The 57,671-nt window shown below is 39.7% G+C and carries 38 protein-coding genes, 3 tRNA genes, 1 riboswitch and 1 other annotated feature (2 of these 43 running past the window's edge); of the genes, 38 read left to right on the top strand and 3 right to left on the bottom strand.

All coding sequences use genetic code 11. The features are described 5' to 3' along the window. From DOK79_RS04495 to DOK79_RS04440, 12 genes are all read left to right on the top strand, one after another. A tRNA-Gly gene (locus DOK79_RS04495) sits at nucleotides 1-55 on the top strand (it extends 16 nt beyond the left edge of the window). An 11-nt stretch (nucleotides 56-66) separates the two neighbouring features. Then, a tRNA-Ile gene (locus tag DOK79_RS04490) sits at nucleotides 67-140 on the top strand. Nucleotides 141-160: 20 nt separating this feature from the next. After that, nucleotides 161-232: transfer RNA gene (locus DOK79_RS04485), tRNA-Glu, on the top strand. Nucleotides 233-751: 519 nt separating this feature from the next. Beyond that, entirely contained in the window at nucleotides 752-1,396 is a 645-nt protein-coding gene (locus DOK79_RS04480) for a hypothetical protein (RefSeq protein WP_206853800.1), read from the top strand. Next, nucleotides 1,347-3,458, top strand: coding sequence for a hypothetical protein (locus DOK79_RS04475; RefSeq protein WP_206853797.1), 2,112 nt, complete (start codon nucleotides 1,347-1,349; stop codon nucleotides 3,456-3,458). Before DOK79_RS04480 ends, DOK79_RS04475 begins: the two co-directional genes overlap by 50 nt. Nucleotides 3,459-3,509: 51 nt before the next feature. Then, complete coding sequence (locus DOK79_RS04470; protein ID WP_206853793.1) at nucleotides 3,510-6,314, top strand: hypothetical protein; 2,805 nt, start codon at nucleotides 3,510-3,512, stop codon at nucleotides 6,312-6,314. A gap of 138 nt (nucleotides 6,315-6,452) precedes the next feature. Continuing rightward, a riboswitch (SMK box riboswitch) is annotated at nucleotides 6,453-6,532 on the top strand. Then, on the top strand, nucleotides 6,530-7,723 hold the full coding sequence (metK, locus tag DOK79_RS04465) for a methionine adenosyltransferase (RefSeq protein WP_206853789.1): 1,194 nt from the start codon (nucleotides 6,530-6,532) through the stop codon (nucleotides 7,721-7,723). Its footprint overlaps the riboswitch before it by 3 nt. 186 nt (nucleotides 7,724-7,909) lie before the next feature. After that, nucleotides 7,910-9,388 carry an MDR family MFS transporter gene (locus DOK79_RS04460; protein ID WP_206853787.1) on the top strand — a complete coding sequence of 493 codons (1,479 nt, stop codon included), beginning with the start codon at nucleotides 7,910-7,912 and terminating at the stop codon, nucleotides 9,386-9,388. A 57-nt stretch (nucleotides 9,389-9,445) separates the two neighbouring features. Then, complete coding sequence (locus DOK79_RS04455; RefSeq protein ID WP_206853784.1) at nucleotides 9,446-10,234, top strand: alpha/beta hydrolase; 789 nt, start codon at nucleotides 9,446-9,448, stop codon at nucleotides 10,232-10,234. A 330-nt stretch (nucleotides 10,235-10,564) separates the two neighbouring features. Continuing rightward, nucleotides 10,565-12,277 (top strand): ABC transporter ATP-binding protein, encoded by a 1,713-nt coding sequence (locus DOK79_RS04450; protein WP_206853782.1) that lies wholly within the window; start codon nucleotides 10,565-10,567, stop codon nucleotides 12,275-12,277. A 2-nt stretch (nucleotides 12,278-12,279) separates the two neighbouring features. Beyond that, a complete protein-coding gene (locus DOK79_RS04445; RefSeq protein WP_206853779.1) occupies nucleotides 12,280-14,049 on the top strand; it encodes an ABC transporter ATP-binding protein in 1,770 nt (589 codons plus the stop codon). Between the two features lie 210 nt (nucleotides 14,050-14,259). Beyond that, on the top strand, nucleotides 14,260-14,715 hold the full coding sequence (locus tag DOK79_RS04440; RefSeq protein WP_206853777.1) for a DUF1801 domain-containing protein: 456 nt from the start codon (nucleotides 14,260-14,262) through the stop codon (nucleotides 14,713-14,715). A gap of 441 nt (nucleotides 14,716-15,156) precedes the next feature. On the opposite strand, the gene DOK79_RS04435 is transcribed toward DOK79_RS04440, so the two are convergent. The 3 genes from DOK79_RS04435 to DOK79_RS04425 are packed head-to-tail and all read right to left on the bottom strand — an operon-like array spanning nucleotide 15,157 to nucleotide 17,344. Beyond that, nucleotides 15,157-15,732 (bottom strand): class I SAM-dependent methyltransferase, encoded by a 576-nt coding sequence (locus tag DOK79_RS04435; protein WP_206853775.1) that lies wholly within the window; start codon nucleotides 15,730-15,732, stop codon nucleotides 15,157-15,159. After that, the gene (locus tag DOK79_RS04430) at nucleotides 15,726-16,688 is read right to left on the bottom strand and encodes a TIGR01212 family radical SAM protein (protein ID WP_206853774.1); all 963 of its coding nucleotides are present in this window, start codon (nucleotides 16,686-16,688) and stop codon (nucleotides 15,726-15,728) included. Before DOK79_RS04430 ends, DOK79_RS04435 begins: the two co-directional genes overlap by 7 nt. Beyond that, nucleotides 16,688-17,344 carry a phosphatase PAP2 family protein gene (locus DOK79_RS04425; protein WP_206853773.1) on the bottom strand — a complete coding sequence of 219 codons (657 nt, stop codon included), beginning with the start codon at nucleotides 17,342-17,344 and terminating at the stop codon, nucleotides 16,688-16,690. Before DOK79_RS04425 ends, DOK79_RS04430 begins: the two co-directional genes overlap by 1 nt. Before the next feature lie 364 nt (nucleotides 17,345-17,708). Between DOK79_RS04425 and DOK79_RS04420 the strand changes: the two genes are divergently transcribed. The 26 genes from DOK79_RS04420 to DOK79_RS04295 all read left to right on the top strand — a co-directional run. Continuing rightward, nucleotides 17,709-19,745: a muramidase family protein gene (locus DOK79_RS04420; RefSeq protein ID WP_206853771.1), complete on the top strand. Its 2,037-nt coding sequence runs from the start codon at nucleotides 17,709-17,711 to the stop codon at nucleotides 19,743-19,745. A 70-nt stretch (nucleotides 19,746-19,815) separates the two neighbouring features. Further along, nucleotides 19,816-20,029: a binding site (T-box leader), on the top strand. An 87-nt stretch (nucleotides 20,030-20,116) separates the two neighbouring features. Continuing rightward, complete coding sequence (gene leuS, locus DOK79_RS04415) at nucleotides 20,117-22,531, top strand: leucine--tRNA ligase (RefSeq protein WP_206853769.1); 2,415 nt, start codon at nucleotides 20,117-20,119, stop codon at nucleotides 22,529-22,531. Nucleotides 22,532-23,064: 533 nt separating this feature from the next. Next, complete coding sequence (locus DOK79_RS04410) at nucleotides 23,065-27,435, top strand: Ig-like domain repeat protein (RefSeq protein ID WP_206853766.1); 4,371 nt, start codon at nucleotides 23,065-23,067, stop codon at nucleotides 27,433-27,435. A 638-nt stretch (nucleotides 27,436-28,073) separates the two neighbouring features. Further along, complete coding sequence (locus DOK79_RS04405; RefSeq protein WP_206853954.1) at nucleotides 28,074-32,126, top strand: Ig-like domain repeat protein; 4,053 nt, start codon at nucleotides 28,074-28,076, stop codon at nucleotides 32,124-32,126. Nucleotides 32,127-32,791: 665 nt separating this feature from the next. Next, complete coding sequence (locus DOK79_RS04400; RefSeq protein WP_206853951.1) at nucleotides 32,792-34,180, top strand: hypothetical protein; 1,389 nt, start codon at nucleotides 32,792-32,794, stop codon at nucleotides 34,178-34,180. Nucleotides 34,181-34,383: 203 nt separating this feature from the next. Next, nucleotides 34,384-34,698: a PTS cellobiose transporter subunit IIB gene (locus DOK79_RS04395; protein WP_206853948.1), complete on the top strand. Its 315-nt coding sequence runs from the start codon at nucleotides 34,384-34,386 to the stop codon at nucleotides 34,696-34,698. A gap of 20 nt (nucleotides 34,699-34,718) precedes the next feature. Continuing rightward, a complete protein-coding gene (locus DOK79_RS04390) occupies nucleotides 34,719-36,698 on the top strand; it encodes a BglG family transcription antiterminator (RefSeq protein WP_206853945.1) in 1,980 nt (659 codons plus the stop codon). A 12-nt stretch (nucleotides 36,699-36,710) separates the two neighbouring features. After that, nucleotides 36,711-37,031, top strand: a complete 321-nt coding sequence (locus tag DOK79_RS04385) for a PTS cellobiose transporter subunit IIA (RefSeq protein WP_206853942.1) — start codon at nucleotides 36,711-36,713, stop codon at nucleotides 37,029-37,031. A 21-nt stretch (nucleotides 37,032-37,052) separates the two neighbouring features. Next, on the top strand, nucleotides 37,053-37,571 hold the full coding sequence (locus tag DOK79_RS04380) for a hypothetical protein (protein ID WP_206853939.1): 519 nt from the start codon (nucleotides 37,053-37,055) through the stop codon (nucleotides 37,569-37,571). Next, nucleotides 37,572-38,927 carry a PTS cellobiose transporter subunit IIC gene (celB, locus tag DOK79_RS04375; RefSeq protein ID WP_206853936.1) on the top strand — a complete coding sequence of 452 codons (1,356 nt, stop codon included), beginning with the start codon at nucleotides 37,572-37,574 and terminating at the stop codon, nucleotides 38,925-38,927. A gap of 215 nt (nucleotides 38,928-39,142) precedes the next feature. After that, nucleotides 39,143-40,309, top strand: a complete 1,167-nt coding sequence (locus DOK79_RS04370) for a hypothetical protein (RefSeq protein ID WP_206853935.1) — start codon at nucleotides 39,143-39,145, stop codon at nucleotides 40,307-40,309. Between the two features lie 559 nt (nucleotides 40,310-40,868). Then, nucleotides 40,869-44,477, top strand: a complete 3,609-nt coding sequence (locus DOK79_RS04365) for an immunoglobulin-like domain-containing protein (protein ID WP_206853933.1) — start codon at nucleotides 40,869-40,871, stop codon at nucleotides 44,475-44,477. Nucleotides 44,478-44,562: 85 nt separating this feature from the next. Continuing rightward, the gene (locus DOK79_RS04360; RefSeq protein WP_206853931.1) at nucleotides 44,563-45,027 is read left to right on the top strand and encodes a hypothetical protein; all 465 of its coding nucleotides are present in this window, start codon (nucleotides 44,563-44,565) and stop codon (nucleotides 45,025-45,027) included. Continuing rightward, on the top strand, nucleotides 45,024-46,277 hold the full coding sequence (locus tag DOK79_RS04355) for a nucleotide sugar dehydrogenase (RefSeq protein ID WP_206853929.1): 1,254 nt from the start codon (nucleotides 45,024-45,026) through the stop codon (nucleotides 46,275-46,277). The genes DOK79_RS04360 and DOK79_RS04355 overlap by 4 nt, the downstream gene beginning before the upstream one ends. 41 nt (nucleotides 46,278-46,318) lie before the next feature. Next, nucleotides 46,319-47,053, top strand: a complete 735-nt coding sequence (locus DOK79_RS04350) for a YveK family protein (RefSeq protein ID WP_206853928.1) — start codon at nucleotides 46,319-46,321, stop codon at nucleotides 47,051-47,053. Then, nucleotides 47,053-47,694, top strand: coding sequence for a CpsD/CapB family tyrosine-protein kinase (locus tag DOK79_RS04345; RefSeq protein WP_206853925.1), 642 nt, complete (start codon nucleotides 47,053-47,055; stop codon nucleotides 47,692-47,694). The genes DOK79_RS04350 and DOK79_RS04345 overlap by 1 nt, the downstream gene beginning before the upstream one ends. Nucleotides 47,695-47,706: 12 nt before the next feature. Next, entirely contained in the window at nucleotides 47,707-48,357 is a 651-nt protein-coding gene (locus DOK79_RS04340; protein WP_206853923.1) for a sugar transferase, read from the top strand. Further along, nucleotides 48,357-49,103: a WecB/TagA/CpsF family glycosyltransferase gene (locus DOK79_RS04335; RefSeq protein WP_206853922.1), complete on the top strand. Its 747-nt coding sequence runs from the start codon at nucleotides 48,357-48,359 to the stop codon at nucleotides 49,101-49,103. The genes DOK79_RS04340 and DOK79_RS04335 overlap by 1 nt, the downstream gene beginning before the upstream one ends. Beyond that, the gene (locus DOK79_RS04330) at nucleotides 49,100-50,353 is read left to right on the top strand and encodes an O-antigen ligase family protein (RefSeq protein ID WP_206853918.1); all 1,254 of its coding nucleotides are present in this window, start codon (nucleotides 49,100-49,102) and stop codon (nucleotides 50,351-50,353) included. The genes DOK79_RS04335 and DOK79_RS04330 overlap by 4 nt, the downstream gene beginning before the upstream one ends. Nucleotides 50,354-50,361: 8 nt before the next feature. Next, a complete protein-coding gene (locus tag DOK79_RS04325) occupies nucleotides 50,362-51,777 on the top strand; it encodes a lipopolysaccharide biosynthesis protein (protein WP_206853913.1) in 1,416 nt (471 codons plus the stop codon). Beyond that, nucleotides 51,774-52,838, top strand: coding sequence for a glycosyltransferase family 4 protein (locus tag DOK79_RS04320; RefSeq protein ID WP_206853910.1), 1,065 nt, complete (start codon nucleotides 51,774-51,776; stop codon nucleotides 52,836-52,838). Before DOK79_RS04325 ends, DOK79_RS04320 begins: the two co-directional genes overlap by 4 nt. Beyond that, on the top strand, nucleotides 52,835-53,935 hold the full coding sequence (wecB, locus tag DOK79_RS04315; protein ID WP_206853907.1) for a non-hydrolyzing UDP-N-acetylglucosamine 2-epimerase: 1,101 nt from the start codon (nucleotides 52,835-52,837) through the stop codon (nucleotides 53,933-53,935). Before DOK79_RS04320 ends, wecB begins: the two co-directional genes overlap by 4 nt. Nucleotides 53,936-53,949: 14 nt before the next feature. Then, nucleotides 53,950-55,410 carry a helix-turn-helix domain-containing protein gene (locus DOK79_RS04310; RefSeq protein WP_206853904.1) on the top strand — a complete coding sequence of 487 codons (1,461 nt, stop codon included), beginning with the start codon at nucleotides 53,950-53,952 and terminating at the stop codon, nucleotides 55,408-55,410. A gap of 46 nt (nucleotides 55,411-55,456) precedes the next feature. Next, nucleotides 55,457-55,819 carry a DUF7006 family protein gene (locus DOK79_RS04305; protein ID WP_206853901.1) on the top strand — a complete coding sequence of 121 codons (363 nt, stop codon included), beginning with the start codon at nucleotides 55,457-55,459 and terminating at the stop codon, nucleotides 55,817-55,819. Nucleotides 55,820-55,865: 46 nt separating this feature from the next. Beyond that, complete coding sequence (locus DOK79_RS04300; protein WP_206853898.1) at nucleotides 55,866-56,786, top strand: LCP family protein; 921 nt, start codon at nucleotides 55,866-55,868, stop codon at nucleotides 56,784-56,786. 271 nt (nucleotides 56,787-57,057) lie between these two features. Then, a protein-coding gene (locus tag DOK79_RS04295; protein ID WP_206853895.1) for a hypothetical protein crosses the window boundary here: on the top strand, nucleotides 57,058-57,671 show its 5' portion. 292 nt of this gene lie beyond the right edge of the window; 614 of the gene's 906 nt are visible here — the first part of the coding sequence; its start codon is at nucleotides 57,058-57,060; its stop codon lies off the right edge, out of view.

The following is a 57,671-nucleotide window of genomic DNA, read 5'->3' as shown; positions in this document are numbered from 1 at the left end:
GGTAAAACCACAGCCTTCCAAGCTGTTGTCGCGAGTTCGATTCTCGTCACCCGCTTTAGTTTTTATGGGCCTATAGCTCAGCTGGTTAGAGCGCACGCCTGATAAGCGTGAGGTCGATGGTTCGAGTCCATTTAGGCCCATTAGTTTCATATTATTAACTGGCCCGTTGGTCAAGCGGTTAAGACACCGCCCTTTCACGGCGGTAACACGGGTTCGAATCCCGTACGGGTCATCGAAGATACTTCAAGTAAGTATCTTTTTTTTGTTTTTGAAATAGCGTATAACGTATTCACAAAGCATACCTCTGAGTCAGTTCTTAGATGTGTGCTTTTTTTTGACTTTTCGAAAACAAATGAATATATAAAGCTAAATAAAACACTTAGGTAAAAAGATTTTTTTGTTTTTCTATCAGAATGTTTCAGTAAACAAAGTCATAGCATGCGGAAGTTCCGTTCCTATCATATTTTTTCAAGCAGGGAATTTTTTATTTTGTTTTTATATAGAATCTCTTTCCCTTATTTCTCTACTGTAAATTTTTACTATCCCTATTTTTAATGTTATAAATGAGTAATTTTTTCGTGATTTCAAAATAAATGGGTAAGTTTTATGTTAGTAATCACTATACTAGAAATAGACGTTTTGAACGAGCGTAGCCTGGAAAAGCTAACAATCATCTTTCCAATATAGGAGTTAGATCATATACATATGTGGCTTTGAGAAGAGTAAAAATATTGATTATAGGAGAAAAATAATGGAGATAGAAGAAACGCTGAAAGATAATAATAAAAATGAATTTAACCAAAAACTGGAGATATTAACTTTAGCACTCTCGCTAAAAGAAAATAATCAACGAATTGCTTCACCAGAGTTTTATAAGGCATTATACTCAACCTATATAAAAATGTTTGAGAATGATAAAGACCAGTTTTTTATTGACAAAGAAAAGCAAGGAAAAGTGATTGAGTCGTTGAAACGATCGATGGCTTTTTATAACACCAATGATTCAAGCTTTCTACAAAAAGCTTTTGATAAAATGACAAATAATGACCCAACAGATTTCATGCTTATCCCAAATTTGAACAGGTTAGATGAACAGGGGGGGATTTCCCCTTATTATAGTGGATTGCTTCTCTATAAAAAAGAGAATGATTTATTTGTCGTCTACGTAGATCGTAAAGATCAGTTTGAGAGAGGACAGGTATCTTATACTAGGATTCCAGCATCGAAAGTAACAGATTTAAGCAAAGTGATTTCTCATGAGTGGAATGTATTAAATCCGGGCGCATTCTCTCTATTCAAAGATATCGAATTGATGTCAAGTGGATTTAGTAGAGGATGCTTTAAAGGTGGCATTATTCCACTGTGGTTCAGATATGTTTTCGTTAGATACTACTGAAAAGATCATACCTCTATGGAACAATAAAGTTACCGACGCATTTATAGAAATGCGTAAGAGGTTTCTTGAAGCAGTAAAAAGTGAGAATAAAGTGTGGAATGAACCGTTTGATTACGTTTTTGACTTCTATTTATATCGTACAGGAAAGAGTAAAATCAATGAATTTTTACCTGAACTTAGTAATCATGAATGGTGGGACAGGACGATTCAGCATGCTTTCGAAAATGATCCTTACATTCATGTATTGGAGAGTAGTAATGGGCAAATCAATACGTTGGATGAAGAGCAACTCCAAAAAACGGTTGAGTGGGCTGTCAAACCAATGGAAGTATTGTATGGTAAAAAGCTTAAACACGTGGACACTACTGATTTGATAGATAGTCTTTATCTTGATGGGGTATTGATCACAATGTATGAAGATCGCTTGGCAATGATCAAGAATCCTCAAGTAAAAGAAATGAATCAACGGAGCCTCTTAAGATTAGAAGAACGATACCAAGAGGTAAATAGAGAAATAAAGCAGCGTATCTTACGTGAAAGAAAAAAATTTAATCTAGAAAATAATAGTCACTGGCTAATGAAGCGGGTATCGAATATTGCGCCAACAAGTATCAGTAAACTCTTCAAAAAAGAGAGTATAAATCAAAGTGAAATATATGATTTTAAACAAAGGCTGGATATGTTGGCTTTAGTTTTGTCGCTTAAATCAAATAATAATAGTCATTTTTTTCCGGGAATGTATAAATTATTGATTCCGACCTATATTAAAATGCTAGAAAATGATCAAGATAGTTTTTTTATTGATAAAAAAAGACAATCAAATATTGTCCAATCATTAAAACGGACGACAGAGGTTTATGAACTAAAGAAGGTAAAATATTTACAAAACATGTTTGAAAAACTACGAAATAATGATCCTACAGACTTTGTGCTTTTACCAACTAGATTTCAACTATTAGACCCAAAAGAAAGTGGTCATGCGATTGGTTTGGTAGTTTATAAAAGAGACAATGAGTTTGTTGTTCTACGAGCCGATAAAGAGCAGTTTTTTGGTCGTGGTGCGGTCTCTTATGTGAAGGTCCCAGAGAAAAAAATCAAGGATCTGAGTCAAATACTGCTCTCTACGAAAAATTATTTTGATTTAAAGCCATATGGCATATTAAAAAAAATCGAAGCAATTTCTCATAAATTCAAAGCAATCCCCTCAATAAAACTAGCGCGTCAAACAACTGGTAATTGTACGATTATTGAAATCGAAAGTACTTTGAAGATGATCCTATTCAATTGTAAGCAAGATATTTTTCGTTTGGACCCCTCTGAAATAGTTACGCCTAAATGGAATATGAGGGTACAGGAAATAGCAGCGTTAGAGATGAAGAAACGATTCGTTACTGCAATGAAAGGGCCAAACCAAGACTGGAATAAAAATTATGATCATGTGTTTGCTTATTATCTTCTTCGAAAACAAAAATCGAGGCAATGGGGAGAAGCAGAAGCGCTTATAGATAAAAATACTTGGTATGCAAACATACGTCATTTGTTTCGGAATGATTTTTACATTTTAGAAATATGGAATAATGGTGGAAAGATTCCAACTGAATTTGATCAGCGTTTAAAAGAAAAAATCAACAAACTAATGGGGCCAACAGGCATCTTGTTGAACAGAGAAATCAGAACTTTCGAGTTATCTGAATTGTATCGAGCATTGCATGCTAATGCACTTGAAGTGGAATTGTTACAAGCGAGGCATCCGTATCTCAAAATTCCTATTGCAATCGCAATCGGAGATTATTATATGGCTTGCATAAAAGCAAAGAATGTTGAAATAGAAAGTGAGATCCGCCGACGTATCAATCTCGAACAAAAGAGATCAAGTCAGCAACTACACAATCAATCACTAGCTAAAAAATCAATTAATCCTAACACACAGAACCCAGCAAGAGACGGCGCGAAAAGTCACTTTTCTTTAGCGTGTGAGCGAGTGAAACGACTAGCTGTATCTGAAAGGCGAGATGTAGAAAACAATGTAAGATTAAATAATAAGAATTGTCTTATCAAATAAGGTCACTAGAAAGTTCATTTATGATTACAAAATAGCTATTTTGGAGGGAACATGATTAACGAGGAAAATGTAGAAGTAAGCACCGCAGCGGAGAATGATTTCAAACAAAGACTAGACATACTTTCGATGATCCTATCCTTAAAAGCAAATGATCGTGAAATCAAGCATACAGACTTTGAATTGATTTTTTCGTTGTTCAAAAAAATGATCCAAAATGATCAAGATGATTTTTTCATTGATAATAAACGGCAACCGGCTATTGTTGCATCGTTAGAGCGCTCGGAGCAGATTTACCAACTGGATAAAGCAGAGGAGATACAAGAATTATTCATCGATTTGAAGACAGACGATCCAACAGATTTTCTTCTATTCCCCGTTTGTTTTTGTGTGAATGAAGAGGAACGACCGCCTCGTCATTTAACTGCTTTGACGTTCTACAAAAAAAATGATCATTTGCTTATGATTCATGTCGATAAGGAAAAATACTTTAAAGAATCGACTGTTTCTTATGTGGAGATACCTATGACGAACATGGAGATATTAAGTGAACTCCTCCTTTTTTCCCGGGATCGTATCGAATCTGGCGCCTTTAGTGTACTGAAAAAAATCGAAACGATTGCTGGAGAATTCCAACGTCTTCCGATGATCGAAATGAAAGGACAAATGATAGGCAACTGTGTGGTTAGCGAAATCGAAGCAGCTTTGAAAGTCGCCTTGTTCAACTGTAAAGTAGACTTATTCTCGTTTGAGGCAGATGAAGTAGTGATACCAAAATGGAACTTGTTCCATGACGATTCGACGTTAGAAATGCGTCTAAGATTTTTGGAAGCACTCAAAGTAGCGAATCAAGAATGGAATGCCCAGTTTGACTATATCTTCGATTATTATTTATACCGAAAAGGGCACACTACAAAAACCTCACTCTTACATATCAATCGTTCGACCTATCAGTGGTATAACCTCATTCAGACAGTTTTCGAAATGGACCCGTATATCCATGAAATGAAGAATGGTAATGGAAATCCGCCAGTTTTGGATGAAACAAAATTAGTAAAAAGACTCGATCAGACAGTTGAGTCATTAAGTGAATTGTATCAGGTGGCGCTTAAAGATGTGAATGAGGAGGAACTGACACGAATGCTTAAATTTGATGGCTGTTTGCTTTCGATTGTCGAAGATCGATCAGCCATCATGGAGATCCCAGTGGCAAAAGAAATGAATCAATGGTTACTTTCAGGGCTAGCAGACCGTTTTGAAGAAAACCTTGAAGAATTAAAAAGACGTGCTGAAGTAAGAAAGAATGAATGGCAAATCTCACATGAAGAGAAAGGATTCGCTCAATTTGCCGAGCCGTGGTTACCGACAAGCAACACTCATTTTTCACAACCAGAGCAACTCGAAGTGAAGGAAATAGATGAGTTTGCAAGAAGAATCGACATGTTGGCTTTGACTTTATCACTAAAATCATCTAACAACTTTTGTGTATCACCAGAAAATTACGAGTTGTTGTTTTCAACTTATATCAAAATGATCGAAAATGACCAAGACGATTTTTTCATTGATAAAAAAAGACAACCAAAAATCATTCGTTCCTTGGAGCGAACAATTGACTTGTATCGTTTGGGTCAGCCCAATGATCTAAAGATTGTTTTAGAGAATCTGAGAAATAATGATCCAACAGATTTTCTGCTTTTTCCGACGAGTTATTTTTTTCCAGATCCTGATGAACTGGGGTACGTCTGTGGTTTGACGGTCTATAAAAGAGGCGGGCAATTTGTCGTGATGCAAGTGGATAAAGAAAAAGTGATTGGTGCTGGTTCTGTATCTTATGTCCAGCTCTCAGCAGCTAAAGTAGAAGAGTTAAGTAAGGTTCTCTTTTCGACACGAGATTTACTAAATTTTCGTCCCTATGAGACACTCATAAAAATCGAAGCTCTTTCTCATCCGTTCCAAAAGATCCCTGCGATCCAGTTAGCACGCCCAATGTCTGATAATCATGCGGTGAGTCAAATCGAAACGACTTTAAGAATCATTCTGTTCAATTGCAATCATTCGCTGTTTGACTTGCCTCATCGACCTAAAATCACACCAAAATGGAATCGTCAGCTCCCGTATCCAACGTTAGAGATGAAGAGAAGGTTTGTTCATGCGCTCAAAGGAGATAATCCAGACTGGAACCAACAGTATGAGTATGTTTTTGGCTTTTATCTATATAGGAAATATTCCTATAGCCAAATCAAATATGGGGTTCTCGCTAACCATAAAGATGAATGGTACCAAAATGTCTATCTATTATATGCAAATGACCCTTATATCAAGGTGATCCTGAACAATGGGGGATATATTCCGAGTGTGTTAAATTCGCATATCAAAGAAGTGATTTTAGAAGTAGTTGATCCGATCGGGCAGTTATATCAAAGTAAGCTAAGGCAAGTTGAGTTAATAGATTTACATGATGCGGATGAGAGAATCAGAAAAGAAATTCAATTGACAAGAGAGCGAAAAGCATATATCCAGATACCGATAGCTGAAAAGATCACAAGTTCTTTGATTATAGGTCTCCAGGAAAAAAGAAAGGACATCCAGGAGGAAATCAAGTACCGCGATAAAAAGAAACAGCTTGATCTATTTTCTGAGAAATCAACTCAGATCAATCAACAATGGTTTCCATTTTCTTATCATCACAGGAGTACGCAAACCGCTCGCCCACTTCCAGCTAATTCTGAACAACTAGCGGTTTGTTCATCACAAAAAAATAAACTCTCTTCGGTGCTTGCTCATGTCAAACAGCATGCACAAGTAATCAGCAAAGATTTAGCGAGAAAGCCAGCAGTCTATGAACTGAAAAGACAATAGAAAATCAAAGGTAAGCACTTCTTATGCTTCCTGTTACTGAAGTAGGCGATCGCTTATTTTTTACATATACAAAACTTTCTCTTTTTTCTAAAAAGTAACAAAAAAACGAGCGTAAAATCGGTTTATCTGCTATACTTGACTCGTTGCAAGTTCCCGAGAGGATCCGTACGAACGGAGATGCCTTGTAACCGAATTTAACTAGGGGGAATCATATTATGGTAGAAAGACATTTATTTACATCAGAATCTGTTTCAGAAGGACATCCGGATAAGGTCGCTGATCAAATCAGTGATGCGATTTTAGATGCGATTTTAGAACAAGATCCAAATGCAAGAGTAGCTTGCGAGACTTCTGTAACGACAGGACTTGTCTTAGTATTTGGAGAAATCTCTACGACAGCTTACGTAGATATCCAAAAAGTAGTACGTGAAACAGTAAAAGAAATCGGCTATACTCGTGCAAAATTTGGCTTTGACGGTGATACTGTGGCAGTATTGGCAGCAATTGACGAGCAGTCACCAGATATCGCTCAAGGAGTCGATGAAGCACTTGAGATTCGTGACGAAAAAGAAAGAGATTTACTCGATGAGATCGGTGCGGGTGACCAAGGTTTGATGTTTGGTTTTGCGGTAGACGAAACGCCGGAATTAATGCCTTTACCAATTGCATTAAGTCATCGTTTAGTACGTCGTTTAGCTGAACTGCGTAAATCAAAAGAGTTAACTTATTTACGTCCAGATGCGAAGTCACAAGTAACAGTTGAATACAACGATCAAGGGGAACCAGAACGAGTTGATACGATCGTCATTTCGACACAGCATGATGATGCGGTTGATAACGATACGATTCGTCAGGACGTCATTGAAAAAGTGATCAAAGAAGTTATTCCTTCAGAGCTTCTTGATGAGCAAACAAAATATTATATCAATCCTACTGGACGTTTTGTGATCGGCGGACCTCAAGGGGATGCTGGATTGACTGGACGAAAAATCATCGTTGACACATATGGCGGCTATGCTCGTCATGGTGGCGGTGCGTTTTCTGGTAAGGATGCAACAAAAGTGGACCGTTCAGCAAGTTATGCGGCACGCTACATTGCAAAAAATATCGTAGCAGCAGGACTTGCTCGCAAAGTAGAAGTCCAATTAGCCTATGCTATCGGTGTGGCGCAACCCGTTTCCATCTCGATCAATACATTTGGAACTTCAGAAGTGCCGGAAGAAGCATTGATTGCTGCGGTAAGAGAAAACTTCGATCTACGTCCTGCGGGCATCATCGAAATGCTCGATTTGCGTCGTCCAATCTACAAGCAAACAGCTGCATATGGACACTTTGGTCGTACAGATGTTGACTTACCATGGGAAAAAACAGATAAAGTAGATGCACTAAAAGCTAGTTTAGCTAAATAATTTATATTTGAATTGAACGCACTCGCTGAGTGTGAGAAGCATCAAATGTAGACCAGTAAGCCGGGATATTCGAAAGTAGCTGATGCTACTTTCAGGATATGTTGGCTTTTTTATTCGAGTCGAAGCTTTCGAGGCAGATGCTACGTTTTGAATGATTTTAGGGACTAAAAGGGAGTGAGCGTAAAAATGGAAAGAAAAACAAACGTGACAGTCGTAACGATTTGCGTATTTATCGCTACGTTTATGACCGCCATTGAAGGAACGATCGTGACAACTGCGATGCCAACGATCGTTGGATCACTGCACGGAATGGAAATGATGAACTGGGTATTCTCGATTTATCTATTAACGAATGCGATGTTGACACCGATCTATGGGAAACTTGCAGATAAAGTTGGCAGAAAACCAATCTTTATTTTTGGTACGCTATTATTTATTATTGGTTCGCTCTTTTGTGGACTTTCCCAATCGATGATTGGTTTGATCATTTCCCGTGCAATCCAAGGAATGGGCGCAGGCGCAATGATGCCAGTCGCATTGACGATCATTGGCGATCTTTATACGATTGAAAAAAGGGCAAAAGTATTAGGGCTAAATAGTTCAGCATGGGGCATTGCCAGCGTGTTTGGACCTTTAGCTGGTGGCTTTATTGTTGAAGCGTTGAGCTGGCATTGGATTTTCTTTATCAATGTGCCAATCGGTTTGTTACTAATGGCGTTGATCTGGTTCTACCTCAATGAACCAAAAACAACGCGTGAAGCAAAACCAATGGATCTGAAAGGCAGCTTTAGCTTGATGTTCATGTTGGTGTTACTTTTATTAGGGTTTCAATTACTCGGTGATCAGGGGCTGACTCCATTTGTGTTGGCGTTATTAGTTGGTAGTGTTCTTTGCTTTTTCCTATTCTTGTCTGTGGAGAAAAAGGCAAAAGATCCGGTCATTATGCTTGATCTATTCCGAAATCCGTTATTTGTCGTCGTGAATGCAGCGGCTGCTTTAGCTAGTGGCTTTTTAATGGGAATCGATGTTTACATCCCAATGTGGATGCAAGGGGTATTAGGACTTAATGCGGCAATCGGTGGATTAGTCTTAGCACCACTTTCACTGGTGTGGATGGTCGGTTCATTCTTAGCAAGTAAGTGGATGACACAGATGACGACTTACAAAGTATTACGCATCGGGTTGCTCATTACGATCATCGGCGGCGCAGGACTTTGGTTGATGCCTTTTCAAAGTAACTTCTTATGGTTTTTCTTGATTTCAACCGTTATTGGTGTTGGATTAGGGATTACGATGACGACATCTACTGTCAGTGCGCAAAACAGTGTGCCTTCAGAACAACTAGGAGTCGCTACCTCATTCAATACGCTAGTGCGTACGATCGGTCAAACAGTGATGGTTGCTGTTTTTGGGTTGTTGATCAATCGAGTCACACAAGCCGAACTAGCTACAAGCCAATTGACCGACGATCCAGATATCATGAACAAACTAGTCAATCCACAAACAGCAAAATTGATCGATACAGAAATATTAACGCCATTACGAGAGATTTTGTATCATGGGCTACACCAAGTCTATCTAGTGGGCTTATTGTTAGTCGTTCTTGCGCTAGGCTTGACATTTTTAATCCGACAAAAAAATGCTACAATAAGAGAATACAAGTAAATTGACAGATCGTAATCAGAAAAATGATCTGAATAAAGTAAAGAAGGCGACATTCATATGGCATTTATCCAAGCAAATGTTTATTCAAATGTGTTAGAAATGGAAGTAAATCTAAATGTGATCTTACCTCAGACCACGAAAAAAGTGATTGGAACAAGCTCGTTAGCAAATACGACAGACGTTCCTGTGCTTTATCTGTTACATGGGATGGGAGGCAACCATAGCGTATGGCAACGCCGAACTTCGATTGAGCGATATGCGGCAGATTATGGATTGGCTGTCATCATGCCATCGACTGATTTAGGCTGGTACACGGACACGACTTACGACATGAACTACTGGACCTTCATTTCAGAAGAACTACCAGAGATCTGTCATGAGTTATTCCCACAGTTAACGACGAAGCGCGAAAAAACATATGCAGCTGGGCTTTCTATGGGTGGCTACGGCGCATTGAAACTCGGTTTAGCGAAAGCGGAACAGTTTGCAGCGATCATTTCTCTATCTGGTGCTGTGTCGGTAGGCAATCGAATGGAAGATCTACTAATGATCCGTCAAGCGAAATTCTGGGAAGGGATCTTTGGACCATTAGATCGTATTCAAGGTTCAGTCAATGATCCAGCCTATCTTGTCGAAACATTAGCAAGTAGCGGCAAAGAAGCGCCACGCATCTATCTCGCTTGTGGAGAATCAGATTTTCTTTATCAAGCGAATCAAGAGATGGCCGAGACATTAAAAGAAAACAACATCGATGTGACATTCGAACATGGGCCCGGTGAGCACGATTGGATTTTTTGGGATCAATGGATTCAACGAGCACTCGCATGGTTGTTCAACAAAGAATAGGAAAAAGATTACCGAAGTGACCAAAAATGGTCACTTCTTTTTTTGTGGGTTCGAGCAAAATAGGTGCTAATTTTGTTGGACATATGGATAATAAAGAGAAATTCGATAACGTACCTTTTATGGTGTCAAAGAGAAAAATCAGGAAGGGAGTAAAGGAGATTTAAAAACAGGTGCTTCAAACTTTCTGTCTATCATAAAAGTAGTTCCAGCGTTTTAAAATTACAGGTTGATTTCTTTTTTTAAACATGGTAAATTGTTAGTCGGTCTAATTTTTACTCATTATAAAATAGGTCGGTTTATTCTAATAAAAGAGAGGTGTAAGTCACAAATATGAAGCTTATTTTAAAACATGCAAAAAACTATCGATTGGCTGTTTTTGTTTCTTTGCTTTCTGTCGCACTGATGGTGACAGCTGCATTATGGCAACCTAAGTTGTTACAACAAGTACTAGAAGCAATCATCACCGAAGACAGCGACGAAATGCGATCAATCGGCATTTCTTTGATTAGTTTAGCACTCCTAGGTTTAGCAGCTGGGGTCACGAATACGATATTTTCTGCTAAGGTCGCTCAAGGTGTCAGTGCAGATATCAGAGAGGAAGCATTTCGTAAGATCCAAACATTTTCGTTTGGGAATATCGAACAGTTTTCTGCTGGAAATCTAGTAGTACGTTTGACGAATGATATTACTCAGATCCAAAACTTAGTCATGATTTCCTTACAATCGTTGTTCCGTATCCCATTTCTGTTTATTGGCGCATTTATTCTTGCGATGACAACGATGCCTCAATTGTGGTGGATCATCGTTCTTTTGATCGTTGCAGTCTTATTGATCACAGCACTGTCCTTTACACGTATGGGCAAGCACTTTATGATCATCCAAAAATTGATCGATAAAGTAAATAGTATCGCAAAAGAAAACTTAATGGGTATTCGTGTCGTCAAATCGTTTGTCCAAGAAGAAAATCAACTAAAAGAATTTAGCAAAGTCAGTGAAGATTTAACGAAGCATAACATCATAGTTGGTACATTATTTTCAGTAATGATCCCATCTTTCATGTTAGCAGCGAACTTAGCTGTGGTAGGGGCAATCTTTTTTGTGAGTGATCTTGCAAAAGATGATCCGACTTTGATTGGCGGTATTGCTTCATTTATGAACTATTTGATGCAGATCATGATGGCGATCATCATTGGTGGAATGATGATGATGATGACTTCCAGAGCTGCGGTTTCATTAAAACGGATCAAAGAGATCTTAGATACTGAACCCGACTTAACTTATTTAGATGTACCTGAACAAGAATTAACTGGTTCTGTTCGTTTTGAAAATGTATCTTTCCGTTACCCTGGAGATGATGCAGATACACTCAAAAATATCACTTTTTCAATTGAACCTGGTGAAATGGTTGGTATCGTTGGTGCCACAGGTGCTGGAAAATCAACCTTAGCACAATTGATCCCACGATTGTTCGATCCAACGGAAGGGAAAGTAGAAGTTGGTGGTGTCGATCTACGCCAAGTGAACGAACATAGTTTAAGAAAAACGGTTTCGTTTGTTTTACAAAAAGCCATTCTTTTCTCCGGAACGATTGCGCAGAATTTACGACAAGGCAATAAGAATGCGACAGAAAAAGATATGGAGAATGCTTCTTCGATTGCGCAAGCGAAAGAGTTTATCGAAAAGTTAGCAGATCGTTATGAAGCACCAGTCGAAGAGCGAAGCAGCAACTTTTCTGGTGGACAAAAACAACGTTTATCGATCACACGTGGTGTCATTGGGCAGCCTAAGATTTTGATTCTTGATGACAGTACCAGTGCATTGGATGCTCGTTCTGAAAAACTAGTTCGAGAAGCGCTTGATCGTGAGTTGAAAGAAACGACAACGATTGTTATCGCCCAAAAAATTGCTTCTGTTGTCAAAGCAGACCGCATCTTAGTCTTAGATGAAGGAAAATTAGTGGGTGAAGGAACACACGAAGAACTCGTTGCCAACAATCAAGTATATCAAGAGATTTTTGAAACACAAAAAGGAACGGAGGAGTAGCCATGACTGATTTGATCAAAGCAAGTAAGTTTTTCTATCATTATTTGAAGCGGTACAAGGTTTCCTTCTTCTTTATCTTTCTTACGGTGATTGCAGCAACGTACTTACAAGTGAAAGCACCTCAATATATTGGGGAAGCCTTCCAGGAATTAGCGAATTACATCGGTGCCTTGATGCAAGGCGTAGATGATAAAAGTAGTTTCCTTTCAATTATTTGGAGACTCTTGATGTTCTATGTCTTAGCCAGTGCAGCGAATTTTATTTATAGTATCTTATTTACACAAGTCGTCGGAAAATCGACGAACCGTATGCGTGTTGGATTATTCAATAAACTAGAAAAATTAACGATCCGCTTTTTTGATTCGCATCAAGATGGTGAGATCCTTAGCCGTTTTACGAGTGACTTGGATAATATCCAAAATAGTTTGAACCAAGCACTTCTTCAAGTGATCACAAATGCTGTTTTATTAGTGGGGATCTTGATCATGATGTTCAGACAAAATGTCCAACTTGCTTGGGCAACGATTGCTTCGACACCAGTAGCGATTTTGATTGCTGTACTTGTTATCCAAAAAGCCCGTAAATATGTCGACATCCAACAAGATGAAGTCGGTAAATTGAATGGTTATATGGATGAAAAAATCAGTGGGCAACGTGTGATCATCACAAACGGACTTCAAGACGAAACGATCGAAGGTTTCTTAGCGCACAATAAAACCGTTCGTGAAGCAACGTTTAAAGGACAAGCGTATTCAGGCTTGCTCTTTCCAATGATGCAAGGCATGTCTTTAGTCAACACAGCCATCGTGATTTTCTTTGGTGGTTGGTTAGCCTTGAACGGCGACTTGGAACGTTCTGTCGCATTAGGGCTAGTGGTTACATTCGTTCAATATTCACAACAATATTATCAACCATTGATGCAGATTTCTTCAGGTTACAGCATGATCCAATTAGCGATCACTGGAGCACGAAGATTGAATGAAATGTTTGATGAAAAAGATGAAGTGAAACCGCAGAATGGTAAAAACTTCACAGGTATTGAAAAAGGCTTATCATTGACGAACGTTGACTTTGGTTATAGTCCAGAAAAACTAGTGTTAAATGATGTCTCTATCGACGTCAATAAAGGTGAGATGGTTGCCTTAGTTGGACCAACTGGTTCAGGTAAAACGACGATCATGAACTTATTGAATCGTTTCTACGATGTGAACGGTGGTTCTGTGAGCATTGATGGGACAGATATTCGTGAGTATGACTTGGACGAATTGCGTCGACATGTTGGCATCGTGCTACAAGAATCGGTTCTCTTCTCAGGTACGATCCGAGACAATATTGTGTTTGGTAAACCAGATGCGACCGACGAGGAAGTCATCAATGCAGCCAAACAAGCAAATATCCATGACTTTATCCAAACATTAGAACAAGGCTACGAAACACATGTCTCAGAGGAAAACAACTTGTTCAGTACAGGGCAAAAACAATTGATCAGTATTGCGCGCACGATCATTACGAATCCAGACTTATTGATCTTAGATGAAGCAACAAGTAACGTGGACACAGTGACTGAGGCAAGAATCCAAAAAGCAATGGATGAAGCCATCAAAGGTCGTACAAGCTTTGTGATCGCCCATCGCTTGAAGACGATCCTGAACGCCGATCGTATCGTTGTTTTACGAGACGGTAAAGTGATCGAAGAAGGCAACCACCATCAATTATTAGCCGAAGAGGGCTTCTATGCGGAGTTGTATCATAATCAGTTTGTATTTGAGTAAGTCAAAGTTTCACTAAAACAATCAAGCAGGGGCAAGATAGAAGTATGTAGCCTCGATTTTAAAGCTGGTATCCACGAAATTAGGTTTCCGATTTTTGTGGCTACCAGCTTTTTTCTAAAGAGGATCTTTTGTTTCCGCTATTTATTTGGATTTAATATCAGAAAGTGTTCCAACTGACTAGCAAAAAAATAGTTAGATAAGGAGAATCCTATGGATGAACTTGAAGAATATAGCCAAAGTATTGAAAGTAAATGGCAGCAGGCCTATTTTGAATTAGCTAAGGTCATAGAACAAAATATACCAGAGGGATTTGTTTTGAAGATGCAGTATGGGATGCCAACGTATGTGGTTCCGTTAGAAACTTTTCCTGAAGGGTATCTGAATCGAACGTATGAGCCTTTACCATTTATTAGTCTGGCTGCTCAAAAAAATCATCTTTCGCTTTATCATATGGGATTGATAGGGAATAAAGACCTACTAAATTGGTTTCATGAAGAATATAAAAAACAGGTTCCAACGAAACTAAATATGGGGAAAAGTTGCATTCGTTTCAGTAATCCTAAACATATTCCCTATTCCCTTATTGGAGAATTAGTTCGTAAGATAAGTGTGGAAGAGTGGATAAAAAGTTATGTGACATTTTCAAAGAATACTAAGAGAAGGTAACTGTTTAGGCATTTACTTTCCCATTAAAACAGCGCAGAAAGCAAGAATTAAAAAAGTGATGGCTAAGCGAGCAAAAACCACTAGCTGGCGGACTAGTGGTTTTCTTTTACATTTCAATATGAATTAACGGATAGGCTTGTTGTCTTTTTTGGCAATTCTACAATCCAGCCATTTGCAGATGTAATGAGCGGTTGCAAGTAATACATAGAACACAGTAAGGAGAACAACATGGGAATCTTAGGAATAATCATCGCAGTTATCGGTTTTGTTCTAGCAGTAGGTTTTACGGTGTTGATCATTCGCATGGTAAAGCAATATTTTTTTAAATAATAGGACAAAACCATTAAGTGAGTAGCTAGTAAGAAATCGCTGGCTACGGTCGTCTAACAAAAACCGCCTTATCTTCTTAGTTTTATCACACTAGAAGATAAGGCGGTTTTGTTAGTTACGTACTTTCTTTTTTTCGATACAATACAAGATCGGTGGATTGTTTTTTTGGTTGATAAATTGATAATTCAAAACGTTGAATTGTTCTTGAGGTAGTGCTTGGCAAAAACTTTGGACCATGTCTAGTTCTGCTTCGCCACCTTCATGGCCATAATAAACGACGATGATCATTCGACCTTGTGGAACTAAACGTTTCAAGATTTCTTCCATCGCTGTTTTTGTCGTTTCAGGAAGAGTGATGATTGATTTATCACTTTTGGGTAAATAGCCTAAGTTGAAGATGCCGGCTTTGATTAGCTGTTGTTCAGGAATGACCTCAGCGATAGTTTCATGTCCTTGTAAAAACAAGGTTGCTCGTTCCGTCAGATCATTTTCTATCAATTTTTGCTGGGTGGCTTCGAGTGCTTGTTTTTGGATATCAAAACTATACACTTGACCAGTTCGTCCAACTTTTTCCGCAAGAAATACAGTATCATGTCCATTGCCCATCGTGGCATCGATCACATAATCGCCCGGTTGAATAATCTCTTCCAATAGCGTATGACTAAAATGCAGTGCTGTTTTCAACATCCGCTTTTGACTCCTTTTCGAATATCATATTTCCCTTGGTAACTATTGCGCCGAATCATTTCTTCATCGATCGCATTCAAGACTTCCCACTTCTTCAAACTCCACATTGGACCGACCAACGAATCCCACGGAGCATCACCAGTCAAACGGTGAATGATGATCTCTTGAGGAATCATTTCGAGCTGGTCACAAATGACCGATACATAATCGGCTCGACTCATCAATTGCAGTCTTCCCTCATGATAGTCGCGTAACATTTTTGTTTTACGCATCAAGTGCATCAAGTGTAGTTTGATGCCTTGGATATCAGAATCTAAGATCGTTCGTCGGACATTTTCCCGCATCATATCCAATGATTCTCCCGGTAAACCGTTGATCAAATGCGTACATACGCGTATGTTGTGTTTCCGTAGTTTCGCTACACCGTCTAGGTACGTTTGATAATCATGTGCCCGATTGATCAAGACGGAGGTTTCTTCATAAGTGGTTTGTAACCCTAGTTCTACCCATAAGTATAAACGTTGATTCAATTCAGCTAAGTAATCCACGACTTCATCAGGCAAGCAATCTGGTCGGGTACCAATCGATAGACCAACGACACCAGGCAAGTTGATGACTTGTTCAAAGCGTTCACGAATGACTTCAACAGGTGCATGTGTGTTCGTGAAATTTTGAAAGTAAACGATGTATTGGTCCACTTGTGGCCATTTTTTGTGCATCATATCGATTTCTTTTTGAAATTGGATAGGCAAGGGATCTTCTGGGGCAACGATCATATCGCCAGATCCCGAAACACTACAAAACGTACATCCGCCATGAGCCACTGTACCGTCACGATTGGGGCAATCAAAACCACCGTCGATCGGTACTTTAAAAATTTTCCCACCAAATTCATGACGTAACGCATAATTCCACGAATGGTATCGTTTATTTCCTCCTGCATAAGGAAAATCCATTAGGAACCCCTCTTTCTGTTTGAATGTATGAATGGTAAACGTTGTTGGACATACCAAGGATAAGACAAGCATATCCAGAAAAGGCTCAAGCTATACCCACCAAGGATGTCACTCGGATAATGGACCCCTAGATACACACGACTAGCGCCAATGCTTACAATCAGTACACCTAATAATACTTGGATCATCCACACCCATTCTTTCGTCTTGATCAACGAAGGCATCAAAAAAATCAAGGTGCCATATAAGATCATACTTGTGGCGGCATGTCCACTTGGGTAACTGTAGGTCGTTTCGACAACTAAATGTTGCAAACTTGGGCGCTCACGCATCACCAATAGTTTGATCAGTGGGTTGAAGATCCCGGCAACCAGTACAAAATTGAAGACGAACCAATAGAGTTCTTTTCTTTTTTTCTTGAACCATAGCCAAAAGGCAACTAAAGCGAATACTAAAATCACCGTTGTGGCATTTCCAAATGTCGTGATAAAGCGCTGAAATGGATTCCAGTCAGGATAAGGGATACGTATCCAATGGGTCAACGTCTGATCAAAATCAGATAATAGTTCAACGCGAAATAAGACAAGCAGACTCAAAGCTAAAAAAAGCAAGAAAAAGCTTGCGGCTGAAACTTGGAAGGCTTTTTTATATTTCATTTTATTCCTCCTTCATGCTCCATTATTATAGCATTTATTTAAGAAGGAAAAACAAGAGTTTTCTATTCCTTTGATCTTAGATCGAAGAAGAAAAATGATTTGTTATGCGATTTGTAATGTAATGGCAACTCTAAAGTAATATAACTGACATATTTAATTTTAAAAATAGATTGACGTATATAATTTAATAACTTCATATCGTTTAAATAAAGGGTTAACAAATGCGCAAAACTGGAAAATTACGAAAGATTACATATAGATTACAAAACATCGTAATAGTCTTAAATAACTTTTAATAAATTTTAAGAGAAGTTATAATTATTGTTAAGAATATATAATAGTAATTAAATACGGAGGATAGTATATGCAAAAGGAATTAGTAGGACGAAAAGAACGCAGACGTCTGGAACAAGCAAAGCGTTACCGTAAAGTGAAGCGAAGTGCGGCAATCGTCGGAACCGCAATGGTTGGCTGTTCAGCAGTAGCACCAGTACTACAATCAGTAGCTGTAAACGCTGATGAAACGCCAATTCAAATGAATTCACGTATCAATACCGCAGCATTTATCACAGAAATTGCCACATTTGCACAACCCATCGCTAATGCGAATGATCTATACGCTTCAGTGATGATCGCACAAGCAGTCGTTGAAAGTGGTTGGGGAGGCAGTACATTATCACGTGCGCCGTATCATAATTTATTTGGGATCAAAGGAAGCTACCAAGGACAAACTGTTTATATGGATACGCTTGAATTCTTGAATAACCAATGGGTGACGAAAAAAGAACCATTCCGTCGTTATCCTTCTTTCGCAGAGTCTTTTAGTGACAATGCCTATGTACTTAGAAATACTTCATTTGGTAATGGCTACTACTATGCGGGCGCTTGGAAGAGCAATACACGTTCTTATACGGATGCAACTGCCTACTTAACAGGGCGTTATGCGACGGACCCAAGCTATGCGACAAAATTAAACAATTTGATCATGACGTATGGTTTGACGAAATATGATACACCAGCAACTGGAAACGCAGGCGGTGGAGCAACTACTGGCGGCGGCAATACGATCAATACAGGGAATACAGGAAGTACGAACACAGGAAGTACGAACACAGGAAATACTGGTGGAAGTACAAGTACTGGTTCAACAACGTACACAGTTAAATCTGGTGATTCAGTTTGGGGCATCTCAAATGCACACGGTATCTCAATGGCACAATTGATCGAATGGAATAATATCCAAAATAATTTTATTTATCTAGGACAAAAATTGACGATCAAAGGCGGAACAGCTGGCGGATCTTCAACAACAAATTCAGGAAACAATACGACTTCAGCAGGTAGTAGTTCTGCTGGAACGACAACTAACAATTCATCTGGTACACGTTATACAGTCAAAGCAGGCGACTCTGTTTGGGGCATTTCAAATGCGCATGGTATCTCAATGGCGCAATTGATCCAATGGAACAATATCAAGAATAATTTTGTTTATCCAGGTCAAAGCTTGATCGTTTCAAATGGTGGGGCTTCTGTAAGCACACCTTCGACACCAAGTACAACACCGTCAACGCCGTCAACACCAAGTACAGGTACTCCAGCTTCTGGTGCAAGATATACGGTCAAAGCAGGGGATTCTGTCTGGGGCGTTTCCCATGCACATGGTATCTCAATGGCACAGTTGATCCAATGGAACAACATCAAGAATAACTTTATTTATCCAGGTCAGCAGTTAGTCGTTTCAAATGGCGGTTCTTCAAGTACTGCTTCAACGAATACGGCAACTTCAACACCTGCTAACAACACAACTACATCAAATACAGCAAGCCAAGGCTCAGGGACTTATACGGTCAAAGCTGGAGAATCTGTGTGGAGTGTAGCCAATAAAAACGGTATTTCGATGAACCAATTGATCGAATGGAACAATATCAAAAACAACTTTATCTATCCAGGTCAAAAACTGATCGTAAAAGGTGGCAGTACAGCGACACCAGCGGCTACGCCGACGACAACACCGACAGCGACACCAACACCAACACCAAGTACACCAAATACGTCAGCAACGACAAACACATCAACGTCTGGTGATACGATCTATACAGTTAAAGCCGGTGAATCTGTGTGGGGTGTAGCCAATAAACATGGAATCACGATGGATCAATTGATCGAATGGAACAACATCAAAAACAATTTCATTTATCCAGGTCAAAAAGTGATCGTGAAAAAAGGCAATACAACAGTAGCGCCTACTTCTAATGAGGGCAAACGTTATACGGTGAAAGCTGGAGAATCCGTTTGGGGCGTGGCAGATAGCCATGGTATTACAATGGCACAATTGATCGAATGGAATAACATCCAAAATAACTTCATCTACCCAGGTCAAAGCTTGATCGTTGCAAAATAATCGCTTCAACTGAAATAATAGTTGAAGGATTCGCTAATATTTGTTACTATGAAGCTACTAAAAATTTAGTTGTTCAACGTTTGAAAAGGAAGTAGTAAAAAGTCGAAAGTTATAGAGAGCACATGGTTGGTGAAAATGTGTACGGACGCTTTTGAACTCGCCTTTGAGTTGCACCTGCTGAACGATTTCTTCCAGTAAGCAGAGGCGGTGACGACCGTTACAACGTTCAAGGTCTTGTTTAGCAAGGCAAAATTAGGTGGTACCACGTAGATTACGTCCTATAAAAAGAGCAATCTTTTTATAGGATTTTTTTGTTTTTTCGTGGGCAGGGACTACAGGATAGGTCACTACATCAAAACAGGAGGTTCAAGATGAGCTATAATCACAAGGAAATCGAAAAGAAATGGCAAAAATATTGGGCAAAAAACAATACTTTCAATACGCATGATGAACCGGATAAACCAAAATTCTATGCGCTGGATATGTTCCCGTATCCATCAGGACAAGGACTGCATGTCGGACATCCAGAAGGGTATACCGCGACAGATATCCTTGCTCGTTTCAAACGTAGCCAAGGCTTCAACGTACTACATCCAATGGGGTGGGATGCATTTGGTCTACCCGCAGAACAGTATGCGTTAGATACAGGAAATGACCCAGCAGAATTTACGCAAAAAAATATCGAAACGTTCCGTCGCCAAATCAATTCACTTGGTTTTAGCTACGATTGGAACCGTGAAGTAAATACGACAGATCCAGAATACTACAAGTGGACACAATGGATCTTTACTAAATTATACGAAAAAGGGTTAGCCTATGAAGCGGAAGTAGCCGTGAACTGGGTACCTGAACTAGGTACAGTGATCTCAAACGAAGAAGTGATCGACGGTAAAAGTGAACGTGGAGGCTATGATGTCATCCGCAAACCAATGCGTCAATGGATGCTGAAAATCACCGCTTATGCGGATCGTTTGATCGATGATCTAGAATCTGTTGATTGGCCTGAAAGCATCAAAGAAATGCAACGCAACTGGATCGGTCGTTCAGTGGGAGCGAACGTGACGTTCAAAGTGGCTGGAACAGACAAAGAGTATACAGTCTTTACGACACGTCCGGATACGTTATTCGGGGCAACTTACTCGGTACTTGCGCCAGAACTAGACTTGGTTCGTGAGATCACGACACCTGAACAAAAAGAAGCAGTCGAAGCTTACATCGCCGAAACAGCGAAAAAATCAGATCTTAAACGAACAGACCTTGCCAAAGAAAAAACAGGCGTCTTCACAGGTGCTTATGCGATCAACCCTGTAAATGGCAAAGAAATCCCTATCTGGATCGCTGACTATGTGTTAGCTTCTTATGGAACAGGCGCAATCATGGCAGTACCGGCACATGATGAACGTGATTATGAGTTTGCAAAAACGTTTGATCTAGAAATCTTACCAGTCATCGAAGGTGGCGATATTTCAACAGCTGCCTACACAGAAGATGGCGCGCATATCAATTCTGACTTCTTGAACGGACTGAACAAACAAGAAGCAATCGATGCGATGAATCAATGGTTGGAAGAACAAGGTGTTGGGAAAAAAGAAGTCAGCTATCGCCTGCGTGACTGGTTATTCTCTCGTCAACGTTATTGGGGTGAACCAATCCCGATCATCCATTGGGAAGACGGCACAGTAACGACTGTACCTGAAGAAGAGCTGCCACTACGCTTGCCAAAAACAAGCAACATCCAACCAAGTGGTACAGGGGAATCACCATTAGCAAACATTGATGAGTGGGTCAATGTCGTTGATCCAGAAACCGGCAAAAAAGGTCGTCGTGAAACGAATACGATGCCACAATGGGCAGGAAGCTCATGGTACTACCTACGCTATATCGATCCGCACAATAAAAAAGAATTAGCCAACTATGAAAAACTAGAACGTTGGTTACCAGTTGATATTTATATCGGTGGCGCAGAACATGCTGTACTTCATTTATTGTATGCACGCTTCTGGCATAAATTCCTTTATGATATCGGTGTCGTACCAACGAAAGAGCCTTTTGAAAAATTATTCAATCAAGGTATGATCCTTGGAGAAAACAACGAAAAAATGTCTAAATCTCGTGGCAATGTCGTCAATCCTGACGATGTTGTAGAAGCTTATGGCGCAGATACGTTACGTCTATACGAAATGTTCATGGGGCCACTAGATGCGTCAATTGCTTGGAGTGAAAACGGCTTAGAAGGCAGTCGTAAATTCTTAGACCGTGTTTGGCGTTTGATCGTGGACGAAAACAATAAAATGCGTGATCGTATCACGACACTTAATGACGGTAAACTTGATAAAGTGTACCATCAAACAGTCAAAAAAGTGACAGAGGATTACGAACATCTACACTTCAATACAGCAATCTCTCAACTGATGGTCTTTGTCAATGAAGCATACAAAGTCGATGCTTTACCGTATGAATATATCGAAGGCTTCGTGCAATTACTTGCACCGATCGCTCCTCATATCGGTGAAGAACTATGGGCAATCTTAGGCAATGAACAAGATCTTTCTTATGCCCCATGGCCAACTTATGATGAAGCTGCTTTGATCGAAGACGAAGTAGAAGTAGTCTTCCAAATCAATGGAAAAGTTCGCGCAAAAGCTAGTGTGGCACGTGACTTATCAAAAGAAGAATTAGAAAAAACAGCAATGGCTGATGAGAACATCAAAGAACAACTTGAAGGAAAAACGATCAGAAAAGTCATCGTTGTTCCAAATAAATTAGTCAATATCGTTGCTAATTAATTATCGTTTGTTCAAATAAAAGAATAAAATAAATCGTCACCTCCTTGGGAAGTTCACATGAATTTCCTAAGGAGGTGACTTTTTTTAGAAATTCCCACACAAAGGAAATTTCGGTTGATGAGAATCGTCCCTTGCCTATAAAGGTGTGATATTGTTATAACTCAGTAAAAACAATGGTTGAAAGTAGTTGATTACAAGATGTATTTATTGTTGAAAGTGTTTTTTTACCTTTCTGACGGTAAAAAAAGATTTTATTACGATTAGAGAATTGTGGATAATTTTAACAGGAACGTTACATTTAGATAGCATTTGCATTGTTTTTTTAAAAGCTTTTTCTAATCAAATTGTAGCGATCCAACGAACATAATTCACCTGAATACATCGCTTATCTCTAATAGGAAATATCAACCGAGATTTTTCGATCAAGCACATAGCGTTACCTTTTTACATAGTTTTACCATTTGATCCCACAGATCGATGTATTCAGAAGATGTAAATATTTATTTTGAAACTAAGAGAGGGGGACAGAAGTTTTGAAAGCAAAAAACATACGAGTGATTGCGGCTTCATTCCTATTATTCCAGCATGCACTGATGCCACCAATAGTGTATGCGATAGAAAATGAAATGGCAGACAGTACAGAATTGGTGGAAGAACAACCGGAAAGCTACATAACAGAAGCAGAACCAGAGGCCGAAGTAGAAGCACCGCTCGTCCAAGAAGAACCACCACAAGAAGAACCAGTTGAACCAAGTATCCCTGAAACCCCAGGAATCGTGGAGGAAGCACCAGGTGTCGAGGAAGAAGAACCTGTTGTACCAGAAGAATTACCAGAGGAGTCAGCGGAGGTCTCTGAATTACCACCGATTGATGAAAATCCTTTGACAAACCATTTAGGACGTTTGCACTTAACGCCGTCAAATGTCGAACAATTGACCAATCATGGGAGAATTTCTTATCTGGAGGGTGTGTTGCAAAATGCGATCAATCGAAACATCACTTTAGCGAATACAGTGAATGCAACCGCCACTTTTTCTGTGACGGTACCGACGCATTCAATGGTTCAAAGGGTGAATGGAAGTAACGGTTGGATTTCATCCATCGTGACAGACAGCCCAGCCGGCATGCCAGATGAATTTTATACACAAATGTATTATGGCAACCATTCGACCCATAGAAATACATATACTTTGTCGGGTATTTCTTCGAATCGTTCTGACATTACTGTCACAGGGAATGTCACGATCAATACGAATTTCACTGCAACGATCAATTTTACTGTAAGAAGAGTTCAGACGAGTAATTCGACAGCACCAGTTATTGTCCGTGCAAATGTTGGCTTGGGTACGACCGGCGTTGCGACACAATTTACTCATATTGCGACACCAAGGCGCGTGATGGATCTTAGTTACAATACTGGGACGATCGGCACCTTAGCCATTGATGATGGTCGCTCCTCTGCAGTAATTGGAAGAGACATAACGCTTCAAGCGCAACGAGCACCTATCACGATGAGTGAAGAGGAGATTCGTTCATGGTTTACACGCTTACCGGATGATCCTGATAACTATGAATACAGTGTCGCTTCCCCCGCAGAAGGTTGGCGACCGGATACAACAGGAAACATGGTGGTCACATTAAGAAATAAAACCACCTCAGTGACGGAAACACATACGACGAATTATCGGGTGATTGATACCCAAGCGCCGTTTGCAAGGAGCACCAGGGCGGACGTCTACTTACAAGCTCGAAGATCGGGAGGCTCTGCCGCTATCGACCGAGCGAACCTCGTTCAAGCAGTTACTGAATTGAGTGACAACTGGACGTTACCAGACGATATAAAAATCACTTTCAACGATCTTATGGGTCGTCCTATGCCTTCTTTCACAGGTATCGCACCTGATCGAAATCGTCTTCACATAGGACGCCTGATGTTTGAAGATGAGATGGGGAATACAAGCGAAGCTTACCGTCCTCCTGGAAGTGATGGTAATGAAACGATTGTCAGATATCGAGTAGTCGATACCCAAGCGCCTACCGCTAATTTTAGCAACGCCGTGGTAGATTTGGCAGCCCGTCGATCGGGTGACCCTTCACGAAATGAGCTGATGCCGTTTTTAAATGGCAATCCTGAAGACAATTGGTCGTTGCCAGCAAATATTCAATTACAGCTAGTCAATAGTGATGGCTCAACGCTTAATCTCAGTGAAATCACTCCGTCGACTGATGTTCAAACAGGCTATCTTCGACTGCAAGATGCCGCAGGGAATCGTTCCTCTTTACAAGAAGTCAGATTTAGAGTGTTTGATAACGAGGCGCCTACTGCGAATGTCAGGACAGATGTCGTAGGACTGGAAGCAAGAAGAGAAGGGGAGCTAAGTGACGAAGAGCTTTTATCTTTCTTCACTGGAGGGCCGTGGGATAATTGGTCATTGCCAGAAAATATCAACGTCGAAGTGTTGGATAGTGCGAATGAAAAACTGACGATCACCAATCGACCACCGTCAACGACGGAACATTCGGTGACGATTCGTTTGACCGATGAGGCAGGGAATACAAGAGAGTATTCGGCACGATACCGAGTAGTTGATACTCAAGCACCAACGGCTACTTTTAATGAAGAGACCGTCGACTTTTCGACTCATACGTCAAATTCGTTTTCTCGGGACGATTTGCTACGATTCTTGACAGGTGATCCAAGCGATAACTGGTCTTTACCACCAGATATCAACATTGAATTAGTCGATGAGAATGAGGATGAATTTAATCTGAATGACTTAGACTTTGAAGAACACACTGGCTATCTTTACTTAGAAGATGAAGCAGGTAATCGCTCAAGTGGACAAGAAGTCAAATTCCTCGCTGGAGACAACGAAGGACCAACAGGAAATGTCGTTACGACACCGGTCGATTTCCAAGCACGCCGAGTGAATGAGTTGACGAGAGAAGACTTGTTGCGGTTCTTTACAGAAGATCCACTGGATAATGTGACCGCCTCAGATCAAATCGAACTTTCTTTACGAAATAGTTTAGGGGGCGTTGTAAGTATCGTCAATGTCGCACCTTCAGATACCGTGTACGATGCGAATGTACGATTACAAGACACCCGAGGTAACCGGACAGAATATCCAGTCAATTATCGAGTGATCGATACCCAAGCACCAACAGGAGCGGTCAGGGCAGTTTGGACAGTTTTTCAGGCAAACCGCAGAGAACGTTTGAGTGAAGAAGATTTGCGTAGGCTATTTAGTCGATTAGAGGACAACTGGACAGAACCAGCAAACATTCGTTTACAAACGGATTTTAATTTTACGATTTATGCACCTAATCGACCCAATGAGTTCTATCCTGCAAATGTAACGGCAACAGATGAACTTGGAAATAGCCGGAGATTTACAAATGCAATGATTCGAGTTGTCGATACCTTACCACCGACTGCAACATTCAAAGATGAAGTGATCGACTTTTCGAGTCATACATCAAATACCTTCTCACGAACTGATCTATTACGATTTTTCAATGGAACGCCTGATGATAATTGGACGTTACCACAAAATATCAAGATTGAGTTAGAAGATGAGAATGGGAATGAATTTGCTTTAGATGATATCGAATTCAAAGAGTACACTGGGTACATTCGTTTAACAGATGAACATGGGAATCAGACTGATTTACAAGAAGTCCGTTTCCTCGCAGGTGATAACGAAGGACCGACAGGAAATGTCGTTACGACACCGGTCGATTTCCAAGCACGCCGAGTGAACGAGTTGACGAGAGCGGATCTGTTGCGATTCTTCACAGAAGATCCACTGGATAATGTGACCGCCTCAGATCAAATCGAACTTTCTTTGCGAAATAACTTAGGGGACGTTGTAAGTATCGTCAATGTGGCACCTTCAACGACTGTTTATGATGCGAATGTTCGTTTACAAGATGCTCGAGGAAATCAGACAGAGTATCCAGTCAATTATCGTGTCATTGATACCCAAGCACCGACTGGAAATGCTCGAGGGACATGGACAGTTTTTGAAGCAACTCGTGAACGAGACTTTACACAAGCAGAATTGCGTTCATTGATCAGCAATTTGGCGGATAATTGGACGGAGCTAGCAAACATTCAATTAGAAAATCATCGCAACTTATATAACTTATCGCCGAGCAGCTCCAATAGCTTTCATCCTGTGGATATCACAGCAACAGATGAGGCGGGAAATTCACGAAGAATCGCTAATGCAATGGTACGTGTCGTTGATACGACAGCGCCTACCGGTACACTCAAAGATCCGCTTGTCTTCACGAAAGGACAAACAGCGCCAGCACCACGTGACTTTTTGGATGGGGAGCCGACAGATAATTGGACCTTAACACAGAATATTCAAGTCACAGTCGCATATGAAAACAATGGATCATTTGCAGATTTAGAAGTAGGAACATATGGCGTGACAGTCACATTAAGAGATCAAGCCGGTAATACCCAAACATTGAACAGCCAAGTCACGATTTTAGAAGACACATCCGAATACATCGATGTGACGATCCCGATGAATGTTTCATTTGCTCAAAGCAAAGAAAGCCAAGGAATCGTGTCACCGACATATCAAATCCAAAACAATGCGGAACGACCAGTGACTGTTTCGGTCACTTCTATGGTCAGTCAAGCAAATACTGGAAGATTGACGGAGATCGATCTAGGTTTGAAGAATAATCTGAATGATCAACAAGTGATGTTGATCTCCTCAGGACAAAATCTCAACAACCGCAGAGAACTAGGAACGATCGAAGGGCGTCATACTTCATTCTCCTTCTCGCTATTTGGCAACGTTGGTGAGAACTTTGATTTTGGAAGTTTAGATGATCCATTACATCCAATCTACAGTATGCGTTGGAATTTTAACGCACAGTAATAATAAAAATAGGACGGAAACGTTCAACTTCAAGTGAAAAACCACTATCCACAAAAATTGTTTCAATTTTTGTGGATAGTGGTTTTTTTGCTTTTATTCGTTTTGATTTCAAAATAGTTACCGAGAAAGGTATCGTGTTGAGACAAAAATTTCTATAAACTGAAATTTTGTTTCAGTCAAAAGGCTTCATCCATTTATAGTAGAAGCTAGAAAAACGGCTATCTATAGCAAACAGGGATACGACGTTGCAATCCATACGGTAAAAGAAGGCGTAAAAATCCAGATTATTGTTCAATCTATCGCTGAATGCTCAATTGTTTTACCACTCTAAAGGGAGAAAAAGATTTTTTTACACGAATAAAATCGTGGATAATTCTAATGTGGAATGTGCGTTATTTTTTGGATGTTTTGAGAATGAGAAAGAGGGCAACTTAGAAAAGCAATTACATAGCCAATCTTTTGATCGTCGAAGGATGAATTTTGCAAAATATCTATCCTGAACATGCGTATTGGATCTAATTTTTTCGATCAAGCACATAGTTCTTTTACTCATACATAATCTTTACTTTTGATCAAAAAATGTACGCAGTCAGTTTTTTTATGGACATTCTAACAAAAGAGAGAGGAGGACAGGATTTTTGAAAGCAAAAAAAATACGAGTTCTAGCTGCTTCATTTCTATTGTTCCAACATACCTTGTTGCCATCGACAGTATTCGCCATAGAAAACGAACCGATTGCCAGTACGGAAATCATAGAAGAACAGCCAGAAAGCTATTTGTCTGAAGAACAACCAGAAAACATCGTGGAAGAACCGATCGTTCAAGAAGGAGTGGAACAAGAAGTCTCAGCTGAATCAGCCCCTCCTGAAACAGCTGAAGTCGTGGAGGAAGCCCCTACGGAAGAGGAAGAAATCCCTGTGGTAGAAGAAGCCCCCCCTGTTGTAACCGATGAAGTACCAACAGAGGTGTCAGAAGTACCGCTTATTGATGAAAATCCTTTGGCGAATTCTTTACGAGCTTGGAATGAAACGCCTGAAAATCTCACGCAATTGACCAACCATGGTAGGAGTTCCTATTTAGAAAGTGTATTGCAAAATGCGATCAACCGAAAAATCACTTTAGGTACAGCCGTTAATTCGACGACAACTTTTTCCGTAAATGTACCAACACATTCAATGGTGGAACGTGTCAATGGGAGCAACGGCTGGATTTCCTCGATCGTAACAGATAGTCCAGCTGGGATGCCGGATGAATTTTATACACAGATGTATTATGGAAATCATTCAATCCACAATAATACGTACTCATTGTCGAATATTTCTTCGAATCGCTCCGATATCACTATCTCAGGAACTGTCACGACCAGTTCCTATTCTGCAACAATCAATATAACTGTCAAAAGAGTCGCAACGAGTAATTCAACCGCACCAGTTGAGGTTCGTGGGAACGTTACGTTAGGTGCGACAGGGGTTGCGACGCAATATACGAACATTGCAACGCCACGAAAGTTGACGAATCGTACGTATACGAATGAAAAAATCGGTACACTTGAAATTGATGATGGTCGTTCATCTGCTGTGATTGGGAATAATATTCCAATCGAAGCGCAACGTGCACCTGTCACTATGCCGGAGGCAGAAATTCGGTCGTGGTTCCAAAAGTTACCTGATGATCCTAATAACTATGAGTATTCTGTTGCTTCTCCAGCTGAAGGCTGGCGACCAGACGCTCGTGGGTATATGGATATTACTTTGAGAAATAAAACGACAGGAGTGACAGAGACACATACGACGAATTATTATGTGATGGATACACGACCTCCAACTGGGACAGTTAAATCAGGGTTTACTGGTCTTTTTAACGAGACAATGAATGTACCAACCCGTTCGGATCTTATACAATTTATGAATGATGATTTGAACGATAACTGGACGTTACCAGATGATATCAAAATCCAATTAGTGGATAGTAGAGGGTGGACGATCTCTTTATATGGTTTAGATCCATTGCTTACTCACACAGGGTATATTCGATTAGAAGATGGAGTTGGGAATTGGTCAAACTTACAAGAAGTGAAATTCCAGTTAAGAGATGATCAAGGACCGACAGCCAACGTCACGACTACACCAGTCGATTTTGAAGCAACCAGAGTGGCTGATTTGACGAAAGAGGACATTATGAGGTTCTTTATCGATGGTCCAGTAGACATTCATACGCCAGCGGATAAAATCGATATTTCATTACTAGACAGTGCTGGAAATACCGTAAGTATCAAAAATGTTGCTCCATCAACAACAACGATCCATGATGCCACGATTCGTCTAAAGGATGAAGCAAACAATCAGACTGACTACGCGGTGAAATATCGAGTCGTTGATACCCAAGCACCAACCGCTACTTTTAAAAATGAAGTGATTGATTTTTCAACCCATACTTCAGCTACTTTCTCACGAACAGATTTATTACGATTTTTAACTGGTGATCCAGCAGACAATTGGTCGTTGCCAGCAAATATCAACATTCAATTGGTCGATGAGAATGACAATGAATTTAATTTAAGTAACATGGAATTTAAAGAACACACCGGCTATATTCGTTTAGAAGACGAAGCAGGAAATCGATCCTCGTTACAAGAAGTCAGATTCCTTGCTGGCGATACGGAAGGTCCAACTGGAAATGTCGTAACAACACCAGTCGATTTCCAAGCACGCAGAAAAGATGAGTTGACGAGAGAGGACTTATTGAAGTTCTTTACCGAAGATCCACTGGATAATGTGACAGCCTCAGATCAAATCGATCTTTCTTTGAGAAACAACGCTGGGGATATCGTGAGTATTGTCAATGTCGCACCGTCAGATACCGTGTATGATGCGAAGATTCGTTTACAAGACCAAGCAAATAATCAGACGGAATATTCCGTGAATTATCGAGTGATTGATACGGAAGCACCTACAGGGGCAGTTAAGACAGTTTGGACGCTCTTTGAAGCAAACCGTAAAGAAGATTTGAGTGAAGACGATTTGCGCAAGTTATTTAGTCAATTAGAAGATAATTGGACAGAAGCGGAAAAGATTCGTTTACAAACGGATTTTAATTTTTCGATTTATGCGCCTAATGGGGATAATGCATATTATCCAGCAAATATAACGGCAATAGATGAACTTGGGAATAGTCGCAGGTTTTCAAATGCAATGATTCGGGTTGTTGATACTTTACCACCAACAGCATCATTCAAAGATGAAGTGATCGACTTTTCAACTCATTCATCCAATACATTCTCACGAGCTGATTTATTACAATTTTTCAATGGAACGCCTGACGATAACTGGACGTTACCAGAAAATATCAAAATTGAGTTAGAAGATGAGAATGGCAATGAATTTGCCTTAGATGACATGGAATTCAAAGAGTACACTGGCTATATTCGTTTAACAGATGAGCATGGGAATCAGACAAATTTACAAGAAGTTCGATTCCTCGCAGGCGATAATGAAGGCCCAACTGGAAATGTCGTGACGGCTCCAGTTGATTTCCAAGCACGCAGAAAAGATGAGTTGACGAGGGAGGATTTGTTACGCTTCTTTACCGAAGATCCACTGGATAATGTGACCACCTCGGATCAAATCGATCTTTCTTTGCGAAACAATGCAGGCGATATCGTGAGTATCGTCAATGTGGCACCTTCAACGACTGTGTATGATGCGAAGGTCCGACTGCAAGATGCACGAGGTAACAAGACAGAATATCCGGTCAATTATCGAGTGATCGATACAGAAGCTCCGACTGGCACAGCAAGAAATCCATGGACAACTTTTGAAGCTACTCGTGAACGAGATTTCACACAAGCCGAATTACGTTCGTTGATTGACGGTTTAGCCGATAATTGGACAGAGTTAGAAAATATTCAACTAGAAAATGAACGGCAGTTGTTCAATTTAGAGCCGAATGGAGTTAACGAGTATCATCATGTGAATATCAATGCAACAGATGAAGCTGGAAATGTGGCGAGAATCACTGGTGGAATGGTTCATATCGTTGATACCACAGCACCTGATGGAACACTTAAAGATCCACTCGTCTTCACGAAAGGTCAAGAAGAGCCAGCACCCCATGAGTTTTTAGATGGTGAACCGACAGATAATTGGACCTTAACACCGAACATTCAAGTTGCAGTAGCGTATGAAAACAATGCGGCATTCGCAGATTTAGAAGTAGGAACGTATGGCGTGACAGTCACCTTGACGGACCAAGCGGGTAATAGCCGAACGTTGAATAGTCAAGTCACAATCTTAGAAGACACGTCTGAATACATCGATGTGACGATTCCGATGAATGTTTCATTTGCAGAAAGTAAAGAAAGCAAAGGAATCGTGTCACCGACGTATCAAATCCAAAACAATGCGGAACGTCCAGTGAAAGTTTCTGTCAGTTCCATGGTCAGTCAAGCAGATACGGATGAATTGACGGAGATCGATCTAGGGATGAAGAACAATCTGAATGATCAGGAAGTGATGCTGATCACAGACGGGAAAAATCTCAATAACCGTAGAGAATTAGGAACGGTTGAAGGCCATAGTACTTCCTTCTCATTCTCATTATTTGGCTCTGTTGGCGAAGATTTTGATTTTGAAAGCTTGGATGATACATTGAATCCAGTCTACAGTATGCGTTGGAATTTCAATGCACAGTAATTGCGAAGTAAAAAAAATGTTATTCATAAACAGTAGAATGAGGTAAAGTAACTTCAGAAAATAAGTCGTCAACCACAAAAATCATTCGATTTTTTGGCTGATGGCTTATTTTTTTATGTAACATACGATTCAATATATTTTCTTCTCGAAAATGTGTTTCGTCTAACTTTTAATTGCTAATAACAGAAATTTTATTTCAGATAGAGTGTCTCAATGTTACGTCATTTTAGTTGTTGAAAAAAGGCTTTCCGTAGCGATTTTCAATCTAACGTAATGAGCTGTTTGGTAAAAAAAGGCGTAAATCCTTTATTTATCGTTCGAATTATGAGTACTATCCATTTATTTAACCTTTCTAAAGAGAAAAAAAATTTTTTTGAACGGATAAAATCATAGATAATGATAATGTAGAATGGTTGTTATTTTTAAGTGTTTTGAAGGAAGAAAGAGTATTGATTGAAATACTCTTTCAATCATAGAGGGGAGATTTTTTCAAAATATCTGTACTGAATCTGCGTACTTTATATCTGCAAGAGTGTTGAGCAGATTTTTTGATCAAAGCGATCGTTTTTACTTCCTTACATAGTTTGATCGATTGATCTGAAAAAAATGCGTAGCCAGTATGTTTTAACGTCCATTCTAACAAACAAGAGAGGGTGAAAGAATTTATGAAAACGAAAAAAATCCGATTTTTTGCAGCTTCATTCCTATTATTCCAAAGTGTCCTATTGCCATCTAACGTCTTTGCAGTAGAAAATGAGGTGACAACCAACATTGGAATAATAGAAAAGCAGACAGAAAGTCATGCAACAGGAGAAATATCCGAATTAGTGAAGAACCCCTTAAATCTAGAGATAGGAAAAATAGTTTTATCAGAAGAAAATCAAAATCAATTAAATTTACAAGAAATGAATTCCCAGGCAAGAGACGACCAAGGGCCTACAGCCAATGTGACGACATCACCAGTAGAATTCCAAGCAACCAGAGTGAGTGATTTGACAAAAGAGGATCTTATGAGATTCTTTATCGATGGACCCGTGGATGACAACACACCAACGGATCAAATCGATATTTCGTTACTGAATAGTGATGGTAGTGCGGTAAGCATTAAAAATACCGCACCGTCAACGATGACGTATGACAGAATTCTCCGTTTACGAGATGAGGCAAATAATTATACGGACTACCCTGTGAAATATCAAGTGGTTGATACTCAAGCACCGTGGGCGAACATTAAAGAAGAAGTCATCGATTTTTCGACCCTCACGGCAAACACCTTCTCACGTAAAGATTTATTGCGTTTTATAATTGGTGATCCTCAAGACAATTGGACGCTATATCCATATATAGACTTTGAACTAACCGATGAAAATGGCAATGCATTTAATTTGCATGAATTAGCGTTCATCGAGCATACGGGCTATCTTCGCTTGGAAGACGAAAAAGGGAATAAATCTGAAGCTTATGAAGTTAAGTTCCTTGCTGGAGACAAAGAGGGCCCGATTGTCAATATCGTGACAGCACCAGTCGATTTTCAAGCACGTCGAGTAAATGAGTTGGAAAGAGAGGATCTATCACGCTTCTTAGCGAGTGAGCCATTAGATAATGTGACGGCACCACATGAAATCAAACTTTCCTTACACGATCATCTGGGAGCTGCGTTAAGTATCGTCAATGTTGCGCCTTCAGCCACCGTATACGATGCGCATCTTCGCCTACAAGACAAAGTAGGAAATCAAACGGACTATCCGGTCAGATATCTTGTGGTTGACACGGAAGCACCGACAGCCCGTTTCAAAAATGAAACGATTGATTTTTCAACCCACACGTCAAATACATTTTCACGAAGCGATTTGTTGCGCTTCTTAGCAGATGATCCTGAAGACAACTGGAGCTTATCAGAAAAGATCAATATCGAATTAGTGGATGAAAATGGCAATGAATTTGAATTAAATGACTTGGAACTTCGAGAATATACTGGCTACCTTTCTTTAGAAGATGAAGAAGGCAATCGCTCGGATGCCCAAGAAGTCAAGTTCCTTGTAGGCAATGATTAGGAACTGAATAGCAGTATGCTATACGTTTGAATTTCAACATACAGTAATTAAAAGGAGTTGCACAACTGTGTGACTTCTTTTTTTGTACATAAATAGATAACTATTTTCCTAAGCGATACGGAAAAATCTATTTTGATAAGAAAGCGATTTCATTTTATAGTGAAGCTAAGGAATCCAATCAAAAAATCAGAGGAGTGATCGTAATGAAAAAAGCATTGATTATTTGTGCCGCAGGAATGTCTTCTTCGATGATGGCATCAAAAACAACAGAATATTTTAAAGGAAAAGGGGAAGAAGTATTTGTTGATGCGGTTTCTGCAACAGAAGGAGACAATCAAATCAAAACAAGTGATTTTGATTTATTCTTGATCAGCCCCCAAACCACGATGTACTTAGATAAATTTGTTAAACTAGGAAACACAGTAGGGAAACCGGTTGTTAGTATACCTTTCCAAGCGTATGTTCCTATCCCTACAGGTATCCAAAAGTTAGCTGAGCTGATCGAGGAAAATATATAGACGAATAGGGGAAGATAGTAATGAAACAAACAGAAAAAGAGTTATTGCGGCAATTGATTGACCATCAAGGAGAATATCTTACAAGCCAGTACCTCGCTTCTGAATTATTATTATCTGACCGTACGATTCGCAACTATTTGAAAACATTAAATGAAGTCATCGAAAAAAATGGGGGCAAACTCATTGCAAAACAAGGGCAAGGCTATCAATTAGAAGTCGTCAACAAGCTTGCTTTTGCGCTGTTTTTAAAGCAACGAGAAGTCACTGTTGAATATGGTGATCAGGTGACCGAGTTTTACGATTCAGAAGACCGAAAAAAGTATATTTTAAATAAACTACTTCTGGAAGATCGTGCTATCGTGATCGATGATTTGGCAGAAGAGTTATATATCAGTCGTTCGAGTTTAGTGAATGATATCCAAGAAATCAAAGAGAAACTAGCCGATTATTCGTTGAAGGTGGTTTCTAAGCATAAACAAGGGATGTGGATCGAGGGCCAAGAACAAGATAAGCGCCATGTGATCATGGATACGTTCTTTGGGAATAAATATACGAATTCTTTAAAAGAATACCTCGGCAACAGTCAGTTTTTTCAAGAAATCAATTTTGAAGAATTAGTGATCATCATCTTGGATGAAATCCGTGAGTCTAAATTAAAAGTGTCCGATTTTGTGATCCAAAATTTAGCGTTACATTTAGCCTTAGCAATTAAGCGAATGCGTGCTGGGTTTGAGATCCAAGTACCTGAAATCACGGGAAAAGAGATTCATGAAACGGAGTATCAAGCAGCTACGAATATTACGAAACGGATCGAGCTTGTGATGAAGGTTCGTTTTCCTAAAGATGAGATCGCCTATCTAGCGTTACACTTGATGGCAAAGTCAAATCAAAACAGTCAGCGAGAGAATCAGGAACTAGTGACAGAACTAATGACCGTTCTTAATGAATTGGCTCAAGTTTTGGGTCAGTCATTAGTAGAAGATTATCAATTTAGAAACGGTTTATTGAATCATTTAGAACCGATGCTGGTCCGTTTAGAGCGAGGAATCGCTTTGGAAAATCCGTTGACAAAGGAAATCAAGAAAGAAGATCCGGAAGCTTTTGAATTGACGAAACAGTATTTCAGTCGAATGCCTTCCTTGCATCAATATGAAATCAATGAGGATGAGTGGGCCTATTTAGCACTTCATTTAATGGCAGCAATTGAAAAAAATAAGGTGGATTGTAAACTACAGGCATTGATCATCTGTGCGACAGGTTACGGAAGTGCGCAACTGTTAAAAAATCGCGTGTTGAGTGAATTTGGAAAAAATATTGCAGTGACGCAAGTGAAGGGCTATTACGAAATCAATGAAGAAGCATTAGAAAATGTGGATTTGATCATTTCTTCCATTGATTTATCAACAATGTTTTTCAAAGTACCTGTCCTTCATGTCAGTGTTTTCTTGAACGAACAAGATGTTCAAACGATTCGGAAAGTGATCGAGGAATATCGACCAAATTGTTTGATGAAAACACGAGAATCCGTATCACTGAGGGAAGAAAAAATCGCATTTTATGAAGATCAGATTTCTTGTGACTGGTTTAAAGTCTATACTTCCGCGCCAACAAAAGAAGGTGTGATTGCTGACTTATTAGCACTCTTACAAGAAGGTGAAACGGAAAATTATACGTCTGAGATGTATCACCAAATCGAACGTCGTGAGAAAATGGGCCAGATCGTTTTCAGTGAACAAGTGGTTGTCCCACATCCAGCGATCCCAGTTGGTGTGACTGCCAAAATTGCCGTCGGCGTTATACCTGATGGGATGCAGTGGGACGAACAAACAACGATCCATTTTGTCTTTCTGGTTTCTCCTTCTTGTATTGAAAATGAAGGCATCACTGTGGTGACAAAGGCGATTGTTAAATTTATTGACCGCTTGGACTTGCAAGAGCTGATTTTAGCGGAACCAACGTTTGAAAATTTTAATCAACAATTTATGAAAATGATTTACTAAGGAGGAGTCCTGATGACGGAGAAAATGACGAGTGAAGAGCTCCAAGTGACCGCTTTTGATATTATTTTTCACAGTGGCAATGCCCGAACATTGATCCACGAGGCATTTGCTTTGTTACGAGCAGAAAGTTTTACAGAAGCCGCAGATAAGCTAGATGAAGCAAATCAAGAAATTTTAGAAGCCCATAAATCACAAACGCATTTATTGAAAGAATATGCGAGTGGTCAAAAGATTGAAATGGAGATTATTATGGTCCATGCACAAGATCATCTGATGACGACGATGACTTTATTGGAAGTAGCCAAAGAAATGAGTTATTTGTATCAAAAATAAAAGAAGAATGGAGGTGGGAAAATGAGTGAGGCTGAGAAAAAACAACGTGAGTTAGAGAAAAAAGCGTTTAGCTTGAAAGTCTTGTACTTTAATCGTTACTTGATCATCCGCTACTTGACGGCTGGTTTCTTTTTTACCAATCTGTATTGGTTGGTCTCTTTATTACTTGCAAGCAGTATTCTGTTTTGGCTACCATTAGGGCTATTATTCTTTCTTTTACCAGTTGTCGCAGAACAAGTAGCACTTTATCGTACACACAAAAATAACGCTTCGGTTACTAGAAATTATTTTCGCTTGCAAGCGGTGATCAATGTGTTTCTAGCATTAGCTGTCTTTACGCCTGTCTATTCTGAATTATTTCCTTTTATGGCACAAGGTTCGAGTGGACAAGCATTGATCCTTTTTGTCATTGTAAGCGGTCTACTGATCTGTCTATTTTGTCAGCAACGCTTAAATAAGATCCATGCGAATACTGATCGTCACTATCAACGAATCAAAGAGTATGAACGTGTAGTACATTTTGGAAAGGGGAGTAAGTAAATGTTTGATTTTCTACAGAAATATTTGATGGGACCGATGGGGAAAGTGGCACAATTCAAGATCGTACGTGCAGTAATGGCTGCGGGGATGGCGTCGATTCCCTTTACGATCGTAGGTTCAATGTTTTTAGTTTTAAATATTTTGCCGTTACCATTTCCGTTTTTAGAAGGATTTTTCAATGCTACCTTCTTCAAAGTCAGTGATTTGTACATGATCGTCAACACAATGACGATGGGGATACTATCCATTTATTTTGCTATTGTATTTGCTTATGAATTAACTTCGATCGAAAGAGATGAACAAGGATTGAATGTCAATCCACTAACAGGCGCGCTATTATCTGTTTTTGCTTTCTTCATGTGTATTCCTGAGTTGATCATTTCAGATGGAAAAATCAGCTTGATCTCTAGCATGACAGATACAGAAACAGTAGTTAGTGGTGTACGCATGGGGGCATTTGTCGAACGTCTAGGGACATCAGGGATTTTCACTGCGATCATCATGTCCTACATCGCAGTTGAATTGTACTGTCTATGTGTCAAACGAAACTTCGTCATCAAAATGCCAGATGTAGTCCCTCCTGGGGTTTCACGTTCGTTTACCGCATTGATCCCAACGTTTGTGATCGCTTTTGTGGTCATGATTGTCAATGGAACCTTAGTCGCTTTAGGCACAGATATCTTCAAAATGATTGCGATTCCTTTTGGCTTTGTAACAAATTTGACGAATACGTGGATCGGGATCATGGTCATTTATTTCTTGATCCATGCGTTATGGATCGTGGGGATTCATGGGGCGAATATCATCACCTCCTTCTTGACACCAATCGTCTTAGCCAACATGGCAGCAAATGCTCAAGGCGCCAACTATCCATTAGCCGGTGAGTTCAATAACTCTTACGTAACAGTCGGTGGATCTGGGGCAACATTAGGCTTGATCATTTTTATCGCTTTCATGGCAAAATCGGACCAATTAAAAGTGTTAGGGAAAGCATCATTAGTCCCAGGGATCTTTAATATCAATGAACCAATTATTTTCGGTATGCCGATCGTTTATAACCCTTACTTGGCAGTGCCATTTTTCTTAGCACCAATGGCATCGGCATCGTTAGCCTATTTTGCCATCAAATTAGAAATCGTTCGTCCGATGTTAGCGCAAATGCCATGGCCTTCACCAGTGGGGATCGGTGCATTTGTCGGTAGTGGGGGTGACTGGAAAGCGGCTGTCTTAGCTGTCTTGTGTGCGATTCTTGGTTTCATCATCTGGTTACCATTCATCAAGTTTTATGACAATAAATTATTAACTGAAGAAAAAGAAAAAGCCGCAGAATTAGCACGAGAAGGTTCGTTGGCTTAATTCTAGACTAATAAACTCAGTGACCATTCGTAGAGAGGGTGTCACTGAGTTTTTTTGTGATGTGTTATGAAAGATAAGCGGAGTATATATGTTAAATAACGAGAAAATATGGAGCGTTTAGAAAAAACAACCTTGTATACTGTTAGAGTAGATGTTCATAGCTTCGGCATAAATACAAAGTAATAAATGACTTGATACAGAGGGGACAAGGGTAAATGGAAGAAAAAAGAGTATTACTTTACGGGATGGAACAGTATCGAAGTGCGTTTTTCAGTGCAGTTGTTGAAGGAAAATTTGAATGGCTTCTTACTGAGAGACCAAATACAGGTGAACTCTATCGATATGTAATTGATAGTTATAATGTAACATTGAACAGATTGATCCGTACTTCTCTCGAAAAACTGACCTCATTAGAAGCTTGGCAAAATTTTTCTAAGGAATGGCCGAACTACTTGATGAAAGAATCAAAAACGCTTCTTTTATGGGATGAATATTATCAAAGCATGGAAAAAAATCCTAAAAATCAGTTGCTCTCCATTTTTAAAGAAGCGATGAAAGCACCAAAATTGCTAAGAGATGGGTGTGTTATTTGTTACAAAAATGAAGAAAATAAACAGATTAATGTATGGGGTGTCATAAAAAGAGGGTGTAAAAATGGTATCGATATGGCTAAAGATCATCCACATGTGTATATATATTTTATCTTAGATGGCATCGATATGCGTGCGGTATTCAGTAAAGCGAGAGCAAAAAAATATGATGGGAAACATACGAACAGGGAGCTACGAGCGCTTTTTCGAAAGTGGGCAGATATGAAAGATAAAGTCATATTTATTGAAGAAAATAAAGAAGTAGCAGCCCCATGGATCAAAGGGAAATACGTCAGATTATGGAAAAAGTACAATAAGCAAAGAATAAATCGGTTGCTTGCCAAGAAGGCGAATGAAGAGAAATCCAATGAGTTGCAGAATTCGAGTGGAGAGTCACAAGCGAAGCTGGCACCAAACCAGCCCGATGTCTTACCGATTTTGATTGAAGAGCCACAAGTGAAGCTGAGACCGATCCAACCTGATGCCTTACCGATTTTGAGTGAAGAGCCACAAGCGAAGCTGAGACCAAACCAAACCGATGTCTCACCGATTTTGAGTGAAGAGCAACAAGAGAAACGAAAACCGATCCAGTCCGATGTCTCACCGATTCCGAGTGAAAAGCAACAAGAAAACATGAAAACATTTCAGTCCAATGTCTCGCTGACCTCAAGTAAAAATCAACAAGCAAAACTAAAAACATTTCATTCGATTTGTTCGTTTTCAAAGCAACAAGCGGCAAAGAGCAAACCAAAAAGAAAGAAAATCTTTAGAGGACACTGTATATGCCTTTAGATAGATGCGGCTAAGAAAGTGCTTAAAAAGTAAATAAATCAAGTGAAACTGAGAATCAACCGTTGTTTGACACAACGTTGAGCCTCGGTTTTTTTGTATATTTTAGTGAATGAGATAGAAACAGAGGAGGAAACTTGATTTCTTGGTAACTTTTTAATGACAAATGATCTTTTAAAAAACATGATTTAGTCCGTAGAAAAAGAACAAACGGGTGAGAGCCTTTTCCTGTCTTACTACGCAAGGATACAAGCTATTATAACTTTATATTTGAAATATTTAATCATAATTTTTTCTAAATTCCATTGACAAAAGACACGTTTTACATACCGGAGTGCAAAAGTTGATTTAACCATTCAGAATCAAACATGTTAAATTATCCTTATTCTAAGCAATAAATAAAGAATATTCTTTTTGTCTTTTAAGTTGAAAAGTGAAGCAGGTTCAAAGTAGCTAAATGTTTTCACTGATCAATGGATACGAAGAATGTTTTTTTATATAGACAAGAAAGGAAGTGTCAGAATAATCATCTTGCTTCACATAAAGAAAAAAGGAGTTAACTATGAATAAAAAAATGAGTAAAAAAGCAACTGGCTTATTGTTGGTCAGTCAGTTGACTTTATCGATGATGCCGATTACTGCATTAGCAACAGAAGAACATGAACCGGTTTCACCAGAAATGGCAGAATTGATTCAATCCAATGATTTATTATCTGATTTACCATCTGCTGAAATCGTTGATCCAGATGAAACAAATCAGCCCGACAACGTAGAAGAGGAGCAACTTGATTCAGAAAGTGAAGAATCACCAGAAGAGCTTGCCGATCCTGTAGAAGCGGAAGAACAAGCGGAGACAGAAGAGCTTCAAGATTCAGAGCCAGAAAGCGCTGAAGATCACGAAACAGAAGTCGAAGAGTCTGAAGAAATAGAAGCAGCTGAGGCTCAGTTAGCAAGAAATGTAGTCCAAGTATCTACGAATGCACAATTAAGAACGGCGTTAGCTAATGCGAATGTCACGCAAATCCATTTAGCGAATTCAATCACTATGTCTAGCAGTGTGACATGGACAGGGACAACGAAATCGATTGAAGGAAATGGTCATACTTTGACCTTTGCAAACAATGTTCGCCTATATGGAAATACTGTGAATCAAGGATTGAGTATCAGCAATGTGCGCATCGTGTCTCGCGCGACGGATACGATTTATCAAAATCGAACATCAAGTGTGTCCTTTACCAACGTGATTCATGAAAATAGTCACGCAACGGGGCGTTTATTGTATTTAAATGGCAATAATTCCTCTGTGAATTTTTTAGGACAAAATCAAATCAATGCGGGTTCACTGATTTGGGCGAATGCAAATAGCCGAGTGAATGTGGATAATGGCGCATCTGTCCATGCCAACAATAATGGGACTGCTCGTGCGATCCATCTTACTAATGGTGGACAAATCAACTTGGCGTCTAACAGTTTGCTCGACGTGTCACAAAATAATTCAGGAAATAAAGTGAAAGCGGTATTGATTGAAGGAAGTAGTTCTCGAGTAGCGATTGCTTCTGGGGCGACATTTAGAATCGCTAGTGCGCCAAATACGCAGAAAACACAAGAAGCATTAGGATTAAGAGGATCATTGCACGTTTCGTCTGGTGGAACGTTAGATGTTGTTGGTCGAAGTACTTTTTCTGCCATTAATTTGGGACAATCAAGCACTTTTGAAGAAGGGTCCAATGTTCGCATCCAAAACAATCATAGAAATGGTAGCGCCATCGGTTCTTATCCAGGAACGACAAATTACACGATCCGTTCTTCTAGAGGAATACAAACTTGGGCAAGGGGAGCGAATTTTTCAGGTGATCCAACCTTTAATTATCAGGAGTTCAACCAAGGCTCGTTTTCAGTGAACAGCTATCTTATAAAGCAAATCACTTCTCAGATCCAATCAAATGACGCAAGATTCAATGCGACATTCAATAGTGGAAGAGTTGGGAAAATCGTCACAGGAAACTTTGTTGCTGGCGCAACGATCCAGCAAACAACGATTGATGAATTGACCACAACCTCTACTCAGATCACTGGACAAGCAGAACCGAATGCTAGCTTGACCATCACGATCGAAGGGCAACCAACATTAACTGGTCGTGTAGGAAGTGATGGCACGTATCAAGTGACTATTCCTGCCAATGTGGCTTTATCAGTCGGCACTAAGGTCAGTGTGACAGCGACTATCAATGGGCTTACTTCTGTAGCAGAAACGATCGTGGGAGATAGTGAAAAAGCCACGCTTGCAGAAACGACAATCTCAGACTTGAATACAGACTCAACGAGCGTCACAGGTACAGCTGAACCGAATGCGGAGATCGTTATTAGCGCAGGGGAAATCACTTTAGCTACTGGACGTGTGGGAAGTGATGGGATTTATGCGTTGACGATTGAAAGTCAGGAAGCAGGAACAGTTGTTACGGCACAAGCCACATTGGATGGCGTTTCTTCGAATATTGCAGAAACGATCGTAGTCAGAGCGACGATTGCAGCTACGACATTGAATGAAGTAACAACGACTTCAACAACTGTGACGGGGACAGCCGAACCAAATGCACAAATCGAAATCAAGGTGGATGGTGACGTTATCGCAACAGGAACAGTTGATAACGACGGGGAGTTTGAACTAGAAATCGACCCTCAGCCTTTGGGCACAGTGATCCTTGCACAAGCAAGTATTGATGGACTAACATCGAATATCGCTTCAACAGTGGTCGTGATTGATCCAGCAAGCACGGAAGGAACGATCACACCAAATAAATATAACGTTTCTTCGGGTAATCTTTTCCTGACTGGTGGTTATACCGGTCATGTGGTTTCTGCTCGTGTCCATATCAATGGAGTATCTGTCCGTGGGGGAACATTTGCTGATGGGAATTTTGAATTTTTTGTCGGTAATCGCATCCAATCGGTGGATGACGTTGTTGAAATCGAAGCATTGGATCAAAACGGCAGAGTCTTAGATCGACAAAGAGTCGAATTAGAAAGAGATTTAGCTGGGACGATCACACCTGCGCAGTATCGGGTAGGAGAAGCAACGATTACTGGAAGTTTTACTGGTGATGTGAACTTAGCTCGATTGATTATCAATGGAACATCTACGAATGTGTGGGGTGGAACATTCAACCCAGATGGGACATTCTCTTTCTTCGTAGGGAATCTCAATATCAAAGCAGAAGACAAAGTAGAGATCCAAGCGTTGAATCGACAAATCAGCGGAAATAGCGAAGCCATCGAAGTATTAGATGTGAAAGAAGTACCAGTGATCGACCAATTGAGAGGAACACTGACACCAAATCGCTATCGACCGACGGAAACAACGATTACTGGAACGTTCAGTGGCGACATCAATTTTGCCAATCTATTGATTGATGGGGAATCAGTAGGCAACTGGGGCGGCACGTTCGATCAAGAGGCCGGGACGTTTGAATTTTTTGTCCACGCTCGTTATAGAGATCGGGTGAGAGAGGCTGCAAAAGTGGAAATCAAAACCTTCCACCGAGAAAGAACGAATGGACAAACGGTCGATCATCGTCTTGTCCGCCAGCCAGTCGAGGTAGTCAGAGGTGAAGGAACGATTACACCGGAGCCATTTAAAGTAACAGAAAATCTCATCACTGGGTCATTTACTGGCGATATCAATTTAGCTAATTTGATCATTGACGGTCAGTCCGTTTCATGGGGCGGTACCTTCAACACATCGACAAAAACGTTCACGTACTTTGTCAATCAAACGGTTCGTCATATGATACGTGATGCTGAAAAAGTAGAGTTGGTCGGTTACCAACGGAAAATCATCAATGGTCGTCCAGTCGAAACAGAATTAGACCGCAGTATTCTGTCGATCAACCGAGAATTTACCGGCACGATCACCCCTGACGACTACAGATTGGGAAGTCGAGTTATCACAGGGACTTATACGGGAGAAGATATCAATTTTGGTCGTTTGGATATTGATGGATTGACGCTTTGGGTCAGTGCATTTGCTGATGGGAAATTTACAGCTTACCTGAATGCTACTCAGGCAAGCAGTATCACCAAAGAAAGTAAAGTGACGATTTATGGCGTCCATCGATTCCGAAATCAAAGTACAGAGATCATTGCAAAAGCAAATGTAACGATCGTCGAATAAACATTCGATTTTTGGAAGAAATGAAGGGGACCTTGTATTTCAATCCATGCAAGGGACCCTTTCACTATAGAAAGCGAGAGATAAAATGAAACTCAAGTTACTTAGTCTGTTACTTATACTGTTGTTTGTTGCAGGCTGTTCGAATGAAACGGATACGAAAACAGATGCTACCGCTAGGAGCGATGCAGCAGAACAAGTGACACAACCGCAAACGGTTGTTGGCGGTCTAAAGATCAGCATCGATAAACAGGAAATCAACCAGAAGAAAACAGAAGATGGCGATCGTGTCTTGCATACTTTTACGATCACTGGCGAAAATATGGGCTCGGTTTCTGCGGGCTTAGGCTCCATCGATTTTCTTTTACAAACAAAGAACGGTGACTTGGTCGAGTTGGATCATACGATGGCGATGTTTGGAAATGAGATTGCCGTGGGGGAATCACTTACTGGAAATGTTTCCTTTGAACTAGAAGAGGAACAACAAGCAAGTAAGTTGATCTACCAAACAGGTGAAGATCAATTAGCAGAATGGGATGTTAAAAGCGAATGAAGATAAACGTTATTGGGCTAGGCTATATTGGATTGCCGACAGCAATCACTTTTGCGCATTATGGAGTAGAGGTAGTGGGTGTCGATATTTCTGAAGCGGTGGTGGATTCTTTACAACGAGGACAAGCCCCGATTGAAGAACCAGAGATTGAGACATATCTAGCAAAGGCATTAGAAAATCAAAAATTCAAAGCACAACTTGTTCCAGAAAAATCCGATGCTTTTATTATTGCCGTTCCGACGCCAAATAAAGAAGACCAATATGGCAGCTGTGATCTGACGTACTTGAAGGCGGCAATGCAAGCAGTTTTGCCTTATGTAGAAAAAGGCAATACGGTCATCGTCGAATCCACGATCCAGCCACGTACGATGGAAGACCTGGTGGCACCATTTTTTGAAGCAGAGGGATTCGTTATCGGACAAGATCTTTATTTACTTCATTGCCCTGAACGCGTATTGCCAGGAAAAATATTTGAAGAGTTGATTAGGAATAATCGAATCATTGGTGGGATGACTGCTGCCTGTATCGATCAAGGAAAGAAAATCTACCAGACATTTGTACAAGGGGAGATGTTGGGAACTTCTGCCGGAATAGCGGAGTTATCAAAATTGATGGAAAACACGTATCGTGATGTGAACATCGCCTTAGCCAACGAACTGGTGCAAATAGGCGATCGTTTAAATATTGATGCGTTGGAAGTGATTAGATTAGCTAATCAGCATCCACGTGTGAATATTCATCAGCCAGGGCCTGGCGTTGGTGGTCATTGCTTGGCAGTTGACCCATATTTTGTTGTCGCAGCCGCACCGGAAAAAGCAAAGCTGATCCAGTTGGGGCGTGAGATCAATGCAAATATGCCTGAATTTATTATCAAAAAAATAAAAGAAATCGTACCTGATCATAAAGGCGGAAAAATCGCTATTTTAGGACTTGCTTATAAAGGCAATATCGATGATGCGAGAGAAAGTCCGGCAATCGATATTGTTGCAAGGTTAAGACAGCAATCAAATTATGAAGTAGTCACTTATGATCCATACGTGCCAATTTCAGATGTATCGCAGTTAGAAGAAGCTCTTTCAGGGAGTGATCTGGCAGTGATTCTCTGTGATCATGATGTATTCAAAGAAATCCCGACAGAAAGTATCGAAGAAATGAATCAAGCGGTCGTTTTTGATACGAAAAATATTTTAACGAACATAAGCAGTTTTGAACAGGCGTATTCGCTTGGGAAGCTACCAGTAACAAAGTAACTTATTTTGTCGGGATTTAATGATACTGAAAGGGAAACGTGATGAAAAAAGAAATAAATATCAAAAAATTAAAGCAAGTCGTGCAGCAAAAAAAAGGCTGGATTTTTATGATCATTAGTCTTCCCTTACTAAGCATGTTTGTCTATCTTCATTTGTTTGCTGAACCGATCTATCAAAAAAGTGCGCAGCTGTTGGTCAGTCAAGCTGATCATTCGACAGGGCAACGGTTAGAAACGCAGATGATCCAAGCTGATCTTCAACTAATCAATACGTATAGTGCGATCATCTTGAGTCCAAGGATTTTAAATGCGGTCAGTGAAGCACTAAATGAAGACTATAGCATTTCAGAATTAAGTGAACGATTGAGTGTTTCAAATGCAACAAATTCGCAGATCATTGAAATCAATGCTTACCACAGAAGTCCAAAAGTTGCTGCGAGGATCGCGAATACGACTGCAAAGATTTTCAGTGAGGAGATCCCGAGTATTATGAATATCGATAATGTGACGATTTTAGCGGAAGATGAGGTTTTACCCAATGAAAGACCGACTCGTCCTCATCGATTTCTTCTGCTCACGTTGACTTTTTTCTTAAGCTTATTACTGGCATTCACTTTCGTCTTTGTCTTGCTTGTATTGGAAAGAAGCTTCTCTTCAACGACAGAGATCGAAGAAATATTGGATCTACAAATACTGGGTGAAGTGAGTAAAGAAAAGCAAACACCTAAATTTGAGCCGAATCCTCCAAGAAGTACGAGACGAAGGGCGCGTGTGTGATGCGAAGTATGAAAGAAAGTTATTCGATTACGAGAGAGCAATATAAATTGATTAGAGAAAATATCGAGTATTTATGTACGCAACAAGAGGTAAAAACGATTTTAGTGACTTCAGGGGAAAGTGGTACGGGGAAATCTACGGTATCCGCAAATTTGGCGGTCGCTTATGCACAAAAAGGCAGCCGTACTTTGTTGATTGATGCGGATCTACGAAAACCGACGCAACATAAGCGTTTTATGAAAGAGGCGCATGTCGGATTGTCGAATTATATGCGTCGCGATGTTTCAATCGCTAGTTGTATCCAACGAGTGAATTTGGAAAATTTTGAATTTTCAATCATTACGAGTGGACCTATTCTGCCGAATCCGAATGATCTGCTTTCATCACCCAAATTGACCGCTACCTTAGAGCAGCTCAAACAGGAATATGATGTAGTGATCATTGATACGCCTCCAATCAATATCGTTTCAGATGCATTGATCCTCTCGAAGAAAGTAGACGGTGTGGTCGTTGTCGTTCATGCCGATAAAACAAATAAGCAAGCTGCAAAAAACTCAGTGAAAAAGTTAAGAATGGTAGATGCAAATATCTTAGGTGTTGTATTGAATGGAACAGATAATGCCAAGAATTATTATTACTAAGGAGAAGGAAAGATGGATAGACCAACAATTGACAATGAAGAGTTACGTGTTGCGCCGAATCGCTATATCTATTGGAAAGGTATGATCGAATTTTTTATAAGCTTGTTTCTTCTAGTATTGCTTAGCCCATTGTTGTTCCTAATTTGTGTGAGTATAAAATGTTGCGACTGGCAAGCACCGATCCTCTTTAAACAAGTGCGAGTTGGTAAAAACGAACAGACATTTTTAATGTATAAGTTCCGAACGATGCATCCAGGAGCAGAGAAACGCTTAAACGATTTTTTAGATAAAAATGAAATCGAAGGGCCGATGTTCAAATTAAAAAATGATCCACGTATTACAAAGATCGGTCGTTTTCTGCGAAAGACGAGTTTGGACGAACTTCCACAATTAGTAAATGTTTTACGAGGCGAAATGGCACTGATAGGTCCACGTCCTCCTTTGGAAAGAGAAGTGGCAGAGTATTCTGATACGGACAAAAAAAGACTGACGATCACTCCTGGTTGTACAGGACTTTGGCAAGTGAGTGGCCGGAACGAATTGAGTTTTCATGAAATGGTCGTGTTGGATCTCTACTATATCGAAAATTTGACTGTATGGTTGGACTTGAAAATTTTTGTGAAGACGATCGGGACAGTCTTATTATCTAAAGGAGCTTTTTGATGAATAGACAGCGCCGAATAGAGATTCTTGGAAGTAAGTTAGATCCGTTGACGTTTGTTGAGACTGTTTCTGCAGTCGAAGAAATGATTGAACAAGGTATCCATGCACAACACGTTTCAATAAACGCAGGTAAAATAAATTTGATGCACGCAGATCCCGAGTTACAAAAGATCGTCAATCGTGCAGCGCTGATTACTGCGGATGGCCAATCGATCGTTTGGGCGGCACATTATTTGGGCTATGATGTGCCAGAAAGAGTCACCGGCATCGATCTCTTTCGTGAATTAGTAAAGTTATCTGCGGAAAAAGGTTGGCGTCCTTATTATCTCGGTGCAACAGAAGAAGTCGTGGCTTCTGTCGTCGCGCATGATCAAAAAAAATACCCTGATCTTACGATCGCAGGCTACCATCATGGCTATTTTTCACATGAAGAGTCTCCGAAAATCGCTCAAAAAATCGCAAATGCAAAACCGGATCTCCTTTTTGTTGCTTTTTCCAGCCCTCAAAAAGAAATCTGGCTAGAAACTTTTAGAGAAGTGTTGCAAGTTCCCTTTGCAATGGGAGTCGGTGGAAGTTTTGATATCGTCGCAGGTAAGACAAAGCGCGCGCCTCTTTGGATGCAAAAGACAGGCCTAGAATGGTTTTATCGTTTCATTCAAGAGCCAATCAGGATGTTTGATCGTTACATCAAAGGCAATCTCCGCTTTTTAAGAACGGTTTGGCGAGAGAAGCGAACGAACGCATGAATATAAAAAATCAGAGAATCCTCACTTTTTTTATGTGGACTGTGGCGATTTTCCCAATCATCGATGTGTTGAATGGCTTGTTTCTAAGTATCGGTGTTCGTTTTCCGATTGGTGTCGCTTATCGCTTGCTCTTTTTTTTATTTCTGATCACTATGATCGTTTTGGGAAGGATCACACGTAGTTATTATACGTATTTGACCTATGGTTTTATCGCGACCACACTTGCGCTGTTTTTATTACAGTCTGCTTTTCTACAGTATTCCTGGTCGTGGATGATTGCGGATCTGTCGGTGTATGTCAAATATCTTTTATGGATATTGATTCCTTATTTTGTGTATCAACGGAAGGAACTGATTTCCCAAGTCCGTTATGATCGGTTATTCATCATCATCAGTGTTCTATTTACACTTGGATTACTGATTCCCTATCTCTTAGGGCTAGGCTATCAAACTTATGACAATTCTGATGCTGGCTATAAAGGTTATTTCTTTGCAAACAATGATACAAGTTTTGCGTTTATTGTTTCGATTACTTTTACTGTTCAAGCATTGATTGACTCAATCAAAGAGCAAACACATAGACGCTCACTTTTTTTAGGTGGTCTATTTGCTGGGAATTTCATTTGTTTAGTCCTTGTTGGCACGAAGACGGGCATTTTTTATGGACTAGTCACCTTGTTTTATCTCTTGTGGCGATTAGTCAAAGGAATCAAACGACAAGCACTGATGCAACAGTTATTTATTTGGTTGTTTAGTTTTTTTGGTATTTTTTGGTTATTCATACAAGGGTTTCCTTTAATGATCCAAGCCGTTGAAGGGACTTATTTACGTTTGGTTTATTTTTATCATCTATTCGATGGCGATTTGGTCCGCTTGATCTCTAGTTCTCGGAGTGATTTTTTGATTGGTGGCATGTCTGCTTTTTTAGAAGATGAGTGGCGTCATTTTACCATGATTTTTGGACAAGGATTCGAGTATCGTTTAGCGAACTTTGGGCGTTTAGGCTTGATTGAAATGGATTTCTTCGATACGCTCTTTGGTCAAGGTTTTTTAGGAACTAGTTTGTTGCTGATCATGGGTGCTTATTTTCTCTATTTAGCCTTTCAACCAAGTAAACGTTCAGTCTATAGTTTGGCATTGGTCGTTGTCTTTTTTTACAGCTTTTTTGCCGGTCACGTTCTGTATTCTGCATTGTCTTCTACGTTTTTAGGACTGATTTGTGGTGGGATTATTTTAACAGAGAAAGAGTGAGGTGCTTTTTGAAAAAAATACTTATAAGATTGGGCTTTTTCTCGATTGGCTCGTTAGGTTCAGCGGTCTTGAATCTGGTACTTTTACCAGTGACGACGACCTTTTTAAGTCCAGAAGAATACGGGAAAACGAGTATGTTTTTTCTTGCCCAGACGTTTTTGATCTATGTGATCTATCTAGGCTTTGATCAGGCGTTTACCCGAGAATACCATGACTATGAAAATAAGAAGGCGCTGTTGCAGCAAGCGATGATGATTCCCTTGATTGGGGCTGTTGTTTTAGCGATGAACTTGGTTCTTTATGCGAAGCACTTTTCACTGATTTTATTTGAAGATCCGAGCTATACTCATGCGATCTATTTGTTAGCTTTATCAGCGATTTTCCTGATTTTTGAGCGTTTTATTTTATTGAATCTTCGTATGCAAAATAAAGCATTTATTTTTTCGGTTTATAGTATCTTGGTCAAGCTCATCATTTTATTGTTCACATTGCTATTTCTTTATTTTGGCAGTCCTACTTTTATTACGGTCGTTTATGGGATGTTAGTAGGACAAATTTTAGGAGATTGCGTACTGATCATCGGGAATAGCATATTCTTTTATCCACTCATTACTAAGATCGACAAAACGTTGCTCAAAAATCTGTATCGTTTTGGTCTCCCAACGGTGATAGGTACTTTTCTCTACAGTTTATTGACGATCATCGACAAAGTCATGTTGCGGCATTTTGCTGATTTTGCTTCGTTGGGGATTTATACTGCTGCATTTAAGGTAGCGAGTGCATTGATGGTCTTGCAAGTCAGTTTTGCGAATTTTTGGATTCCGACTGCCTACGAATGGTACAAAAAAGGCAAACCGCTGCGCTACTATGAGCGTGTCAGTCACTTGATGATGTTCCTGTTATCCTTTTGCTTTTTGTTCATGGTTCTCTTTAAGGAAGGAATCGTGTTATTGCTATCTAGTGAATACAGTGAAGCGCAGTATTTGTTTCCGCTACTCTCCTTTTATCCTTTGATGATGACGATCAGTGAAACGACGAATTTAGGCATCGTCTTTTCCAAAAAAAGCCAGTTGAATATCGCTGCTTCGCTAGTGGCAGTATTAGCCGCAGGGATGACTCATTTATTACTTGTGCCGCTATTAGGTGCGACAGGTGCAGCGATCGCAACAGGTTTTGGCTACTTGCTTTTCTTTTTTTCACGAACCTATTTTTCGATGAAGCATTGGGAAGGTTTTTCAGTCAAACGACAAGTGAGTTTAGCGCTGTTACTTTATGTTTTTGCTCTTTTTACCGCATTTAACCGAATATTCTGGCTAGAAAAAGGACTGGTGTTGCTTTTGATGTGTATCGTGCTCATCGTTTATCGTCACGAACTGAAAATCGTCAAAACATTTGTCCAAGAAAGGAAAATTAGAGAAGTATGAATATTATGATCGTTGGACCTGATCCAGATGCCCAAGGAGGGATCGCTACAGTTATCCAGAATTTTAAAACTGCAAAAGTGCCAGAAGACTCGCAATTTTTCTTCCATCAAACATGGTCAGAAAAAGGGCGGTTTTGGACACAATGTAAAGCTTTCATGACATTTCGTGCGCATATCAAAAAAGAAAAATGTCATATCCTTCATTTTCATGTTGCACAAAAGGGGAGCTTTTATCGGAAGAGCCTCCTCTTACTATTGACGCCGAGACACTGTCGGACGATCTTCCACATGCACGCTTCGCAGTTTGATCAATTTTATGAAAATGGACATCCTTTGATTAAATGTTGGATACGCTTTATTTTAAAGAGAGTGAATCAGTTAGTAGTATTAAGCAATAGCTGGGCAGCGTATTATCAAACATTGACCCATACAGCAATCGCTATTTTACCAAATGCCGTAGAACTGCCTTCTCAAAATCTGTATGAGCCAAAGGCAAGTTGTATCCTCACTCTTGGTCGAATCGGTAAGAGAAAAGGGAGTTTTGATCTTTTAGAAGTAGCAAAAGCATGTGAGGCAGAGTTTCCAGCGATACACTTCATGCTATATGGCGATGAAGAAAACGAAGAAGTCGCTCAACAAATCAAAAGCGAAAACATCCATAATGTATCTTTGAATGGCTGGGTCGCAAAAGAAGAATTGCCATCTTTGTTTCAACAAACCGTGCTACACTTCTTGCCTTCTTACCATGAGGGCTTACCGATGGCGATTTTAGAAACGATGGCAGCCGGTATCCCAAACATAACTACAAAAGTAGGCGGCATCCCTGAATTGATCGAACAGGATAGAAATGGTTATTTAGTGGACGCGGGAGATACACAAGCAATGCTTGAGGGATTGAGAAAACTGTTACAAGATGAAGACCATCGTTTACAGTTGAGTCGATCAGCTAGAAGTACGATTGCAGAAGACTATGCACTACAACCTTATTTAGCCAAATGGCATGAGATTTATAAAAAGCAATTTTCTTTGTTACAAAAAAACAACACAAGAGGAGCATTATGAAGAAAATAAAGGTATTATCAATCTTTGGCACTCGACCAGAGGCAATCAAAATGGCACCGGTAATCAAAGCATTAGAGAAAGATCCCCGTTTTCTTTCCAAGGTGCTCGTCACAGGACAGCATCGGGAAATGCTGGATCAAACCATGGCAGCTTTTCAGCTAGTGTCCGATCACAATTTAGCGATCATGCGTGAAAATCAGACATTGTCTAGTATGACGAGTCGCATCTTGGAAAAATTAGAAGCTGTTTTTCAAGAAGAACGTCCGGATCTCGTGTTAGTACATGGAGATACAACGACGGCATTAGCAGCGGCGCTTGCGGCTTTTTATCAGCAGATTTTGATTGGCCATGTGGAAGCTGGACTACGCACTGGCGATAAGCAAGACCCATTTCCAGAAGAAATGAATCGACGCTTGATCGACCAGTTGTCTGACTTTTTATTCGCTCCGACGGAACAAAGCCAAGAAAATCTTTGGAAAGAAAATCATCCTAAAGAGCGAATACTGGTCACTGGCAACACGTCGATCGATGCCTTATATCAGACGTTGGAGGAAAGAAAGACAAGCCTGCTAAAGCATGAGGAGAAGAATATCCTCTTAGTGACCATGCATCGCCGTGAGAATATTGGCTCACCGATGGAAAATGTTTTTCGAGCGTTGAAAAGAATCGCCGTAGAATACCCAGAGCTAAACGTGGTATTTCCGGTCCATAAAAATCCAAAAGTACGAGAAATCGCGCAACAGTATTTAGAAGAACAGACCAATATCCAACTGATCGAGCCATTGGATACGCCAGAATTTTATCAACTTCTTTCAAAGAGCTACTTGATCCTGACAGATTCCGGTGGCATACAGGAAGAGGCACCTTCACTAGGAGTTCCAGTGTTGATTGCGCGAGAAACGACTGAACGACCAGAAGGTGTGTCAGCAGGCACACTAAAGTTGGTGGGGACGGAAGAAGAACAGGTATATGCGAAAATCACCCATTTATTAACAGATCAACAAGCTTATCAGGAAATGGCACAGGCAAAAAATCCTTATGGGGATGGTCAGGCGAGTAGCCGGATCATTGAACAATTAAAAAGCTATTTTAATTAGGAGAAGGTGAAGTTATGAGACAAATCCAATCATCTTTTGTTACGAATAAAACGACATTGAGATGGTTGCATCTCTTAGAATATATGGAGCATGTTGCGTATACACCGATACGTGAATTGTCGAAAGTAATCAAAAGTTCCAGTCGCACGATCATCGAAGATTTGCAAAATATCAAGGAATACTTCAATGATTCGATCGAAATGAAAACATCCAACATTGGCTATAAACTGAAAATACTGGATATAGAAAAATATTTTGATAAAAAAAAAGCAATGATCAGTAATGAACCGATGTTCAAAATACTCGAAAGTATTTTTTTAGGCGAGATTCTTTCGATCAATGAATGGGCGGATATTTTTTTCCTTTCTCCAGCAACATTGATGCGGTATTTAAGGAAAATCGAACCGATTCTTGCTCGTTACGATCTAAGTATCAATAAAAGCCAGGTGAATCTGATTGGTGAAGAAGTGAATATCCGACATTTTTATTTTAACTTTTACTACGAATCTGATATCACCCCCCATACCGTCTTTCCTCCGTTGATCATCCAGGAGATCGGCTTGGATCTGAAAGGAGAGGAATTCAGTCGAGATTTTTCAAATGTGGCTTTTGAAGAGATTTGTTACATGATCTACATTATCTTAGAGCGAACTTCTCATGGTCATTACGTCAAACTCGATCCTGCAATCGTAAAGTTGTTCCGTAAAGAATACTATCTAGAACTAAAAAAATTAAAAAAATTGTTATCTAATCATTTACAAATGCCCATCTGCGAAAAAGAAATCATTTACTTTTATGCATTGACACTCAGTAAACGGACCGTTTTTGATGTTGATCTCGAAAAGATATTTTGCGATAAATTAGGAAAAGAGCCTCGAGTCATACATCTTACTGAACGGTACTTAGAGGAAATCGATCCACCACAGGGGGCGGTTGAAAGTAGTACTGTGTTTATCCAGTCCTTTTTTTCTAACATGATGTTAAAACATAAAATCTCTCCAGTGTTAAATACGGTGATTCCAGATTTGAATACATTCGTAAAAAAAGAGTTTCCGGAAGAAGTGGAGAAAAATACTCAGTTTTTGAGAAACCAGTTGAAAGGGATTCCTTGTTTTACGTTAGAAACGATTGAAGACGTAAGCACAGTTTTTACGATCTTGATGGATTGCTTAAAGGAATTATATTGGGGGAAGCCCAAAAAAATCGCTTTTTTATTAGAAGGCAATCAGTTTATTTCACAGCGGATCCAAGTCACCGCTCGGAAAAATCTAGGCACCTATCAAGAACTTTATTTTCCCAATGCATTAGACATCAGTCATGGTTATTTCAAAACCAATCAATTCGATATCATTGTGACAAATTATGCAGAGCATCTGTCTAATTTTTCCGGTGCTGAGACTTGTTTGCTTTTCAATAAAATCCCAAATGATACCGATTGGCAACGATTGATGTCGTTAATAGATGTTAGGATTTAACTCACGAGGATGAACAAAATAAATTTCCAGATGAAAGGAAGAAATCATGATCAAAAAAGTACAGGTGACACCTACTACCTATTTAAAAAATTACGATGAACTTTGTCACTTGCAGGATTTTCCTCTTATTCAACAGGTTTGTGTCGAATTGCATCAACGGTTTATAGGGATTTGTCAGACAACTTACGACAATATTTTAGAACAATTCGCTGAATTATTAGAAATCGATGCGCAATTACAAATGTTTTTAGACTTTTTGCAGCATGATTTTTTTGAAGAAACGGGATTGTCGGAAGAAGAGGTTGTAGAAATGATCTTAAAGGATAAGAACGTTTACTATCGCTTATTGACAGGTATTGCGACGAATCAAAAGGTCCCAAAAGGATTGATCTATCTCAGTGAGAAATAGAAGACGAAAATCCAGATGGGCAAAAAATAAAATCGGAGGAACGTAGATGTCTGGCAGAAAAAAAGTATTTCTTTCTATATTGACTGTACTCGTACTTATGACTCTGGGGGTCGTAGGATACGTGGGGAAAATCTATTTTGACATCCGAGCAACGGTCAATGAGTCTTATGAAGCGAGTGAGCGAATAGAAACAGAGTTGGATTATCTTGCAGGAGATCCATTTTCAATCTTACTACTTGGAACAGATGGAGGTGATCTGGAAAGAGCAGAACATGGAAGAACAGACACGATGATCGTTGCCACAGTCAATCCTAAAAAAGAGCTGACGACATTGGTTAGTCTTCCTAGAGATACCTACACAGAGATCATTGGTCAAGGCTTCCATGACAAAATCAATCATGCGTATGCTTTTGGGGGCATTTCTACCTCGATAGCAACAGTAGAAAATCTATTAGACATCCCAATCGATTATTATGCCCAAATCGATTTAAAAGGAATGAAAGAATTAGTAGATCTTGTAGGCGGAGTTGAAGTCAATAATTCGTTTAGCTTTCATTATGAAGGGGTTGATTTTCCAATTGGGAAATTACAGTTAGATGGCGAAGATGCACGGAAGTATTCGCGCATGCGCTATGAAGATCCAGATGGCGATTATGGGAGACAAAATAGACAACGACAAATTTTGACTGGCTTTTTGGATCAAGCAAGATCAGTCAGCACGTTAGCAAACTATAAAGAGATGCTTGATGTTATTGGAGAAAATACCCAAACGAATATTTCATGGGAAACGAGCCAAATGCTCTTTAGGCACTATCGAACGGCATTGAATCATGTGAACTCTGAGCAACTAACGGGTGTTGGCTTTACAGGAGATGGTGTCACAGGCGAACATGGTATCTCTTATCAGATGATCGCCGAAGAAGAATTAACACGCATCCAAAATGAATTGAAAAATCAGTTGAAATAGAAGGAATGAATGATAAATAAGCACTCTTTTCATTTGAATAGCTAGTAATAGATGTCGACAGCCAATCCCTATGCGAACAATAGGAGTGGCTGTTTTTTGTTTGAAAACCATTGTTGATGACATAAAAAAAAGACACTAAAAACAGGAGAAGTGAAACTTGGTGATTATGTTAAATAACAGAAAAAAAAGGATAAATAAAGGGCTGATTCCACGTATACTAAACACAACTTGAAAAATAAGGCTCTTTGAGAAGGAATGGAGACATAGATAAATGGAGACGAAAGGAATACAGATTTTTTTATATGGACTAGATGATAGCCGGAAACTTTTTTTTGAAGATGAGAAGAATAATAGAATAGATTTACAGGGAAATCCTCCACTGAAAGAAGTAAGCATAGACTCAGCTGTTATTGATTGGTATAACAACCAACTACATTTTTATCTCGTTAGAAAAGTACTGTGGGAAGAGTTAACAACAATAGAATCTTGGCGGAAATTCGAAAAAAATTTACCTAAGTTATTTAGAATCGATCATAAAAATAAGCCACACTGGCAGAAATATTATCAGTGTATGGCATGGAATATTAAAAATCAGTTATCGAATATTTTTTACAAAGGGATTACCGCAGGACTAAAGACGGAACATTTTTCGTTGTTTTATTGCAATGAGAACAACGAAAAACAATATATCACACAACATATTGATAGAGGATGTAAAAACGGGATCGATATGGCTATTTGCTACCCGAATGTCATGATTTATTTTGTACTGGATGGATTGGATATGCACGATATCGTAGGTAAAAATCGCAAAAAACAATTTGAAAGTGACTACACATGTAAAGAACTACGATATATTTTTCGCCATTGGTATGAGTTAAAAGA

Origin of the sequence: Enterococcus sp. DIV1094, from assembly GCF_017316305.2 — a bacterium.
Classification (GTDB): domain Bacteria; phylum Bacillota; class Bacilli; order Lactobacillales; family Enterococcaceae; genus Enterococcus_B; species Enterococcus_B mangumiae.
This window is presented reverse-complemented; position numbering and strand designations above follow the sequence as displayed.

Bases quoted from the DNA above. Each gene is read 5' to 3' on its own strand.
- DOK79_RS04470 (WP_206853793.1), top strand. From the start codon at position 3,510: ATGATTAACGAGGAAAATGTAGAAGTAAGCACCGCAGCGGAGAATGAT.
- leuS (WP_206853769.1), top strand. From the start codon at position 20,117: ATGAGCTATAATCACAAGGAAATCGAAAAGAAATGGCAAAAATATTGG.
- DOK79_RS04310 (WP_206853904.1), top strand. From the start codon at position 53,950: ATGAGACAAATCCAATCATCTTTTGTTACGAATAAAACGACATTGAGA.
- DOK79_RS04365 (WP_206853933.1), top strand. From the start codon at position 40,869: ATGAATAAAAAAATGAGTAAAAAAGCAACTGGCTTATTGTTGGTCAGT.
- DOK79_RS04440 (WP_206853777.1), top strand. From the start codon at position 14,260: ATGGATGAACTTGAAGAATATAGCCAAAGTATTGAAAGTAAATGGCAG.
- DOK79_RS04340 (WP_206853923.1), top strand. From the start codon at position 47,707: ATGGATAGACCAACAATTGACAATGAAGAGTTACGTGTTGCGCCGAAT.
- DOK79_RS04380 (WP_206853939.1), top strand. From the start codon at position 37,053: ATGAGTGAGGCTGAGAAAAAACAACGTGAGTTAGAGAAAAAAGCGTTT.
- DOK79_RS04450 (WP_206853782.1), top strand. From the start codon at position 10,565: ATGAAGCTTATTTTAAAACATGCAAAAAACTATCGATTGGCTGTTTTT.
- DOK79_RS04435 (WP_206853775.1), bottom strand. From the start codon at position 15,732: ATGTTGAAAACAGCACTGCATTTTAGTCATACGCTATTGGAAGAGATT.
- DOK79_RS04395 (WP_206853948.1), top strand. From the start codon at position 34,384: ATGAAAAAAGCATTGATTATTTGTGCCGCAGGAATGTCTTCTTCGATG.
- DOK79_RS04300 (WP_206853898.1), top strand. From the start codon at position 55,866: ATGTCTGGCAGAAAAAAAGTATTTCTTTCTATATTGACTGTACTCGTA.
- DOK79_RS04320 (WP_206853910.1), top strand. From the start codon at position 51,774: ATGAATATTATGATCGTTGGACCTGATCCAGATGCCCAAGGAGGGATC.
- celB (WP_206853936.1), top strand. From the start codon at position 37,572: ATGTTTGATTTTCTACAGAAATATTTGATGGGACCGATGGGGAAAGTG.
- DOK79_RS04420 (WP_206853771.1), top strand. From the start codon at position 17,709: ATGCAAAAGGAATTAGTAGGACGAAAAGAACGCAGACGTCTGGAACAA.
- wecB (WP_206853907.1), top strand. From the start codon at position 52,835: ATGAAGAAAATAAAGGTATTATCAATCTTTGGCACTCGACCAGAGGCA.
- DOK79_RS04335 (WP_206853922.1), top strand. From the start codon at position 48,357: ATGAATAGACAGCGCCGAATAGAGATTCTTGGAAGTAAGTTAGATCCG.
- DOK79_RS04305 (WP_206853901.1), top strand. From the start codon at position 55,457: ATGATCAAAAAAGTACAGGTGACACCTACTACCTATTTAAAAAATTAC.
- DOK79_RS04385 (WP_206853942.1), top strand. From the start codon at position 36,711: ATGACGGAGAAAATGACGAGTGAAGAGCTCCAAGTGACCGCTTTTGAT.
- metK (WP_206853789.1), top strand. From the start codon at position 6,530: ATGGTAGAAAGACATTTATTTACATCAGAATCTGTTTCAGAAGGACAT.
- DOK79_RS04360 (WP_206853931.1), top strand. From the start codon at position 44,563: ATGAAACTCAAGTTACTTAGTCTGTTACTTATACTGTTGTTTGTTGCA.
- DOK79_RS04480 (WP_206853800.1), top strand. From the start codon at position 752: ATGGAGATAGAAGAAACGCTGAAAGATAATAATAAAAATGAATTTAAC.
- DOK79_RS04400 (WP_206853951.1), top strand. From the start codon at position 32,792: ATGAAAACGAAAAAAATCCGATTTTTTGCAGCTTCATTCCTATTATTC.
- DOK79_RS04350 (WP_206853928.1), top strand. From the start codon at position 46,319: ATGAAAAAAGAAATAAATATCAAAAAATTAAAGCAAGTCGTGCAGCAA.
- DOK79_RS04460 (WP_206853787.1), top strand. From the start codon at position 7,910: ATGGAAAGAAAAACAAACGTGACAGTCGTAACGATTTGCGTATTTATC.
- DOK79_RS04390 (WP_206853945.1), top strand. From the start codon at position 34,719: ATGAAACAAACAGAAAAAGAGTTATTGCGGCAATTGATTGACCATCAA.
- DOK79_RS04370 (WP_206853935.1), top strand. From the start codon at position 39,143: ATGGAAGAAAAAAGAGTATTACTTTACGGGATGGAACAGTATCGAAGT.
- DOK79_RS04330 (WP_206853918.1), top strand. From the start codon at position 49,100: ATGAATATAAAAAATCAGAGAATCCTCACTTTTTTTATGTGGACTGTG.
- DOK79_RS04355 (WP_206853929.1), top strand. From the start codon at position 45,024: ATGAAGATAAACGTTATTGGGCTAGGCTATATTGGATTGCCGACAGCA.
- DOK79_RS04455 (WP_206853784.1), top strand. From the start codon at position 9,446: ATGGCATTTATCCAAGCAAATGTTTATTCAAATGTGTTAGAAATGGAA.
- DOK79_RS04445 (WP_206853779.1), top strand. From the start codon at position 12,280: ATGACTGATTTGATCAAAGCAAGTAAGTTTTTCTATCATTATTTGAAG.
- DOK79_RS04430 (WP_206853774.1), bottom strand. From the start codon at position 16,688: ATGGATTTTCCTTATGCAGGAGGAAATAAACGATACCATTCGTGGAAT.
- DOK79_RS04345 (WP_206853925.1), top strand. From the start codon at position 47,053: ATGCGAAGTATGAAAGAAAGTTATTCGATTACGAGAGAGCAATATAAA.
- DOK79_RS04425 (WP_206853773.1), bottom strand. From the start codon at position 17,344: ATGAAATATAAAAAAGCCTTCCAAGTTTCAGCCGCAAGCTTTTTCTTG.